This is a genomic window from Wukongibacter baidiensis, from assembly GCF_050888315.1.
Taxonomy (GTDB): domain Bacteria; phylum Bacillota; class Clostridia; order Peptostreptococcales; family Caminicellaceae; genus Wukongibacter; species Wukongibacter baidiensis.
Genome location: NZ_CP138202.1, coordinates 2,249,182 through 2,306,852 on the forward strand (window position 1 = coordinate 2,249,182; position 57,671 = coordinate 2,306,852).

A 57,671-nucleotide genomic window follows, 5' to 3' on the forward strand; every position below is an offset into this window, starting at 1 on the left:
TGTACTTAGTGACGTGTGGAGTCGTTATAAGGTCCTTCAAGGTCATTATGTACTTCATCCAATGGGATGGGATGCTTTTGGTTTACCTGCTGAAAACTATGCTATTTCACAGGGTGTCCATCCATCAATAGCAACAGCTGAAAATGTTAAGAATTTCAAAAGACAATTGCACGAAATAAGTGCTATCTACGATTGGTCAAAAGAGATAAATACGACAGACCCTAACTACTATAAATGGACTCAATGGATTTTTGTAAAAATGTTTAAAGAAGGCTTGGCATACGAAAAAGAAATGCCAATTAACTGGTGCCCAAGCTGTAAAACAGGCCTAGCTAATGAAGAAGTTGTTAACGGTGCTTGTGACCGCTGTGGTGCTGATGTGACTAAGAAAAATCTTAGACAATGGATGTTAAAAATAACAGCCTATGCTGAAAGATTACTTAATGATTTAGAAGGATTAGAATGGTCTGATAAAGTTAAGAAAATGCAATCGGACTGGATTGGTAAATCATATGGTGCTGAGATTGACTTTAATATAGAAGGATTAGATGAAAGTATAAAGGTATTTACTACTAGACCTGATACATTATTTGGTGCTACCTTCATGGTGTTGGCTCCAGAACATGAAATGGTAAAAAAATTGACATCAGAGGAATATCAAGAAGCAGTTGAAGAGTATGTACATCAGGCATCAATGAAATCATCGGTGGATAGAATGCAAGAAAAGGAAAAAACAGGAGTCTTCACAGGTGGATATGCAATCAATCCATTAAATGGTGCAAAGATTCCAATCTGGATATCAGATTATGTATTAGCAGACTATGGTACAGGTGCTATTATGTGTGTTCCTGCCCATGATGAAAGGGACTTTGCCTTTGCTACAAAATTTGATTTACCTATTGTTCAGGTAATTAAGAATCCTGATGACGAGCTTACGCAGCTAGAAGATGCTTATACCGATGAGGGTGTTATGGTAAACTCAGGTACCTTTGATGGAGTGAAATCCACTGAAGCAAAGGAAGCTATAGCTAATTACCTTGAAGAAAAAGGTATCGGTAAAAAGACAACCAATTACAAATTGAGAGATTGGGTCTTCTCTAGACAACGCTATTGGGGTGAGCCTATACCTATTGTTCACTGTGACAAGTGTGGTGCCGTTCCAGTTCCTGAAGATGAGTTACCAGTCACTTTACCGGACGTAGAATCCTACGAGCCAACTGGAACAGGAGAGTCTCCGCTAGCTGCAATAGAAGATTGGGTTAATACAACATGCCCTAAGTGTAGCGGAGCAGCTAAAAGAGAAACTAATACAATGCCTCAGTGGGCAGGATCTTCTTGGTATTTCTTAAGATACGTGGATGTAAATAACGATAAAGAGCTTGTATCAAAGGAAATGGCAAGTCAGTGGCTACCGGTGGATATGTATGTTGGTGGTATAGAACATGCCGTATTACACTTACTTTATGCTAGATTCTACACCAAGTTTTTATACGATATCGGAGTTGTAGATTTTGAAGAACCATTTAAGCGTCTATTTAATCAAGGTATGATCTGTAAAAATGGTGCAAAGATGAGTAAGTCTAAGGGGAATGTTGTTTCACCCGACGAACTTGTTGAAAGGTATGGATGTGACTCTTTAAGACTATATGAGTTATTTGTAGGTCCTCCAGAGTTAGACTCTGAATGGGATGACAGAGGTATAGATGGTGTTTATAGATTTATTAATAAAGTATGGAAGCTTGTTACAGATAATATTGATAAAGATATTACACCAACGAAGGAAATGGAAAAGGCTAGACATAAGCTTATCTACGAGGTGACTAATCGTTTAAATAGCTTCCACTTAAATACTGTAGTAAGTGCCTTCATGGAATATAATAATAAGCTTATTGATATTTCAAGAAAACAAGGCGGAGTGGATAAAGAAACATTAGAAACATTAGTAACTCTTTTAGCACCTTTCGCCCCTCATATCTCAGAAGAGCTATGGGAGATGATTGGGCATGATACAAGTGTATTTGAGCGTTCATGGCCTGAGTACGATCTAGAAAAAATGAAGGAAAATGAAGTTGAAATGCCTGTCCAAATCAATGGTAAGGTTAGAGCAACTATAACGATTAGTGTAGATGAAGATAAAGAAAGTGTCTTAAATAAAGCTAAAGAAGCAATTGCAGATAAGATTGATGGTAAATCAATTATTAAAGAAATATATGTACCTAACAAGATTATTAATGTAGTTGTGAAATAAAGTTTAGTGGGCTGTCTCATAATGGGAGCATATCAACCTTTATATGAGGCAGCCTCTTTTTATTCCAAACTCTAGAATGTCCTATAGAATGAGCATTCTATTAGACCTAAATACGCTTATTCATTTTAATCAAAGTATCTTCTCTTCCAATTTCCTTAAATCCACATTTTAAATAGCATTTCAAACCTCTTGGGTTATATGTTCTAACTACTAAGCAAAGCTGTTTTGCATTTAAGTTATCTTTAGCATATTTTTCAAGTAACTCAATCATTTTTTCACCATAACCTTGTGAACGCAATTCTGGTATTATGTATAAAAAGCTTAATGCGTACTCATCTTCATTTTTTGTTTTTATAAGTGCACCTTGGCCAATAAGTAAATTATCTTTATATAGCAATAAAGATATATTCCTTTTATCTTTTGTAAGTTTTTCTCTCCATTGCTCATGATCAAAAGGAAATTTTGCTATGGGCCATACAAGAAACATATCATCCTTATCAGCGATTAACTCTTCAATAATTTTTGTGTCCAATGGGACATTCTCAACTAATTTCATAATATCTTATCCCCCTGTTCAGTTAAATCTGTTATTAGCTTTCTCTCAAATTATTCCTATTCTTAATCAGCTATAGAAAACGTCAAAGGCATTTTCCCATTTTCCCCTCCTTTTTTTTAGTTAGACCCTAATTAGAAACTCAAAATAAAACCTAAAGTTATAGTTCCATGTGTTTTAATACATCCCTAATCAATTGATCTAACTGCTCTCTTTATTCATGACTTAGACATTAAAAAATATCAATCTATATAATTAGAGTTGTAACTAGATTCTACTGCTAATTATTTTTCCTGTCAATTCTTAATTTTGCGACAATTAATCCAGTACCACTGCATCAAACCATGTTGATTTTTTAATTCTATTTTTTATTAAACCTATGCAATCCACCTTACTAATTTACTTATCTTACCTTATTCTCAATAGTATTTAATTTGTCATCGTGATTTTCTTCTTATAAAATGCATTAGCGGTTTATCTATCTAAGTATATTTAGTATAATCTTAATATATCTAATTCCCTTTGGTTGGAAATTAAACCCGAATTTTTCATGAATAATTCGGATTAAAATAATCTAAAACAATAGAGGTGATTCTAATGAACAGACTTGCAGTGAAGATAAAGGAAGCTAGAATAAAGGCTGGACTAACAGAGAAAGCACTGGCTAAAAAATGTGGTTTGTCAGTTGGCTATATAATACAAGTTGAATCAGGTAAGAAGATTGTAAATGAAAGTGTTGCCGAGAAGATTCTAAAGTCCCTAGGAACTAAAGAAGAATTTGTTAAAGAAGAAAAAGTTATAGAAAAACCTAAAAAAGCTAAACCTGCTCCTAGACCTCAGGGAACTATTCCCGTTGAGCCAAACCAAATCTGGGCAGATGCTTTAGCAGGAGTTATTAAAAAGTATCCAATATATGAGCTGAATTCTAAGAAGATTACTGATTATAAGGAGTTACCTATAATAAATAAGAAAATTGAAGGTCATCATCCAGATAAAATAATGTTTGTAAAATCTCCAAATGACGATATGGAAGCCTTTAGAATCAAGAAAGATGATGTGTTAACTATATCTATAACTAAAGACATACAAAATTACTGTATATATTTATTTGAAATGAGTGGCAAGAAAATGATTAGACAATTGAAAAAAGACGTAAACAAGAAAGTTGTACTATCAAAGTGTGCAAATGATAATTCTGCTATGACTGTTGATATGAATAAAGTAAAAGTTTTAGGAAAAATTATCAAAAATGAATTTTCTATATAGGAATCGTAATAAATCTTTTAAATTTATAAGTGCGTTCTATATAGATAGTTCACCCTAACTCCCGAAAGGAGGATTTATAATGTTAAAGGATATAGAGTATTTTCCAACTCATATTCAAGACTTAATTAGGCACTTTAACTTCGATAGATTACCTGTTGAAGGAACTTTTTATAATAGCACCTACAGAAGTACCGAATCTAATAGCGATGGAAAGTCATGTGGTACTGCAATGATAGGAATGTATTGCAATGAACCTCTAAGTGTTTCCTGTTTCCATAAACTTCAATCCGATGAAGTTTGGCACTTTTATGGTGGAGATCCCTTCTATCTATATTTGCTTTATCCAGACGGAACCCATGAAAAAGTATTATTAGGTAGCGATGTTCTGAGTGGGCAGAAAATACAATACGTCGTTCCCGCAGGAGTTTGGCAAGCAGGTGCTTTAGCCCCAGGAGGTGTGTATGCATTATTTGGTTGTACCATGGCTCCTGGCTTTACCGGTACTGGCTTTGAAGCAGCTATCGGAGAAGAACTTGAAAAACAGTATCCTGATCTTAAGGATATCATAAGAAAGCTAAGTGTTAACGGACATCAGACTAAAATGCCTGTAGGATTTGCAGAATAATAATCTATAATAGCTCTGATTTAGAGTTCTCTTGATATATATTTATAAGTTTTCACGGAACTTTGGGCATCTTGTCCTTGGTTCCTATTTATTATAGTATCAGAACTCTCTCCTCTTTGAGTAAAAAGTACTTAATAAAAAAAACTTGATTTAATGCGACATGCTGTTGTCGTATTACATCTAGTATAATTAAGATATACTAACGTAAGAGGAGGTTTTATCTATGAATCATGAAATTGTAACTTTAAATAAAGATAATATAGACACCGAACATATCTGCTGTGCAATTAGTGAAAAGAAAGGCGAAAACTGTGTAGGTAGTAAAAAGCAGTGGTTAAAGGAACGTTTTAAAGATGGGCTTGTATTTAAAAAACTAAACCAGAGAGGTAAAGTTTTTATAGAATATATACCTGCCGAAAAATGCTTTGCACCTATTACTGCTCCTGATTTTATGTATATCAACTGTCTATGGGTTTCTGGAAAATTTAAAGGACAGGGGTATGCTAATCAGCTTTTAGAAGAGTGTATAAAAGATTCTAAACTTAAAGGAAAAAAGGGACTTGTGACTCTTGGGTCTAAAAAGAAAATGCACTTCTTGACAGATCCTAAATTTTTGAAGCACAAAGGCTTTGAAATATGTGATACTGCCAATCCATCTTTTGAGCTATTATATTTGCCTTTTGAGAAAGTGGATACACTTCCACAATTTAATGATTGTGTGAAGACTGGTAGGATAGATAAAAAAGGGGTAGTTATTTATTATTCTAATGGATGTCCACATACAGACAAATATGTTCCCATTGCTGAAAATGTTCTCAAGGAAAAGAATATTCCATATGAAATAAACAAGTTAGAAACTGTAGAAGATGCACAAAGCTCACCTACACCTTGTACAATCTACACTCTATTCATTGATGGAAATTTTGTAACTAATGAGGTCTTAACAGAAAAGAAACTTCTTAAGTATTTAGAGAAATATAGCATGCTAAAATGATATGATGGGTATTTTTTATAGAGCACCATATCTGTAATTCACCTTATACTAACCTTCTATCGCTTTGAACCAATCCAGTATAGTATTGCTCTCCTCTAATCAAACGCAAAGTATTAATCCCCATTTTTTTTGGACTTCTCAATATTTTGATAGAACTCGTCTCATTGGTATATGACAAATAGACGAGTTCTATATATTCCCTATTTAACACACATCAGAACTGTTCCTTTGTATCTTCTCTATAGCCGATGACTTTTTGCTATTCCTTATAACCATAACCACTATTGAGATAATAGATAATAAGGATGAAGTATAAAAAGCAACCCTTGTACTTGTTGAATTCAATAGATTTTGAACAAGTGCACTCAAAATCGGCGATGAAAATTGTCCTAAAAACATGCTACTGCTTACAATTGCAAGAGCAAAAGTTGCTTCGTTCTTAGGTACTACCATTGTCGCCTGTAGCATAAATGTTGGCAATAGTAATCCTGATCCTATCCCTACACAAACAATAGCAAATCCAATAAAGATAATATTAACCGTGAAAGATAGGATAACAAACCCAATAAGCATAATTATTAAAGAGATAACAACCTTTAAATTCTTAAGCAGCTTTGTTATCTTAAAAAAGAGCATCCCTACTATAAATGAACTGAATGTCAATAAAGATATAAATATACTTGAAGTTCCTGATTGACCTAAGCTAAACTCCGCTAGAAACAAGGATAAATTTGTTGGTACAGCGTAGAAAATAACTGATACGATAAATGTCCCAAAGGCTATCTTCCATACCGCTGAGTTGATTGTTCTCTTCTCATATCTTTCTTTCTTAACCATTGGTAGCTCCTTCAAGAAAAATACAACTAGCACAAAAACTATTCCAGCTGTCAAGTAGACTGCAAAGGCATATCTCCAACTAATTGCCGCTAATACTCCCGATAAAAGTGTTGCTATAATACCTCCTAGATTGTTTACGGCCGTTGAATATCCCATCATTTTCGTACGTTGATTACCATTATAATAATCTGCGATTAGTCCAGTGGATAGAGGCAAAATCAATCCGATTCCCATACCTAAAACAGCTCTAAAAGCAAGTAATTGAACAATGCTTTGGGTAAATCCACCACCTATACCACCAATAATGTACAACGACAAACCGATTATGATGATTTTTTTCTTACTGTAAAATTGAGCTAACTTACCCGACATAATGCTAAATGGAATTAATATAATTGCAGGTAAAGTTAATATTAGCTTTATATAAAGTGGGTCAACACCTTTAAACACTTCCTTTATCACTCCTAGTACAGGAGCCACTGTCGCTCCAACCATAACTGTTAGAAGCGACAAAGATAAGATCGTTATACTTAATCTTTTATTCATCTTCATTCCTCCTCAATTTTCCTTGTCTTACAAACTGTACCCATGGTAATGTCAACTTTTACAAAAGTTATAATTGCAATTGCATATTATTATCATAACATATATAGTTTATTTTTGAAACTATTTTTATATTTTTTGCTAAACCACAATCATTTTTTATCGTTTTAACACAAAAGTAGCTCATTAACTTTTCGTAACGAACCCCAGTCAACTTCCAACATGTATTGTTTCAACACAACACATTTTCCAAATAACTTATCAGCATAATTAGTTTCAGTATAATAATATAAGTTTCATTTTGAAACTTTATCATTGTTTCCAACGGCAACTACTTTACAATATTTTTCTTGAAGGTTATAATTGTCTATATAAGAAAGAAATTTAAGAAAAAAGGATGAGATGAGTGAAAAAAGATCAGTTTAGCAAGTATATAACAATCATTTCTAGAAATATGAATTACTGTTTTAATAAAAAATTAGAGGAATATAGTATTAATAAAAGTCATCTTCAAATTCTCCACTACCTTCATAATCATGAAGGAGTTATTCAAAGTGAGTTAGGTCATTCCTTAATGTTAGATAAGATTACAGTTACAAAGGTATTAAAGAAATTAGTTGAAGAAGGCTATGTGGAAAAGAAAGAAGGTAAGGAAGATAAGAGACAAAAGAAGTTATATATAACAGAGAAAGGCCATAGGTTCCACGATGAGGTGTTTAGTATAACACTAGAAATAAACGACATTTTGTCTAAGGGCTTTTCACCTGGAGAAAAGCAAATGACCATGGAATTATTAATTCGAATGTCAGAAAATATTTATGACGTTGTTCAAAATTTAAGATGATATAGTTAAAAAAATAGAATTTTAAAAACACGCTCCCTGATCATTGTTTAAAAAGAGCATATAGAAAGAAGATACCTTTTAATTTAATCTTTAAAAGATATCTTCTTAGTCACCTCAGCTAAATAACATAGCTCAACATTAAATTAGTATATGAAATTATGCATTATACTGCCTTAATTCTCGTCATACTTATTTTACCGTTAACTTTACTTAGATTTTTAATTTTTAAGGTTGGGTTACTAACACCATATTCATCCATAATATCCTCAAGTATCTTAAATTCATTTCTCTTAATTACGACTTCAATCTTGTACCTTCTCTCTCCATTGTTACCTCTGGCCAGAAAGTTGTTAACCGTATAACCTTCTTCTCTAAGTTTTTCCGCTATTTTAATCATTTTATTTTTATTTTTTAAAAATACATCTACTTCTAAAATACCAAGTGCTAATCGTTCTTCAATTCTGCTACCTATAAATACTCCTACCGTCTTCCCCAGTGCATAAGCAACAGTGAAATGTAAACCCGTTGAACTAGTTACCTTTGTAACAACCGTTGCAAAAATCATAGCATCTACAAATACAACTAGATAAACTGGATTCATGATTTTTTTTGATATTAGTATCGTTTTTAGCGTTGCTAAAATATTAGTAAACGATGTTATTAGAAATAGACCAATCACGCCTAATATAACATTCTGTGTAATAATCTCACTTCCTTCTTTTATTTATTGCTATTTTCATATTATTTTTTATTAGTGTATTGTTTAGTTCAAAGCTCCTGTTTGATTTTTGGCACCTATACTAATTCTTAGATTTTAATAGTATTCAAAGCATATTCTCAAAATCTGAACACGCTCAATCAAGCATCTTTTTTTTGTGAGTAAATATAATTTTGCCCACAAAAAAGCTACCACTTTATATATTAGTAAAATAATCAAGTACTCAAATAACTTATATTGAAATTTCAAAATAGATTAAATCAACTTTAGTTAAATTATTGAATATTCTAGGGATTTCTAACATTAAACAAGAAAGGCATCTGATTCTTGTACTTCATAGAAATTGAATGGAAAGTATGTACTAATAATTTTAGAAATAACGATAGGATTATTGTTAAAAATTACATATACTTCTATTCAGCTTATCATTATCAATTAACTAACTTTACTAGTATATCATACCTTAACATTTCTTGCAAGGATGAATATATGATGTATAGCAATAATTACCACTATTTGTCCCCTTGAACTAACTTCCTCACTAAACTAAAATAACAACATGAAAAAAATTAAATCGGCTTACATATTAATTTTTCTAACTATAATTTCTATTATTATCTTTTTGTTTTTAGAAGTTCAACAAGGAAAAGAGCAAATACCCAAACCAGAGAAAGGAGAGCATGAATACCTTCTTAAGTCAAAAAGTAGGAAGCTTGAAGGTATCGATATTGAATCAATAATTGAATATGGCGACTATTATGTTCTAGGAGTTCACTATCCCATAACAACTAATCACGAGATAAATGAAGAAGTATCGAAAATTAATCAAGACCATATTTCAAACTTTAAAAAAGATGCAAGTGAGTTTTTCGAGGGTACTCCGCCTGAGGGGGGATTTTCCTCATGGGTATATGAGTTAAATATTGATTATAATGTTTTCCGCTCAAGCGATGAAGTTGTAAGCTTTAAATTTGATGTACATAGCTTCACAGGTGGTGCTCATTCCATCCATGAGATATACACAAAGACTTACAATCTCGATACTGGATACGAATTTATGTTAAATGATGTTTTTAAGAAGGATTCAGATTATCTTAATATTCTTTCTAAGATTTCATCTAAGCAGCTTACTGAAAGCGGTCGCCTAGGAGACTATGTTAATGAAGACTGGATAAAAGATGGTACTTCTCCATCGGTGGAGAATTTTAAGCATTTTGTACTAACAAATAACTCCATCATTTTTCACTTTTCAGAATTTCAGGTTGCACCCTGGGTAGCCGGACCTCAATATGTAGAAATAGAATATGAGGAATTAAAAAATATATTAAGCTCTGAGTTCTTTTATCAACCCTTCGAGAATGAAGATGATGAATTTGTTGAAACTCCAGAAGAGCCAGTACAACCTCCAATCGTCAATACCAACGGTTCTCCAGTGATTGCCCTTACATTTGATGATGGTCCTCATCCGTCCTATACAGCGCTTATTCTAGATGAGCTAAAAAAACGCAACGCAGTTGCTACATTTTTCGTTCTAGGAAATAGAGTTCAATATTATCCTGAATTGCTTTCAAGGATTGTGGCTGAAGGAAGTGAAATAGGTAATCACACTTGGAATCATAAACAGCTCACACGTGTTTCACCAGAAGAAATAAGAAAACAGCTCAATGACACTCAAGAAGTTATAAAAAATACAGTAGGTTTCTATCCTACAATAATGCGCCCACCCTATGGTTCGGTTGATAGTCGTGTTAGAAAAGAAATTAATATGCCGATTATCCTATGGTCAGTTGATACTGAAGATTGGAAAAGTAAGGATAGGGAAAAAATAGTTGCTCACATATTGTCTAAAAGTAAAAATGGAGATATTACTTTACAGCATGATATCTATAAGTGGACTGCCGAATCAGTAGGCCCTATACTTGACGATCTAATAGCTAAGGGATATAAGTTTGTTACAGTAAGTCAATTATTAGGTTTTAATAAAGATCCATCAACGGCTACTCCAGGCAAGTTATATCATCTACGAAAATAAAACCCAATTAAAGTACTAGAGGGACAGCTACACACTGTCCCTTTAAATTTGTAATAGCTTAACTTTCTTATATCCTCTCATATAACCATATGTATTTTAACCTTAAAAATAATTCTTACCATATTCATTTCTAAAGATTTTATCTAACTGTAACCCCTCCTCTGAGTGTGGTTTTTTCTCTTCATCAGGATATCCAAAGGCAATTATTGCTTCCACTCTTATATTAGAAGGTAGGTCCATCAACTCTCTTACATACTCTTCTGAATCTACGCCCTCCGATGTAAGCCTATTTCTAATTTGAATCCAGCATGATCCCAATCCAAGAGATTCAGCAGTCAAATGTGCTATAGTTGTAGCTATAGCTGCGTCTTCAATCCATATATCCGTTTTAGTTTCATCTACTAATATTAATAGACACTGAGGCGCTCCTGCTAAAAATTTACCACCTTTAGCCTTGGAAACAGATAACTTTGATATAGTCTCCTTGTTATCTATATAAATAACCTCCCAAGGATTAATGTTCTTACCTGATGGAGACCTAAGTATTGATTTGAGTAATATCTCCACAGCCCCTTCACTTATTTTTTCCTCTTTATACCTTCTAATGCTACGTCTGTTTTTTAATAAGCTATACATATTTATCTCCTTTCTACTTTCCTTATTTTCTCACAGCATATTACAAAAAATATTTACTACAATATATTTATATTCTAATAATATTTTACCTTATCTATATGATTTTGGGAATTTATCTTATGCTACTTTTCTCAAGAATATCATTAACAACTTTATGCGTTAAACTAATGATCTACTTTAATTTTTTAGAGTTAGCTGGTAAAATCTATTCTATTTTATTAAATTAAAAATCTTCTTTGATCATAGAAGCCATAGCCTAATCGTTTTAAAGTACAAAAAAAGTACTAGGTTGATTTCCCAGTACTTTTTTAAATAATAAACTTAAAACTTCAAGTCTTTTAGTATCTGCTTCAGCTTGTAAGCGGAAGCATGTAGTAAGCTTACTTCACTTTCTTCAAGGGGTAGCTCTAAAACCTTGTGTATACCCTGTCGATTCACAATAGTCGGCAAGCTTAATGCAATATCATCAATTCCATATTGCCCATTGATTACACTAGATACTGTTAAAATTGCGTTTTCATTTCTTAAAATAGCTTCGGTAATCCGCCTTATTGTTAATGCAACCCCATAATAAGTGGCATCTTTACGTTCTAAAATGTGATATCCCGCATCCCTAACATTTTCAAAAATCTTATTCTTATCATCTGAAGTAAATGCATTAGAACATATAGGGCAATATTGATCGAGTTTCATACCACCGATATTTGCTAGGCTCCAAACAGCCACTTCGCTATCGCCATGTTCACCTATAATATAGCCATGAACATTTCTTGCATCAACGTTGAAGTGTTTACTTAAAAGGTAGCGGAATCTCGAGCTATCTAGTACAGTACCTGATCCAATTATTTTAGATTCTTCATATCCAACACTTTTTGCTGCAACATATGTTAATATATCTACTGGATTAGTGGCTACAAGGATGATAGCATCTCTAGTATATTTCGAGATATTTTCCATAATGCTTTTTATAATAGCAGTGTTTTTATTGGCTAAGTCTAAACGGGTTTGACCCGGTTCCATACTAGGTCCTGCAGTCATAATAATTATATCAGCATCCTTACAGTCAGAATAATCGCCTACACGAATATCCATAGGCTTTACAAAGGATAAACCGTGATTTAAATCCATAGCTTCGCCTTCAGCTTTCTTGTTGTTAATATCAATAAGAACCATCTCAGAGATTAAGCTAGAATGCATCAATGTAAAGGCTGCGGTAGAACCAACGAATCCAGTTCCTATAACAACTACTTTATTTCCTCTTTTCTCCATGTTTCACCACTCCCTTCATCTATAATATTTGTTGTATATACAATTTAGGTTCAATGTCAAATTGAATTCATTTTAAAATATACCCTAATTTATTAAAAACATAACAGCTATCTCTTAGATTACCCTTTATTAAACGCTAATATTTTTTTTCATGTAAACACGGATATCATCACGACCAATCTCTATCCACCCCAATTTAAGATAAAAGGAGATATTCTCGGTCAATAATACATGAGTTGCTAAACGTATTTCCGAATATCCTCTGCTTTTTGCTTCTGATTCAGCGAAATCCATCAGCCCTCGTCCTAGACCTTTTCCCTGAAAATCAGGACGTACTGCCACATTTGATATTGTAGTATAGTCATCTTCAAAGGTTAAAATCAAACCACCTACTATCTCTTTGTCGGATTCAGCGACCCAGACAGGATAAGAGGCTATTTCCTCTTCATAATCAACATCCATAGGTGGAAGTCGCTTTCCCCCCAGCCTATCCAAGTACTTTGAGTAAGCCATGTCCATACAACTTTTAAGATTCCTTGCATCATCAATAATAGCTTTTCGTATATTCCACTTTTTTGAATTCATATCTCTACCCCCATCTTATAATATTCTCTTATAATCAGTAAAATTAAGATTGTCATTATATAGTTGACTTAAATTATCATATACAATATTAATCCAATGAAAACACTCTGCATTATCATTCTAAGGAAATATTCTTTAAAGTAACTTTTATTTGCTAAAAAATCTTCAGTTATTATATCTCCTTATTTTGGATTATATACATAATAAAATCAAACTCCCTTGTTAGCCCAAACATCTTATGTGTTACACTAATTATTGAGCTAGAAACCTCAACCCATTGTTCTTCTATTTTATTAATTATGCCCTTTGTAAATTCATACACTTCATCATCTGTAGATCTTATCTTTATTAATCTATACCTTTAAGCGTGATAAATCCAACCTCTTGAAATAATACATGAAACCTATAGACAATAGGATTTCAGGGATTAAAAATCCAAGAGTGATTCCAGTAAACTTAAACATCCAAATCATAGTATAACTAAATATAGGAATTAGAATTAAAGTTCTTATCACAGCTATAGCTAATGATTCTATTGGTCTATTAATAGATGTAAAGAAAATAGAAGATTGTATTCCTATATTTGATAATAATATCGCAAAACCAACTCCTAAATATAGGATAAAAGCAATTTTTACAATCTCAGGATTATCTAAAAAATATGGTAATCCAAACCATGCAACAGGAATTAAAGCAACATAGAAACCAATTGCATATAGTGCACTTCTCTTAACCGAGAAAGCAAAAAGCTGTCTGAGTTCATCGTATTTTTCTTGTCCCATTAGTTTAGAAGATATAGGTTGTAATCCATACTGTGATCCAAGATAAATCTTGGTAATAAATAAAGTAAATATTGCTGAGGCTGCATATGCCTCAAGGTATTCATTTGGCAAGAATTTTAGTATCGATAGATTAACAACATAAACCATTATAGCTTCAATAAAAACGCCCAGAAAGTCACTACTTCCATTATATAAAACTCTCTTAAGTGCCTTGTAGTTCTTTTTAGGTATTCTGATTTTTATTGTTTTTGATTTATATGCTAGATAATAAATATCTGCAATAAGGTGGTAGCTGTGACTTATGAGAGTTGCTACAGCTAAGCCCTTTACACCTTGTTTGAAAACTATAATAAAAAGCATATTCAACACAACGTTCATTACCAATGTGGTAATATTTACTCTAAAATTATACTTTGGACTTCCATCATTCATAATTAAGCCATCTAAAACCACAGATATCATCTGAGGGAAGAAAGCAATTGACAGGTATTTCAAATACATAGTTGCAATCCTATGATAATCACCTGAAGCCCCCAGCAAACTAGCAACTTTACTTGCATTAACAGAAGTGAAAACTGCTAAGACTGCTGCTATAGCCGTAAAAATTAGTAATATAAAACTGGCAGTTTTATTAGCCTTATCAATCTCTTTTTTTCCTATAAGCAAACCAATATAGGATCCTAATCCAGATGCAAACATAAATGCAAAGGCAAATATAAAAAATACCATTGGATTTATCAATGTTAAGGCTGCAAGAACTGCTGAACTAATAAATGTTGCTGCTATAATGTGGTCAGCACTTGAAGCAAGTGCCATTACGACCTTTGTGGTCATAACCCTATGGGAATATTCCCTATAGTTTTGTATAAATTCTTTTTTATTCATTTTCATCACCTCAAGATAGATTTTAAGGTGTAGACCAAGTCAACAGTCAACATAAAATTTAAAAATAATGATACAATATTTCTAGGAGGGTGATACTCACTTATGAATAACAGATATAGAATGGGACAGGTAAGTAATTTTATAGGAATTAGTAAAGATACCATTAGGCATTGGGCGAAGAAAGGTCTGCTTGATATTAAAAGGGATGATAATAACTATAGCGTATTTACAGACCAAGACTACTTAAACACATACAAAATTAGCTTTTATAGAGACTTGGGATTCAGTATATCAGAGATTAAGGAACTACTAAAAAAAGATACTATTGATGATAAAAAAAATCTTGTATATAACCATATTAATCAAATAGATGACGAAATTAAAAAACTGAGCTATCAAAGAGATGTATTAAAACAGGCTAATGAAATGCCAACTTTAAGAGAAGTAAATTTAGAACTTATTAAAAAGGTGTTTAGGCTCAAAAGAGTGGATACAAACCTCCCTTCTAATTTTTCAGTTTCAAAGATTATGCAAACCAAACAACTATTTATAACCACCTTCGAAACAAAAACCTTAGAGGGGTATGATGTTCATATAGAAGTTTGTGAAGATGAAGATTTTGTTTATCCCCATGATGCCTTTATACATTTCTTCTACCCTAGGGAAGATTTAATTGATGGTAACAACTACATAGATCTAATCAACAGATTTGCTAAAAAAAATAATCTAAAGCTTGTAGGAGAAATTGTTGAAGTACATGATTTAAAGCAGCTTTTCTTTAATGATTTCGATTATATAGAATTCTATGCCGCTGTAAAAGGTTACGTTGACTAGGATTATAATGCAGTGTAATACAGTTTGGTAGTTCTGATAAACAGCTAATTCATCTGAATTTTAATCAAATTAATTAGCTGTTTATCTATTTGATTATCTCTAATATCATCTTAACATATGTAACATCCATTAATTTGAATATATAACGTTAGCTGCCTCATTGCCTTGATATTCTTATACACTCTTCAAAAATTCGTCAAAATACCCATAAAATTCTTTCTTATTTCCCAAATGAACGTTGTGGTCGGGATGCGACATTTCGTTGGCAATGCAATTTGGAATTAAAGATTGCATCTTCATAAAGTCTTCATCTGGTATTCCTTCTTGGGAGTTTGCTCTAATCAACAATACCGGACACTTTATACTCGGTAATAGATGAAACCAACTTTCATTATATGCAATATTTGCAGCCATAGCCTGAGAACTGAACATCATCTCGTAACCCTCTACTGTTTCAATCAAACTGTTCATGAAATATTGATAGCTCAAATCCGAATCCGTAGATTGTTTAATAAATTGTTTTGCTTCACTTAAACTGGAAAATGGCAAGGGCCAATCCTTTGTAAAAGGGTCAATATCTTTGATTTGCTCTAAGGTCAATCCGTTTGGTTTCCCAGGCCCCGATGCAGATTTATCAAGTATCGCTAATGCCTTTACAAACTTAGGATATAGTGCCGTTAAATATCCAGCCACTCCTCCGCCCATGGAATGACCTACTAAGATTACCGAGTCTATCTTTAGAAAATTTAGTAATTCAATTATATCCTCCGACATTTCTTCGGCCGTATATTTCGATACGGGTTTACTACTCAATCCATGACCTCTTTGATCAGGTGCAATAATTCTGTATTGTTTTCCATAGTGCTTGATAAAATCAACCCAGGTTTCCGCCCTTCCCCATCTTCCGTGAAGGCAAAGAATAGTTGGCCCTTCGGTTTTTGTATCAAAGTAAAACATGTCAATACTCTTCAAGCTAGCAACATTTCTGTAGATTCTTACTTTATTCATAATACTCCACCCCTTTTATTGATTAGAACTCTAACTATAAATCTAAAAATAAACCCTACGATTAGGGCTCCATATGTTTTAATACTTTCATAATCAATTGATCCAATTGTTCCCGTTCCTCATGACTTAGACATTTCAAAGGATCAAATCGATCCATATCATCAGGCCCCGAGGCACCATTTAAGGACTCGAATTTTGTAAGTCCATCCTCAGTGATAAATATCCTATACTGCTTTGCGTTTTCTGGGTCTTTTTCTTTTTTAACCCAGCCCTTTTTTTCTAGGTTCTTAATAATTACTGATGCAGTAGGACGATCACAATATAGCATTTCTGCTATCTGAAATGGATATAAAAATGATTTCCTTTTCAATTGTCTTAAAACAAATTGCTGCTTCAATGTAATACCATGGGGAACAAGCTCACGTTGTAGTTTTCTTGTCCAGGTCAGATAGGCCCTACCTATCTTGTTCATTAAATGTAGTTTCAACATACCACCTCTATAATTAGAATTCTAATCATAGTTTACTACTCATCATTTCTTTTGTCAATCCTTAATTCTCTGCCAACTCATGATATGTTTTTTAGTTAGGATACATCAGACCAGTACCTTTTCTTGGTATCTTAGCAAGCTTGGAACAGCCAATTTACATTTTATCTAAATAAAAAAGATAAGACGAGGGCTAGATAAGCCCTCACACTATCTTTTCTTTTAAAACTCTGTTCATTTCTTCAATCTATTTCTTATGAATAACAAGAAAAACGCTTGACTCATCTACCTCTTGTATTCGATACTCATACCCTGATAAATCTCCAATCCTTTTCAAATCCCCTGGTGTATGGGTAATTGCTCTAAAACCGTCCTTGCAAATTATAACTCCATCTTTAGTCTTATCTAGATCAATCTCATCCAACAATCCTTTGTCAGCCTGCTCTTTAAACCACATTACTCTATAATCCCAAAATCTTTCACTGTAAGTGCTAAAATAAACCTTCCCACCATTCACAACCATACCTAAAATCTTTTCAATCAAATCCGACGATGTAATCTTCATTGCAGACAGACCGTTTTGAAGACAGCATACTACATCGAACTTTTCTTCGAATGTAAGGTTATGTACGTCCATAGCCACCATTTCCGCATTAGAATTATCCTTCAAGTATTCATTACCTAATGAAACACTTTCATCGGAGATGTCGATACCAACAATTGATTTACAATTACCCGCCAATTCCTTTACAATACGCCCGTAACCCGCACCTAATTCCAAAACTCTTTCACTGCCTGTAAGATTATCTCTAACAAAAGAAATTTCTGCATCCAAATACTGCTTTACTCTAGGTATCTTTGTTTCGTACACCTTAAACAGCTTTTGTGAGTTTAGATTTTGCGCATAATAATTGTTCTCCATTCTCAATAATCCCCCTTATATTTTTAGTAAAGCATAATCAAATAATGCTTGCCTTTTTTACCTCCTTTTATGTAAATATTATTTGTTTTTATGATAATTACTCCTATTTACTATATGATAACTCATATTTTAAAAACTATAAAATATTTGTTTAATTTTTTCTTAAATTGGTATATATAGGTTAGTAGATTATATAAAACAAAAGGGGGACAAGTAGATGTCATTTAAATGGAAGGAACGGTATAGTCTGAATATACCCGCAATCGATACTCAACATAAAAAATTATTTGAAATAGGAAATCGAGCTTATGAGCTTGCAACTTTAAACGATGGCTATGATCATTACGATGAAATAATGTCGATTGTAGATGAACTGCTAGATTATACAAAGTACCATTTTGAATACGAAGAAGAGCTTATGGAAAAATATGAATATCTGGGGATTACCCATCAACATAAGGAACACAACTTTTATGTTGATAAGATTACAAGTATGTCTGAAGAAAATGTAGATGCTGACCAAGAAAAAGCAATATTAGATATTCTTGATTTCTTATCCGAATGGATTAGCAGCCATATCCTCATTTCTGATCGTAAGTATGCCGACGATTTTAAAGAAAAAGGAATATTTTAAGATCAAGAAAGGCTTTAAATATACAACAATATTAGTATATTTAAAGCCTTTTTTATTCTCCATTATCAATAACTTTATCCGTTGATATACAACGTTATTATTTCATTTCAGTAATTAGCATATCCGTCTAAGTTTATAGAAAACTTCTCCTTCGATGTATATTGCTAATTATCTATTTCTCATCAAAAGAATTTTCATCAAACGTTATATTATCTAGCTCTAATTGATCAGGTTTATTTGTGAAAATCTTTGTCTTATTTCTCAATACATTGGAATCCTTTATTGTTATTTTTTCATCCGATGAAATATCAAATAATGATGGTTCACCATGCTTAGTTACCGAAATATTATCCGTAAAATCACATTGAGTAAAGGTTGCTGCGCTATTATTCATTTTAATCATTGTGTAATAGCCTTCATTCTTTATAAACTTACTATTCACAAAGCTTATATTCTTTGAATCAGAGATAGTCATAATACCATCACTGCATTCTGTGATTATAGAATTGGTAAATTTAAAACCGTCTACCCTTGATAAATCTAAACCTAAAATTCCACAACCAAATAATCTAGTATTTTCAATCTGTACATCTATACAATCATTAAATACGAATACGCCCCCTGTACAATACCCTTTTTCAGGTGTATGTCCTGCATTAATATTTATAATTTTTATATTTGTACAATTGTTAAAAGTAAGAACATCTGCATATCTAGGCTCAACTAGTATATTGACATTAACATCTCCAGCACCCTCAATTGTTAGATTGTTTACATCTCGGATTACCAATTCCCTACCGTCAAACTCACTATTCCAATCGATATAAGGGTTTTCAACCTTATAAATGTTTTCCCCCTTTAGATTAAAATCTTGGTTTTCCTTTAATATAATTTTTTTGTTTGGACCTATAGCCCTTACAAACTCTTCAGCATTATTTACAATAACTTCTTCTATCTCAGTTGAAATATGTACAGTATTATTATCAGCATTCCAGTCAACCTTTGCCCCTGTGCTTTCAGCTATAAATCTTACTGGAACCATAGTTCTCCCATCAATGATTGTAGCAGGTACTTCTACTTCGATTATTTCATTATTTTTAATAGCGATTCTACTATCTATAGGGAGTTTTAGGTTTAAGCCTCTTTTATCGCCAATAACGGTTCGAGTTTTCTCATCCCATTCAACTTTCATGTTTAGCTTTTCAAAGATTGCTCTTAAAGGAACTAAGGTTCTTCCTTCTAATATAACTGGTTTTACATCGAACTCTATGGATTCATTATTCAGCTTGACCTGAATGTCCTTAGCTTCAGCACTTATACTTAGTGGATTCAGCATGCTGCATAACAACATCAAGATTAATAACCCCATTACCTTTTTCATCTTCATCTCCATTCTCCTTTTCTATGCTTTTTTGTTCCTATGAATATATTATACAACCTCCAACTTACATATTATTAAATTAAACCTTAAATAAGTCTTACATTAGTTATACAACTTTTTACACCTGGCCTCTCACCAAATTCTAAAGTAAGCTTTATTTATTCTACTGCATAATATATTAACAAACGAGAGATCTCCTATTAACTTAAGACACGTTTTAGAAAGTATAACATATTGAAAATAAAATTAGAGGTGAATGTGCTTATGAATAATAATAGAAACAATGATAGCATCACTATTAACGAAGTACTATGCAGAGTTAATGAGTTCATTTTGAATTTAGATACCATTATTCAAGTCTCTTGTGGTCCCGGATCAGAAGGGTTAATAACTATAGATTCTTTAGACGCCGAATTAAATGGAGCAGCTATTATAATAGATACCATAACAAGTGGAATCTCTGGATGTCAGGATGGATGTCCCGCTGGAAGTACCTCTGACACAATCTCACCTGATGGAAAACAAGCTTCTATTCTTTTTGACGCTTTTCTGGCTGAAGCCAATGGAAATATTCCTGATCAGTCCTTTGTTGAAAAATGTTGTTCAATTGGTCTTGAATTCCTTCCAGATGAACCAAATAAGAAGCAAATAATACAGTTTGATATCACATTTAGAGGTTTTGTCGACCTACCTCAAGAATGTTTTGCAAACCTGTTCGTCAATGCAAATAATATTTTGACCTTTAATGGACCGGTATCTCAAGATTATCGAGCAAATATTACTGTAAACGTTATACTCGGTTGTCCGCCAAATCCTCAAATAACAATAACCAATCAAAATATTACTGCTATAGTTTTTGAAACAGGTTAAATTAATTGAATCATTGGATATACAAATCTAACTCAATTATAAGAAAGGAAAACCAATATTTGCTTAATTATTTACATTATATAGAAAATAATATTATAATTAACCTATGAATAATCTATAATTTGATACACCATTATAAAATACTTCAAATTATTATGGGGGATGAGATAATGAAAATACGCTTTGAAGAATTTAAAGATGAAATTGATACTCTTGTCGATTTTCTAACCTCCGACACCTGGGAATTTCATGGAACACCGAACCCAAATCCAGTAAGAATTAGATCGAGCTATGAAAATCAGTATTATACTGGAGATGACTGCAAAACATTTTGGGTTATTTCGGACCAAGACACAAAAGTAGGAATGATACGGGTTTATGATTTACAAGATGGTAACCCACTGTTTGATATAAGAATTTTGAGCAAGTACAAAGGTATGGGCATTGGGACAAATGCTATAAACTGGTTTGTTGATTATATATTCAACAATTATTCTGATAAGGAAAGGATAGAAGGTACTACAAGGCAGGATAATTATGCTATGAGATGTGTATTTCATAAGTGTGGTTTTGCTAAAGAAGCTCACTATCGAAAGGCATGGCCAGGTAAAGATGGAAAACTATATGATGCAATTGGTTATGGCATAACAAAAGAAGATTGGCAAAAAGGAACAACCACTCCAGTAAATTGGAATGACTTTAAATATTAAATATATAATATTCCTAAAATGTATATAGGGAAAGTCCAACTACTTTCCTTAAAACTTACTGCAATATCAAGGACAAGGACAGGTTTTACAACCTTAGCTCTTGTTCTTTTTATTCTTAAAAATATACACCTCAATAACCTCACCTTCATTAGTAATATCTACTTCAGGTTTAATTACTTTACATTATAGCGCTAGTCATGTTATTCCTACTCATCAAGTAAGCAATGTCCAACCTATAATTTACATATAGTAAATGTAATCACTTTTTTTATTTACATCTTGAATGTATCGTGATATAATGAGTTTGTATCACAATACATTTTTTTACATATATAATCAAAAATGCTATTTCAAGAAAATTTCAGCTATCTCTTTATTAACTACAACGTTATATTCAAACATAATCTTAGCTAATCTTCAAGGCACTAATCTTAATCTAACAAACAGTATTGAAACCTACGCAGTAGTATATCCAGTCGCCTCTTTGTCTCCTTTACTTTCATTTATATATAATAAGCATGGTCAAGGGACTATCTTCCCTCCATAAATCTGGAGAGGCTGTCATCCTTGACAAAGATTTAAGAAAACAGGTCACAGGCTAGAGCAAATACTTTTTCTTCTAACCTGTGACCATCCCCCCCCTTTACTCCGCCCCATTGTCTTTTAAACTTAATAAGAATTAACAAAAGTTTACCCAAATCACCCTTGAACAAAAATACATATATGGTATAATATTACATATATGTATGGAGGTGGAGTGAGAAATGAAAAAATTAGTTTCTGTTAGTATGATCACTATTGTTTTAGCATCAAGTGTACTATTGTCAAATGCGGCTTGTTTTCATGCATGGATGACTGATAGAACAGTTGAATCAAATCGTCACGCCTTTGTAGATGATGATAGACGCGTGAAAATGTGCACTGCCGATCAAGTTACTATAACAAAAGAATGCGTAAAATGTGGTGAGACGCAAACAAGTACATATTTAACAAATCACAGTCACCCAAATTGTAACCAGTAAAATATAAAGGAAACTATTATAGATCAGTTAATCTATAGTAGTTTCTTTTTATTTAGATGCTAGTTTAATTTAGTAACATTGAACTATAAGAAAGTTGGTATCTTAGTAAAAGTGAACTGTACTCTCATATCTAAAAATATTCTTAAAAATCTGACTTAGCTATCTTAGTTATAATTCTAACATGGTATAATTATCAAATAGAGATTAACAACTTACATATGGAGGGGATATCATGAAAAAAATATGCTACATACTTGTAATTATGATTTTAATTAATTTAGTACCTTATAACGCTTTTGCTGATGATTATGAAATATATGACAAGGTTTTTGATAGAGGTCAATTTATTGAATTATATACAAATATATGTGATAGCGCAGTAGAGATATTAAACTCTTCTATAGATGACACTAAGAAAGAAGAACAACTTCAAGATCTATTTGACAATTATAAATTTGATGAGGATGAGGTAAGATCTCCAAAGGATTTCATAACTGTTAATAGTTACAATAAAGAAGAACAATGGATACATATGATTACTAGTGGATTAATAAATACTATAGAAACGAAGATAGAGGATTTATATTATGAAGATAAAAACCCAATAAATAGAATCGATGAAATAGATGCCTTATTAAGATTCTATAAGCTTGATAGCGAAATTAGTAAATATGAGGTAATGAAATTAGATTCTAAATTTTCCTCTGTAGACATCGATCGAGATATATCAAATATAATAGAAGAGTATAATACTAAAAATCAGCTAGCTTTATCTATCAATAATGTGGTTCAGAGGATAGGAAATGCAAAAGAATCTACCCATATAAAAACAATACTTGACGAATATCTTATGGCCGAGCAGCTAGATGTTTTTGTAGATTCTAATGATCTAGTAAAAGTAATAAAGAAAACAAATGATGACGATAAAAGAGTAAAATTACTATTTGATGAAATAATCATGAAGAAGAATGAAAAATACTTTAGGGAAAGAATAGAAAATGTTGCAGACAAAATTATTGATGCTATAGATCATAATAAATACTATGACGCTGCAAACCGCATAGGTAGAATCTTAAGAGATAATCATATAGGCCATACTTGGAATTTAGATGATGCTGTAGCTAATGTCGCTGAATATACTGATATAGGGTATAATACAAAACAGGAAGCAATAGAATCGGAAATTTTTAATACTCTAAAGTTTTCATACTCTGAAGAAGAAATCAATACTATATTAGATGAAATAGTTTCTATACTTGAGTCTGTAGTTGAATCTGAAAATGATTACGAATCAATCAGCAAAGAAAATTCCGACGAAATATATGAGGACTTTTTAGACATAGTTTATGATTATGGAATAAGTGATATCAAACAATATATAATCCCTAAGGATATAGCATATGCTTACTATAATTATGAAGATTTAGGGTACGAAACTGCCTTTAGGTCTATTGTGGACCATTTGAGAATAGTACTAAAGAAAAGTGAGTTGGATGATAATATTCTAAAGATTATTAAAGAAAGTCAGTATAATTTACCTGTTATAATTGAAGGTGTAACAATTGTTTTAGATAAAGAAAATGAATATGAAGAATACTTAAATGAAGAAACAATTAGTGAAATAATAAATTCTAAGCCAGAAAATATGGATGCTATTATATTGAATTTAATCCTTGATGCGATAATTGAGTCTAAAAAAGATTATATTATTGGATTCGCTGATGAGATGAATGAATTAAATAACCAAGGGTATAAAGACAAAGAAATAAAAATAGCAAATCTTTTAAATGATAAGAAATTATATTCCATTGTTGATGAAGATGAGATTATGGATGTATATATTGGTCATAATGATAAAAATGGTACTCTAAAGCAAGAATTATATGATGAATTATTTAAAGAATTGAATTCATCTAAAACTGATATGCAAAGTGTAATAAAGAATAGTATTATAAATATCATCGATACTATGGATTCAAACAATAATGTAGATTTAGACTATATAATAAATAAATATCTTGGGCTTTCAGGTTTAAACACTTATGTGATTCAAAATGATATTAAAAATGCCTACAATTTTCCTTTGGAATATGGATACAGTGATAGAAGATCCGGAATAATAGAGGTAATCAACAATGGAATGAATGAAAAAATCTCCTCTGAAATACGAGACATATTTATTAAAGACTTAAATGAAAGTGATACAGAAAAAGAGATTAGGATTATTTTAAAAAGAAACTATCTAGATTCTAATATGAGTTTTACTGAAATAAAAGAAAAGTATCTGAAACAAAATTAGAATAGTTTATGATTAATCATAGGGTAAGATATCATGCAAGTTAAGCTATCTTACCCTATTCTACTTATCTACACTCTAATATTTCTGATACTCCTCTATATCTTAATGTGAAAATCTGTGCAAGTATATACATTATAATCAAATCATTCTTTATTGTATATGGAATAAAGAATTGCTATACTGCATAAAGCTAATATCAGTATATGTGGTAATGAAAATATCCAATGAGCTATAAAATTACTTGGTGGAGTTCCATCAGAAATTCCCCTCCCATGAAAAGTAAACCATAAAGAAATCGGTAAAACTTGCATTGCTATATTTACACTATAGAGCATACAATTCAACAAAATGCTTTTATTTCCAATCACAGCAATTATAATCCCAATTATAATAGATATAAATCCCCAAAACACAACTTCACTTTCAGTTGGTCCATATATTCCATTAACATACATCAATCCTACTATAATAGTTAATGTACTAATTGCTATGTACATTTTTCTTAGTTTAGTCAGATTTTTCTTCAAACTCATCCTCCTCTGTAAACAAATTATTACTAACTTCTTTTATATTTTTTTGATAATAGCAAAAAACATTATAACATCATTATATATTATATATAACATTAATTTTTCTGGATATATTTACAAATACCTAAGATAACGTCATAATATTATTATCAATACTTAGTCTAGATTTAATACTAAGGTATATTGAGATATTATCTCGTGGAGAAGTATCATTCATTGTAAAAAAATAAAGAGAGAATAACATGAATTGGAGGGGGATTCAATTATGTATCTAAAGATTAAATATATCGCTTTATTATGCGTATTAGTCATTGCTCTTGCCGTTGGGTGCAGCAAAGAAGAGGTTCTTTACGATTTTCCTTTAGAAAGAGAAGTTGTAGAACAAGTGATATCAGATCAGCAATTAACTTGGCGTATAGAAGATGAACAATCTTTTTACGACGGTCATTTAGTTTTTTCATTGCGAGATGATGATAATGTTTTTTGTGCCATAAGTAGTTATGCCGATGAAGGGAAAAAACATTTAGGATTAACATTCCACTTTCCACTAAATTACACTTCAAAGCAAATACAACAGTTTAATAAAGAAGAATGGTCTAATTTATTTACAATTGTCGGAACTTTTTACGGAAACAGTAAAGATATGAAAAAAGTTTATAATGATTTTTTAACCTATGTGAATAACAGAAACAGTACTGAATATAAGTTTGGATACTTTACAAAACGTATAGGTGATACCCATTTCAAAGCAAAATTTTCTCCATTTGAAAATGATATGAATTTTTACCAATTGAATGCTTTAGAAATCATGAACAGCGAGACTTACGAAAAAAATGCATCTGCAAAAGCCGAAGGATGGACAAACGCCGCAAAAGTCCGAGGAACAAAGGTATTAGCGAATATTGGTGTTTCCGATATTAAAGAAATTAGCACTGAAGATGATGTGCTGCGTTTAATTGTTCCAGGTCATTTAGAGAACATACGAAAACTAAAGGATACACCTGAAACGCTTAAAGCACTTACCACCTACCGTTCCTACACACCCCACAAAGACGATTATTTTACTGCCAAGTTAGTAGACGATACAGGTAGTATTGATGTATTTGTACTTAGCACTTCACTCAATTCTACGGAATTAGGGCAGATTAGGAATCATCATATTGACTATTTTAGCAAAGAAAAATTAGGTCTTATAATTTTAAGTCCATTAAGTGAGTAGAAAAAGTATATCCTGCAAATTTAGCCAAAAACATATTTTAATATTTATAAAGATACTATAGCTAGAAGAGTTAATTAATTTTACTAACTCTTCTAGCTATAGATTTAACAAGCTTACCCAGCTCTCGATCCGTTCGGAACTGGCTTCTCCGGTTGTGCTAAAACAGGAACTATACCATCGCTATATCCAATATCAAACAGCATACCTTCAGAAACTTCACCAAACATTTTTTTAGGAGCTAGATTCACGACAAACAAAGCCTGCTTTCCCTTAACCTCTGTAACATCTTCCCTCTCCTTCTTCATTCCAACAAGAATATTTCTTGTAAAGTCCCCAAAATCCACAACCAATTTCACCATCTTATCGGATTTTTCTATGTCCTCTACTTCCATTATTGTTCCTACTCTTATATCAACTTGATCTAATACATCTAACGAAATATTTGGTTTAATTGAACCTGACATATTTATTCCTCCCTATAGATATCACTACTTTTTGTTTTTTAATTATACCATTATTTTGTAATATACCAAAAGAGCCACCCCATTGATAATTGTGAAGCCGATATAATAAAAATAGCCAGCTTAGATTCTTAAGCTAACATAAATTTAAAGAACCTTTCTGACTATTTATCTGATGCTTTAGTTATTATATCTCTATTAATTTATAATCTAAGCTACCAAAACCTATCTTCTTAGCATGCTCTAGAGTCGTTCTCCCCTTATCAAATAAAGCTTCACTTTCATTTTTTTGTAAAATATCTAAGCATGCTGTATCAATCGCTACAGGATCCATAGATACAAATACACCTACATCTTTAGCAATGATATCAAGATGTTGACCAATACAGTCACATTCCTTTGTTACATTCGTAAGAAAGTTTATATAAATATGTCTTTTATCTAAACTAGCACCATATGCATATTCTGTAATCTTTTCTCTAAAGTTTTCACCATTCCAGTCATTACTTATTGCACTTGTTGGACATACTGCAATACATCCAGCACATCCTATACATTTGTCAGGTGATATAATAGCATAATCTTCAATATGTATAGCATCCACATCACACTTATCTATACAAACTCCACAGGATACACACTTTTTACCCTTTACAGACGGTTTTAACTTAGCATGTTGTGCCATCTTTCCACTTCTTGATGCAAAACCCATAGACAATTGTTTTAATGCTCCACCAAAACCAGCCATAGCGTGACCCTTAAAATGGGAAGTAACTAGTATTTGATCGTAGTCTGCATAGGCCTTGCCTAACTTTACTTTGTCAAAGTACTCCTTATTTATCTCCACTTCATAAACCTCTTCACCCATATTTCCATCAGCAATTATTATAGGTATCTGAGTAAAACCATGGTCTTTAGCAAGGGCAACATGATTCTCTTTAGTAGTTCTTGAACCTCTATAAAGAACATTGGTTTCAATATAGCTAGTATCAATTTCTCTATCTTTTAAAGCATCAATTAAACCATTATAATTTTGTGGAGACATATAGGTTACATTTCCCTTTTCTCCGAAATGTACTTTAATAGGTATTACCTTTTCAAGCTCTACATTTTCGTACTTTACAATGTACTCAAAAAGCTCTTTAGCTAGTTTGCTTAGAACCTCTGGGTCGTTTCCTTCATATCTCTTATAGTAAACATTACTCATTAGAATTCCTCCCATTTATACTATTCCTCTATTCTATCATATTTAAAATATAATTTTAAAATAATATCCGTGTAGCGCTCCAGTTCTTGAAATTTATCTTATATCAGCCAGCAAAACATTAGAATTTATGGTATAATATGTAAATAGTATTCAATATGCTTCTAACCATATTGTATGAGGAGAGATAGTATGTGGAAATCTTTAAAAAGTATGAAGTTAGTAGTTTCTGTTGGTTTAATTATAGTTATTTCTATATTCACTTTAGTTATTACAAAAGATAAAACATCAAATAAAATTCAAGCTAATCAGGATAGTAATGACGAAAATTATATTACACTTACTTATGATAATGAATCTATTTCTTTTAATAAAAATGCTATTTATGAATTGAAAGAATATCTAGAAAATAGTTCTGACCCAGAAATTGAAATTGGTAGAATTAAACTAACAGATTTAATAAAATTAAACAATAATGAATATTACATAATATCTTATGGAGGAGGAATAAAATTAAGTAATAATCTTTTGCTAAAAAAAAATGAAGATGGTTCTTTTTCCTCAAAGTTATTGTCAGAGGCAAGTATGTATCAGAATTTCATGAATTCTCCTAATAAAAAATATATAGCTTTTCTCTTTGGGAGACACGAAGGTCCAGAAGTTATAAGAAATGACTTAGTAGTAGTTGAATCTATAACTTTAGAAACAGTAGAGATAGATAAAGTAATTGAATCTTTTACATTGCCAATATTAAAATATATATGGTTGGATAATGAAACTTTAGAAATCATTGTTCCCGACATAAAAAATACTGACTTTAATACATTGGATCAATGGTTTAAATCTAAGCAAAAGAGAACTCGTAAAATTGTAGGAAAAATTCATTGAAAATCCTATTGAGAGAACTCTAAATATAAACGACTCCTCACTATACTAAGCAAATAGTAAGTGAGGAGTTGCTTAATAATTAATATTTAATTAGAAAGTATCAGAAAACGATAGCCCGAAATCAGATACATCATAATCTTTCTCATGTACTGTACCACTGCCGTTCCTTATTGCAGTCCTCCTGTTTTTACCGTCTCGAGTCCTTACATAGCTTAACAGTGTTCCGCAACGATCAGAATCCGGCATTCTTTTTTTCTCTATACGAAAATACTCATCTGCCCAATATAAAAGATCTTCTTTAACAACTGAATCAGATTCAGACCAGCTCCATTCATGAACTGATTGGTCAAATAAAAATGCTAATCCTTGAGTACTAGTAATCTCATATTGACTAGCAAGTGATAATGCTCTATTAAAATATGATTGAGCATGTTTTACTTGCAAGTTTTGATTGTTCAATTTTGATCCCATATCTTCAAAAAGAGCTTTCCATTCACTCTTTAAATTATAGTTGTCACTTGCAGTTATGCTACCTCCCCATGAAATTTGTTGCGATTTGCTATAGTCAAACACAACCTTTTTTAATTCTTGTGCCTTTGATCCAAACACTGAGTTATACTCTGATTCATAATCATTGATATAATCTTTTAACAACGGTTCCAAAGATCCTTGTCCAAAATTAAATTGTATAATCCCAAAAGAAATACCTTGCCCATCAAAGTTTCCACTTACAGTGGAATAACCTTTATTTCCTTCAAAAAATCCTGTATTATTCAGTAGTTTCTTTTTTAATGATGTTGATATAGACATAAAAACACTCCTTTAAATTTTATTTAGTAAGAGTGTTTAACCGGTTAAGCACCTCTCGTATATAAAAGACGAATTTTTTACCCAAAACGTAAACCCCTAATTTAAAATTTTCCTAAAAACTTTTTTTGCAAATTACTAGACCTCTGTAATTTACTTGCTTTACACTTCATCCTTAAAAGAATTTTCTTTTATCTCCTCAACATCTTTTTTTACATCTTCACTCCAATTTAACTTATCTGTTAAATTAGATATGATAGAACCATCCACAGACACCCGTCTAACTTTATCATTTAATATATGTCTTTAGCTAAAATAAGTAATTTCTTTTTATCTATCTCATATCCTCTCTTTAACTTAACTAATAACTTTTGCTCTTGAAATCTCTTCAAAGTAAAAAGAAGATGCCTATAACTTATGCCTAGAAATTCTGCTGTTTCAGTATGTTTTTCATTATAGACACCATCGTTCTCAGTCAAAATGATGTATGCTGCTAAACGATTTTGTAATTCGTAATTTTGATTTTTAGCAAAGAACTTTGTTCTTTTTAATAATTTACCACCTAGGTATTTATTCAGATATAGAAGAAATTGTTCATTACACAACAATTCTTTTTTAGCATCTGCAAGAGGGACAGATATGCAAACACATTTACTTATAGCAATAACATCTTTAGGTTGTTTTTCAATCTCTATTAACGTTAACTCACCGATAAAATCCCCTGATTGCAAAAATTGTATTATAGAACTTTTTCCGTCTTCATGCACCATATTAATTTTAGCTTTCCCATCAATTAAATAGAAAAGTTTGTCAACTTTTTTATTAAAAAATATTATTTTCTCTTTTGGAGAAAACACTTCTACTTGCATTTTGCTATATATGTTTTGGAAAACATCCTTAAGTTCAAATATATCTTTATTTTTTAATATATGCTTATATTCTTCTAAACACTTTTTTTTCATAATCTCCTCCAATATATGAGATTTCTCATATTATTATATGTAGTTATATTGTAAACTACTAGCGAGGTGATTAAAATGAAAAAATATAAGTTTTTAATTTTTGATTTAGATGATACACTTTTCGATTTTCAAGATACAGAAAGGAACTCACTAAAAATCATATGTGAAAATAACAATATACCATTTAACAAAAACTCACTTAGCAAATACAGGAAAATTAATAAGTCCTTATGGAATCAATTAGAAAATGGACATCTCACCAAGAATGACGTGCTAACAAAAAGGTTTGAATACTTTTTTAAACATTATGGATATAGTGTAGAAGGAAATATAATAGAAAAAGAATATGGTACTTATTTAAATCAAGGACATAAATTACTGCCAAATGCTATAGAGATTTTATCACTACTTAAGGAGAAGGGATATACTATTTTTGCTGGAACAAACGGTGTAGCAATTACACAGAGAATACGATTAAAAAATTCAAAATTAATTAGTCTATTTGATGATATTTTTATATCTGACGAATTAGGATTTGAAAAACCTAATGTAAATTTTTATAAAGCAATTTTTAATAAATATCCAGAAATGAATAGTTATAATAGTTTAATGATAGGTGATAGTCTAACTTCAGATATACAAGGAGCTATAAATGTCGGAATTGATTCAATCTGGTTTAATCCTACAGGACAGAAAAACACTGGTGCTAGAACTACTTATGAAATTAGAGATTTATTAGAACTAATGTCCATTTTAACTACGAGAGGGGTTTATGATGAATAAAACATATAAATATATTTATACTCTATTGTGCTACTGTATAACAGGCTTTGGAATCAGCCTTACTATAAGAGCTAATATTGGTGTAAGCTGTTTTAACTCTTTAAACCTTGCAATTTCTAATGCATCAGGTATAAAAATAGGTACTATAACCATAATACTAAACTTGATATTTTTGTTAGGATATATGCTCTTAACATCATTTTCAACTCCTATAAAATATAGTCTTCAAATTATATCTACTATACTTTTAGGATTTTTTATAAATGCATCTATCTATTATGTAACACCATATTTACATTTAGACTCTTATTTATCAAAATTATTAACATTTATTATCGGCACAACAATAGCTGGGCTATCTACAGGAATGATTATTAATCTAAATATAATAACATTTCCTTTAGAAAGTCTTTGCCATGCATTATCAGGTATGCTCAAATATAGTTTTTTAAAACTCAGGTATTCATTTGATATCATTTTTATAGTACTTTCTATCACTCTATCATACTTTTTTAAAATCCAGTTTTTTGTTAGAGAAGGAACTATTATAAGTTTGATTTTATTATCTGCTTCAATTAACCTAGCAAAAAGCATATATTTAAAATACAAGTTGACAAGCAAAGAATGAGTATATAAAAAAACCTCAACAAATATTATTGTTGAGGTTAAACGAGACTATTTAAATGAATTCAATTATGATAAATTATTATGACCCCGAAGTTATAACTACATTTCCCTTTTTATGTCCTTTTTCGACATACCCATGAGCTTCTGCTATCTTTTCAAAGGGATAGAGCCTATCTATGATCGATTTAATCTTCCCCTCCTCAATAAGTTCTTTGAGGAAGATTAAATCTTCATTAGACTCTGTTGCTATTCCCCCTACTACTTTCTTGCTACCTATCTTTGAAGTCCATAACATTTGTAATATTTCTCTATAACCAAAGACAGCTAAAACATAGAATCCTTGTTGCTCTAGTGAGCTTTTACATCGTGACAACGAAGTTTTGCCTCAATCAAAAATTTGTTTGTGTCGTCTAACATTAAAAGTGCTACATATAAGTGCTTAAAGATTATGCTGATTTGATGTATTAATTTACAAATTGTTCTGTAACTCTCATTACATAGCCACCCTTGGTTTCAATCCAAAACGGAACTTTAGCCCCTTTGTCGGAATAAGTATTTAAGTATTTTATGAATTCTTCTTTATTCGTTGTGCTGTAATTTCTATCTTCATTCTCATCGACAAAATCGTTGCCCCAATCGATAAAATTGTATACTGTTTCTTCATTTAATTCAAATGATACTGTATCTGAACTTGGATTGTAAATATAATACCCATTCGGCATATCATTTTGTTGAGATAAACCTAATTCTTTTATACGGTCTTTGTCTTCATAGGTTATCCATTCAACCTCATCTAAATAAAGTGTATTTTTCTCTATGCTTATGTGACCGATATACAAATCCTTATTGCTGCTACCTTCATTAGCTTGTTTACAAGAAATAAACATCAGGCTTACTAGACCTATCAATAATACAATAAATACCTTTTTCATTTTTCTAATCACCTTCCCCGTATCGTCAACAACCCCATTCTCTTGACACTGTTATTATTTCTCTTTATTAATTTTAACATTTCCTCCAATTACTGTTTCTTAATATTTTATGAACAAATGGGGGTCTGGCTTTTATAATTTTGTTATTAAAATAAATATAAATAGCAAAATTATAAAAGTCAGACCCCAATCATTTCCCAGATAACCTTGTTTCAAAAAATTCATATCATGTTTTGTCATAGTAACTATGAATTTAACCGTGAATTTATAATTCTAACAAATATATTTTCTCTCCAGATTCATCCATTTCAGAATAGACAAACCCTAATTTTTCTAGCAACATTATTGATGGAATATTCTTTGGTAATACCCCTGCGCATACTTTCATAGCACCTTGTTTCTTTAGCCACTCTATTACTCCTTTAACCACTTCATAGGCATAGCCCTGTCTCGCATATGAAGGACTTATCGTGTAACCAATCCAATATTCATTATCAGATTTATTTAAATATACATCACCTATTAATCCATCATTTAACTTTGAAACAATTGCTAGTTGTATACCAACTTCTAATGAACTGTCTTTAAGAAGTGCACTTTTATATTCCTCTCTGGATAGCCCTTTGAATCCTTGATATTGCATCCAAGATTCATTATTTCTATATATTATAAATTCATCAATATCTGATTCAATAAAATTCCTAATCTTGCATCTCTCAGTCTCAATTCGTATCATAACCTTTCTCCCTTATCCATCATTATACTTTAGTATTTGTGCATCTTTAAATGCACTTCTCTATTCTTAAATAAGATATACTAGCTTTTTACATAGAACTAACCTCTTAAATCGCCATACTCTTTCTATATTCTATATTCTTTTACAAAACACCTTTGTTATATTTTCCAATTTCGTAAAATATAAAAATTCTCATAAAAATCACCTATGACAACTGTCATAGGCATTTTTCTTTATAATCTTCTATTTAGCTCTTGTTGCTGTTTAATTTTCCATCTCTTTGTTATTTTTCTCTAATTTCATCTTATTTAATCTCACTATTTCACAGGTTGTTAAAGCACTTTTTTACAGATATGCACTTCAGGCATTTGAGTAATATACTCAGCCGATTCTGAAACAATCTTATGGTAGTAATCTGAATTAGTATGATTGTTTAAGGCTTCTTTTGATTCCCATTCTTCAACCATAATCATTATATTTGGGTCATTCTCATCTAGGTAAGCATCATACCTAATACAACCTTCTTGTTTTACAGTAATCTCCACTAATTGTTTTGACATTTCTAAAAGTCTCTCTCTATTTTCCTCTGTAAGATATGATTTTGCGATAACTGTTACCATAATATATCTCTCCTTATTTTAATTTCAGATTATTGTTTCATTATTATTCATTTATTGCAATCAAACCATACATTTGAAGCTAGTTAATTATTCTTTGAATTCAAAATTATTAGCATCCTCTAGTTATCTATAGTTTATAGCTCATCATTCGATTGTACAAGTACCTACTTTTTTGTATAATACTATACATAAGGTAAGTATAGAGACTATATCAAGATGATGAATTTTATATAAATCAAAAAAGTAGGTAGGTGTATGTATGTCAAATATTAATGATAAGGAATATTCATGCTCCCTAGACTTCACTATAGATATAATCCGTGGTAAATGGAGTATGTGGGTCTTATATGTATTACGAAATAAAGGTACTATACGGTTTGGAGAACTTAGAGACAAAGTAGTAGGAATTACCGAAAAAATGCTAATACAGCAACTAAAAAAATTTGAATCTTATGATATCGTTAGACGAAAAGTATACAATCAAGTCCCACCTAAGGTAGAGTATTCATTGACAGAACATGGTAAAAGCCTCATGCCAATTATTGATTTATTATTTCAATGGGGAGATCAATTTATTGAATCTCACGATAATCTAGTTGTAGTACGTGATCCAATAACATTTAAAGATATGAATGAAAATAACACTATATGAAGTAATGGTGCTCTGATTGAGCGCCATTTTTTGAATAAATTTTAGAACGAAATGAAATGGCATCTAAGCTTTATAGCACATAATTATTCCCACCATCGAAATCATACTATACTTACCATATGTATAGTATCCTACAATAAAGTAGGTACTTGTAAATGCATATTATTCATATATACTAAACCTAAACAATCCAAGGAGGTTTTTTAATGAAGTCACTATATGAAAAGATCAATCTAGGTGGGATTGAAGTCAGAAATCGTTTTGTACGTTCTGGAACCCATGAGAATATGACGTTCGATGGAACTGTTACTCCAGAGATCATAGATATATACAAGAAACTGGCAGAAGAAGAAGTGGGATTAATCATAACAAGTTCAATAGAAGTGACAGAAGAAAAAGTACTCAATACTTCACTGAGAATCTATGATGATTCCTATATTAATTCTTTTAAAAAGCTAACCAGTGCAGTTCATGAAGCAGAGGGCAAGATACTTGCTCAACTTTTATACGGCGGATCTCAAGTGTTTTGTAAAATCGACTATGAAACTTTAGGGCCTTCCGCAGTTCAAGACCGATTTTCGAAAATTATACCCAAAGCAATGACTAATGATGATATCTTCAATATTATTGAATGTTTTAGTGATGCTGCTCTACGTAGCAAAATGGCAAATTTCGATGGTGTTCAGATCAATGCTGCATCAGGATTTTTGTTGAATAAATTTTTATCACCATTTTACAACAGAAGATCTGACGAATACGGTGGATCTATTGAAAATCGTTCAAGATTTTTAGTCGAAATCAGAGAGGCCATTGCAAAGAAATGTGGTAGAGATTTCCCAGTATTCATAAAATTATCTGTCGACGATTTTATGAATGATGATGTAAAGGGGCTAGAATTCCCAGACGGCAAAGAAATTGCGAAAGTGTTGGCAGAGTCAGGGTATGATGCCATTGAAGTTAGTGGTGGACTTCCAAGTGAAATAGGAGGATCAAGGAGACCGACAGTTAACTACAATGGAAAGGATCCCTATTTTAAAAATCACATCATTGAACTTTCTAAGGAAGTTCAAACCCCTCTCATATCTGTTGGAGGTATTCGTACTGAAGAAGTGGCTCAAGAGCTTATAAACTTTGATCACATTGAGGCTGTTTCTTTTAGTAGGCCATTTATTTGTGATCCTGATTTAGTTAAACGATGGAAAAAAGGTGAAAAGGCAAGATGTACTTCATGCTATCAGTGCAATGGCCCTAAAGGAATCAGATGCGTTCTGAATAAGTAAATGTAATCCGTCAAAAAGTCGAGTATTGAATTATGTACAGTGTCAGATGTCAGGCTAGAACACATAAAACATAAACTAATGGATAATTGTTTTGAAGTGCATGTTCTAGCCTGACGCCTTATCTATAAATACTTCATTCTTTAATGAGGTCTGCTTCAATTATATTCTATATATCTTTTTCTCTCCCATTCCGAAAAAGTTATCAACCTTTACAATATTATTATCTGGTCCTTTAATGTATCCTTCAAATATTCCAAAAGGTCCCTCATAGTCACAATACATATTCATAAGTTTAAACTTGATATTATTTTTTACCTTAGGATAGAATTTCAAATCAACCATACGATATTTATCCTGAATGTGCCATACTTCTGTATCTCCATACTCTCTTTTAACTTTAATTGGATCTAACGGAATCATCTTTCCATTTATCCATAAACAATTTTCATTATATTTTTCAGGATTAATAACTTGATTATCAGTTAGATTGAATCCAGTCAATGTTCCATCCTTAAGATGACCCATACCAGTAATCCAATCATATTTTAAAGTCTTAGGATAATACCCTTTATGATCATCTATAGCTGTAAAGGAATTAGATTTATTAAAATGTATTTCTTCATTATCGATTCTTAATATACCCCTCATTGGCATTAGTGCTTTATGGGAATAAAGGGGTCTGTTTTTCCCTAATGGATGACATATAACGATAGGCTCAGTAATATGGAAACATTCCAGCTTTAGATCAATTTCTGGACGATAACAATCTTTACTATGTTTGGCTTCAATAAACACTCTATTATTTATAATCTTATTTTTAATTTTCATACTTAAATCATCTGAATTGTATTGACTCTGGCTATCATACATGCCTTTGCCTATTTCTATTTTACATACTGGAACAAGTTTTTTGATAAAATATCTCTTCTTTTTATCTATATCATATATAGATAAAATAACTAGTCCAATAACCTTTGTATTGTAAATAGCTCCCAGCATAAAGACTTTGCTGTTCCCAGCTTGAAATGCCTGCCATTCCTTTAAGCGAAGTTTTTTATATATTTGGGGCAATGGTGTTTCAAATGGTCTCTTAACCGATAATATATTAATGTTTTTTATAGGACCATTAAAGGTTCCAAAATTGCAAATCCCATTGTAAACTAAATTTACAGGTGGGTTTAAAACCTCTCTTTGATAAATAGTCATGTTGCCACTCTCCCTAAAGAAGTATGTAAAATTTAGCAATAACTTCTTAGAGTAAAACTTGATTTATACATATTCAAATCCTCAGCGTTTACGAGAGTTTTAGATATCCATAAATTAATAGCTTCATTGGAACCTCTTTATTATATTATGACCTAGGCGAAATATAGGTTACCTAGGGAGATATATACTTTAATTTTTATCTATATTCATTTATCTTGCCATAACATGTTTAATATTTTCCACCTATCTCCATCATTGATTAATTGCACTAAATTAACGCCTATTTTAATTATTTCATTATCTTTCAAGGAGTTTTTAGCTTCATATTCACTATATACATGAGCAATATTTCCAAAAATATTTATTTCGTAGTTTAAACCATACTCGTAAAAATCTTTCGTTTTTAAAAAATTATCTAATCCTAGAATATAAGATTCAACATCTATCGGTGTACTTACACATTCTTTATTACTATTAAATCTACTTGGCATTAAATGTGCATTTTTAAAGAATAAATTCCTAAAACGATGCCAATTTCTCTCTTCTTCTGCTTTCCCAGAAATAATCTCATAGAAATTATCTATTAGTTCTTTAATCTTCATCTCATTGTTCATAAATATCCCCCTATAATTAAAATTTCTAACAAATATGCAGTTCTCAAAAATATCTTAGAAATGGTATATAATAGTGTATTTGAATAATATTTTATACTATTCTTTCATATTATTATGAAATTGATTAAATTTATGTGAAATCTTTTCAATCTCATTTATAATTTTAATTGAACCTTTTTTAAACTTTAACCTAAAGTATAGTGCTCTAAGCAATCCCTGTATGTTTTCTTTCCAATAAAATTTTTCAGCACTATGACTAGGTTCTCCAAGTTCATTAAAACTTCTTATCCAATCGATAATTTCATCCTCAATGAGTATATTTCTTGACATAATATTTATAACTACCATAACCAATCTCTCAGCTTCTTCAGTTATATGTACATAATAACTTATGCTAGCTTTTTCCTTTACAACTTCTAGTAGTTCTAATAACTCATCCTTTTGTATGTAATTGCATAGAGCCAGTGTTCTCAAAGCAGTCGCTGCATGGGCTAGAGAATGTGCCCAGCCTCCATCTTCTACATAACCTCTTACATCCTTTTCCAACCTTACATACTTAACAACGTCCTCAAAAACTTTTATCATTTCTTCTTTACTTAATAGATCTTCTCCAAATTTGTTATGATAATATACTATCCATCGAACAATCAATATTGTAAAACCTCTATTAAATACTGAGTCATCTTTCTTTTCCCCTATTTTATAGAAAAGATGCTTATCGCTTAGGCATTTATTTAACAGCTCTCTTATGACATCCTTTGAAAGCTTTCTTTCTGTAATTAACTTATATAGAAAAGTTAATATTAAGCTATCCCTTAATTCTTGATCCTTTACTCCTATATTGTCCATTGCTTCTAATGCAAGCTCTCGAATATCTACATCATTTGGAATCTCCCAATCATTGCTTTTAATTTCTAAAAGCTGACTCTTTAATTCTCTCTTTTTTTCCACTGCATCTTTCCCCCTGTCCTAATAAATGATTAGCTCTTAATCTAACACGATTATATCAAACTAACACTGACATATGTATGTCAGTATTAGTTCGATAATTAGGAACAAGCGGGGTCTGGCCTTTATAATTTCGTTATCATCATATTGCCAATAATCTCGTCTCCCTTACATACTTGAAGTTTTAAGAGATTTTTTAAGGTGTCAACAGAACCGTCACAACACCTAGTCCTTCATTAATAATAAATATTTTTAAGCATTATTTGTATCTTTTTTAAAAAATTTATCAATAGTTACAACCGCTTGACCCACATATTCATCAATGTCATATAGATCAATAAGTTGTTTATAGCCTAATGAGTGTCCATTGTAGAAAAAATTGACGCTTAATAGATTGAACAAGCATTCACATAATTATTCAATATACATACTATGTAGTGCAAAGTAGACAACTTTATAATAAAAAACTATAAAATGAAAGGAGGATAGTATCATGCTATTTCAAAACTTAATAAAAAATAGCAACTTTGAAGATGGCACGCTAGACCCATGGATAGGTTGTAATGCTCACATTGAATCTAAATTATCGCCTTCTATGACAGGGAAATTCAGTGCAGTTTTGACAAGTAAAGAAGTTGATGCAAGTATTGAACAAATTATAAATGTTATACCTGGTGAAAGCTATAATCTAACCATCTCTGTAACAACCGATGAAGAAGGAATCTCACCCCCTATAAAAGTTGTATTAGAATTTTTAGATTTGTCTGGTCGACCCATCAAAGATGGTATTAATTTAAGTATATTAAAGGGACAACTATCAGATTGGTTTAGAACAACTTATAAAACCATACATCAAAATAGTTTACAAGTACCTGCCAATTCATATTTTGCCAAATTGACCATTATGAAAATGGCATCTTCCTTCACAACAGATGTAGTAATTGATAATATTGCTTTAATAAGCATAAAAGAGGAAATCAGTGTCCCTACAGCATATGTAGGAAACTCTGGTACCAATACTGTATCAGTTGTTGGTACTAATCTTGATACTATTACTGTTGGCGAAGGTCCTGTAGCAATGGCACAGTTAACCGTAAAAAATAAACAATATATCTACGTTGCAAATGAGGATGGGACAGTTTCTGTTATTCAGGTATCTGACAATACGGTTATAGCAACCATTGATTTACCTGGGGAACCTTCATTTCAATTTAATCGAAATATTTTAGTTAACTCAGATGAGTCTACTGTTTATATAGCAAATCATGACTCATCTACAAGCAATGGCTACGTTTCAGTTATTGATACTTCCACAAATACTTTAACTACTTCTATCATTGTACAGAGTAATCCAGTTACCATGGCTCTTACCAATGATGGGCAACCTAATTCTGGCTTATTATATGTAATTAATAATGGAAGCCATTCTATTTCTGTCATTGACACATCTAGTAATACAGTCACTGACAATTTTGAAATAAAAAAAGCCGACCCTAAACATTTAGTCATTACCTTTGATAATCAATATTTTATAATAGGCTATGATGATGGTCATCATTTCCATGTAGGAGAATTATCTACCAATACTATTATTAAAAGTGAAAAGTATGGTGGTAAGAAGCATTTAAAAAGCCTAACGCTCTCTTTAGATGGCACATTGCTTTATGCAGGATATAGAGTGGGCAAGAATAGTGATCAAGATGGAGCTGCTATTAAAGTGTATGATATTTATGATAATTTTTCAGCGATTCAAACAATCAAATTTGGGTATTACCGAACACCATCAGATCCTCTAATGTTAATAGAATATGAATTAACTGAAGATTATAATATTATATATACAACAGGAGTTAGTTACGGCACATATCTTTATGAGATTATAAGACAAACAAGTACCAATATATTTACTGAAATGTCTCATTTAGATATTGGTAGTTTTACTGGATTTTTTGCACTCTCTTCTGATAATAATTATATAGTAACTGTTAACTCCAATAATAGTGTAACCTATATCCAAACTTCATCATTTAGTGCTATAGAAGCATTTTACGTACAAAGTAACCCACAAGTCCTTTTAATCTTAGATAGTAATTAAAGCTTTCTAATAGTAAAATAAAATTCTTCAGATAATAAATAGAATAATAAAACCAAAAACTCTCTAATGGGAAAGTAATAAGTTTGCTTTAAAGCATAATATAGAACGTCTTTAATTCTTTTCTCTCACATATAGTGGTAGTTGTATCATGGTGCTACTACCACTATATGTTTATAATACAGGGATTCAAAAAAAATCTTAGGGACAGGTTCGTCGATTTCCATCTAATCAACACACCTATCCCTTGACACCTTTTATTATATATTTGTGTAAAAACTTTTTATACTCATTTCACCGTTTTTACTAACTATCTTTTTCAAACCTCATTCAATAAATGCTTGTGGCTATTACTATAAGCATTCATTTATGTAGTCCCTTTGTCTGTATTATTTTTCTTTCTTCAAAAAAACATATGTATTTTCATCCGATAAATGTCCTGCAAAAGCATAATTTAGCCTACTAAAACTTTTGATATCCTCTACATCTTCAATTTGCTTTTCTGCCATAAATCTTACCATTTCGCCTCTTGCCATCTTAACTAAAGTGCCTTTTTCAACTACCTTTTTTCCAATTATTTCTCCGAATACACAAGTAATAAATCTCTCTTTTTTGCTCAAATACTTGGAAATGCATTTACTGTACTCTTTAGATGCCAAATTTATAATGCAGTTACTTTCCGAAAAAAGTTTATCCGCTAGTCTTCTGCTCCAAAATTCATAAAGCGAGTTTAAAACGTCACCTCTCAACTTTGCCTGCATTTCTAACCTATAAGGAACAACCCCATCAAAGGGGCGTAGCATACCATAAAATCCAGACAGAATACGTAGATGTTTCTCAAGATATTCAAATTCTTTGGTTTCAAACACTTCTGAACCCATATACTGGTACTGAATCCCTTCAAATGAAAGGATAGCTGGAGTCAGATTATTGTACAAATCTATATTATGAATTCGCTCATAATTTAGAGCCGCTATTTTATCACTACAATTCCATATTGATTTTAGTTTTTCATAATCTAATTCCTTTAAATATGCTAGGAGAATTTCTGAATCCTTTATAAATTGTGGAAGCCTGTAATAATCTAAGGAATCTGTATCTACTCTCATCTTCTTTGCGGGTGAAATAATGATTCTCATAATTGCCTCCTTCTATTGTAAATCAATAAGTGATTGGTGCAACTGGAGTCTTGCTCACTTTTTCTCCATAAGTATTATAATATCATACCCTCTACTTCAGATAGCTCTCTGTCCCCTTATCTGTTACTAATATCTATTACTTTCTTTGATTCAGTAAAACTGATATAATGTGAATATTAATACAATTTGGAGGCCTATTATGGATGGTATTTTATTACTTTTTTACGATAGTCATAATTATTGCACCCATCATTGTAACATTCTTATTAGCAAAGAAATATAGAGAAAACAAATTTGCAAAATATATTCCCTCAATCATAAGTTTTCTAATTGGAATATTACTATATTCAGCGGGTGAAGCTAAAACAGGGTTATTTGCAGGCTTGTACGAACTGTTTTTTTCAGTAGCTCTTTTTATTTCTTCTATCATTTCTATTATAACAGCATTGATATATGAAATTTATAATCATTTCGTTAAATCAAAAAATAAAGAATAATCTATTGTTTAACATTAGCGTTACTTTAAGATATTATTAACATAATCAAACCTAAAAAAAACAATTTTGCAATCGCATATAGGGGTGAAAAGTTGAACTGTCGGGTGTCGACAGAACCGTCGCGACACCTATACATTGTAATTACTTAAGGAGATGAAAGGTTTGAGTGATGAGTACTTTATTTTCAAAATCCTATTTCTTATTCTATTAGGTCCCATAATATTAATAGCTTATTTTTATTTTGTTCTTCCTGCTCTATTAAGGATATCTCCATATTTTAATAAGGTATTTAAAGGCAACTTTTCTATTGTAAAAGCAATAATAATATTAATACTCTCCTCAACTATACTTCGGTTATTGTTTATGATTTTCATAAAATTTGCTGCTTAGTTATCATATTAGTATCTCTTCGTTAACCCCACATTTTGCGACTAATCTAGATCAAAATCTATTTCATTAATTTTTTTAAAAGCATCAAAGTTAATACCTTTGTTCCTAAGGAACTTATAAAGCTTATTGCTTTTTGTACAATTCAAAATCTGGCTTTTATAGTTTTGTTATTAATATTTATTAGTATAACAAAACTATAAAAGCCAGACCCCAATCATTCCTGATTCATAACTTACTACACATTAAAGAGACACCTCCAAACTATAAGAGGTGTCTCACACATATCTAGGTTAATTATTACATTTAACCTTTGTGAAGTTCATTTTCTACAATAATACTATCTGAGCTAAAATATTTTTTTCCCTTTTCTGTTACTGCTTGATGTTCAGGGGAATAGTAATAAGCTTCAGCTTGTTCTATACTTGGAAATTCTAGGATAACAAACTTACCTTCTGGAAGAGACCCTTGTAAATGTTTTACCTTCTGAGATACTGCTAGTGCTTTACCTCCATATTTTACAATAAGGGGGTGCGCAACAGAAAGATACTCACGGTTATAAGCTTCCAAGTCATGAACCCTAACAAATGCAACCATTAATGCTGACATAATTTTCCTCCTTTTATCCTTTATTTAAATATGTTGATTCAAAGATATTGTCTGCCTAACTTGATATATCATCAAATCCTTTGAAAGGGATAAAGTCCTTAGAATTCTAAAAACCCAACTCCCAACAAAAGCTATTATTTATTAAAAATACATCTAATTCCATCAGGTTGACCACATTGATAGCATGATGTACATCTTGATTCTGCACCTTCTTTCCATTGCTTAACCAAATCGGGTTCGGAAATGAATGGTCTGCTGAAAGAAACAGCCTCGATTTGATCATAGTTTATAAGCTCTTGAGCAACCTTTTCTGTACGAATACCGCCAGTAGCAATAAGAGGGACCCCAACTTCCTTTGCAATTTCGATGGTCTGCTCTTTAAAATAGGCTTCCCTTCCATCAAAGTTAGGTGTCGGTCTCCTTGCTCCTCCTACTTCACCTACAATCCCGCCACTGACTTCAATAGCGTCATATCCTGACTCTGCCAGTACCTTTGCAATTTCTTTGCCATTCGGGAATTCAAGCCCCTTCACATCATCGTTCATAAAATCGTCAATGGACAATTTGATGAATACGGGGAAATCTCTGTCACATTTCTTTGCGATAGCCTCTCTGATCTCGACTAGTACTCTTGATCGATTTTCAATGGATCCACCATATTCATCGGATCTTCTGTTATAGTATGGTGATAAAAATTTATTGAGCAAAAATCCAAATGCTCCTTGAATCTGAACACCATCAAAACCTGCTGCTTTACTACGTAGAGCGGCATCGCTAAACTGTTTTACAACGCCTGCAATATCCTCCTTAGACATTGCTTTGGGTATAATTTTCGAGAATCGATCTTGAATCGCTGATGGACCTATGGGTTCGTAATCAATTTCCCAGAGCACTGTTGACCCGCCATGTACAAGTTGAGAAATCACCTTCCCACCTGCTTCATGAACTGCATTAGTAAGTTCCTTTAAAGATCTAATATAGGAATCATCATGGATGCTCAGTGAATTAGCAAGCGCTTTTTCTTCCGTTACTTCCACTCCACTTGTTATGATTAAACCCACTTCTCCTTGGGCCAGTTCCGTGTACAGCTTAACAAGGTCTGGAGTAACAGCTCCATTAGAAGACATCCCCTCGTGGGTTGAAGAACGTACAAAACGATTTCTTACTTCAATTCCACCCAGAAAAGTTTTTTCATATAATGACTTCATTTAAAAACCTCCTTACATATCTTGAGTTCAAGATATATCCTTAAAAAAATTTATTTATTTTTTTCTACAGAAGCACCAAGTTTTTTTATAGTTTCAGTAATCTCATCAAGTTCATCTCCTGAAAATGAGCCTAAAACTTTGCTTATATAAGGTAAATGTTCTTTGTTCACCTTTTTTAACATATCGTAACCATCATCAGTTAATTTTAAGAAAAACTTCCTCTTATCCTCATTATCCTGAATCTTCATAACCAGCCCTTTGTTAATTATTCTGTTGGTAGCATAGGTTATTGTTCCACTGGTTATTAATAAATGGTCTCCCAGTTTCTGCATCGGAATAGGTCCTGTATCTTCCAAAACAGTTAAGATTAGATAATCAGTAGTTGAAATACCTAGTTCCTTAAGATGCTTTGATAAAGAGTCATCCAGAGTTTTATAAAGTTTTCTTAAAGCTGCCATAAGTTTCATTTCCTTTTCGTACACTATTCCCTCCTGAATATCTTGACTTAAAGATATATTACACTATATTTTAATCTTCGTCAAATATCTTGAGTTAAAGATATTTTTTTCTAGTAAGATTGAACAGCTGAAATATAGTAAATTAGCCAATGAGAGTTTTAAAATTCTCGTTGGCTAATCGCTTTTTCATCTATTAGGTGTAATCTCCACTCAATCTCTAAGTATCCTAATCATAATATCTGCCATTACACTTCTTACATTCCGGTTGTCTACAAATAAAGGTTACACATTTCCAGAAAAGGAATGTAATCAATAATAAAAAGTAAGGGACAAAAGTTATTAGTAGACCAGATCTGAGCATTGCCAGAATTTGCTCCTGTAATGAAGGATTTCGGGCATATGCTATTATAGCACTGCCTATTTCTACTCCAAATGCAATGGCAACACCTGCTAACACTATGCTAACTGCAAGAATAAAAATATCGTAAACTCTATTCTTCATAATGAACCTCCCTTCCTTTTTTTTCAATATATCTTATGAGTAAGATAGTAATTTGGATACATTAAGTACATCCAGAGATATAGAGACAGTTGCTGTAACAAGTCAGGGTCTGGCTTTTATAATTTCGTTATCCTAATAAATATAAATAACAAAATTATAAAAGCCAGACCCCAAATCCATTTTGTTTTTCTTTAATCATAACATCACTTCAAAATATATCGAAAGAACCGTCTCATCAGTATATGTAACGAGCAAATCTATAAGCCGAGTTCTGTATTGCGTAGAATTCTTTTTTTTTATTACTATATGTATCTCAATGCATTGGAAATACTACAAAAATAATTTGCTGTATTTTATTATATCTTTTTATATTCTGCTTTCAATGGCAAACTCGATACTTGCCACCCATAAATTTTTATTCCGTGAAACATAGAGTTTCCATTGTCTCTGCGCTAAATATAAGTTATCTGTAACTTTTAAAAAACAAATAAGTTGCGATACTCTAATAATACTATATACACATATGATTTTCATACTTGACATAAATAAAAGAGATAAGAAGAATACCGTATCTATCATTTTGGGCGAGGGTACTCCCACTTCAACGAAGTAAGTAGAAGTAGCAGTTTTAGGTAGATTTTAGAAAGTACACTTGCTAATATAGGTAATATTGTATATAATTAGACATAATAATAAATTGTGAAATAATGGTGAACAATATCCGCTTACTAATTCTGTGACAATTTAATATGAAGAAGGAGGCTATTTAATGATGAAAAAAGAATTGAGAAACAGACTTATAGCATCAACTCTAATACTTACCTTAACTCCAATGTATTTTTTTGGATTTGGTTTCTTTAAAAAATTTTTTAAGAGCCCTGCCCATGAGGTAATCACTGACAAGACTCTATAAAACTTACTTTAACATTTTTAAATTTAATAGTGTTCTAATTGGTAAGGGTAAAGCTCATTTTTTAGTTCGTTGAACTTCTTTTTGTGGGCACTCAGTATAAAAAAGCATAAAAAATAGACGGGTTGTCCCGTCTATTTATATTTCTCGTAGGATTCTGCTATAGCATCGTTTACTATATTTTCGATCTTTTTCTTTTGTGCTGTAAATTTACCTTTTAAGATGTATAGTTTTTCTATGTTGCTAGTATCTAAAGGGTAAGTTTTCTTTATTCTTTCATTTCCTTTATTTCTTGTTTTGAAGTTTTATTTATATCCTTGATTCCTTGCAGTATTCCTTTACTGTTCATGTGCTATCACCTCATTTGCTAATTTCATGTAGTCTATATAAGCGTTGCACGATTTATCATAGTGAACTACAGCCATTTGTTCATCTTGAGAATATTCAATTTGACCATTTATTCTGATTAACGTCTTGAAGACATTATCGTCAAAAGCATCTTTTAATAATTGTTTTATATTTTTTGAGATTTTCTTTTTTGATTAAAGCGTCACAAAAAAGCTCAGAGTAAAAGCCGTCTTAACTTTGGTCTACACTATTTAAAAAATATTTATGATGGTAAGGAATATGACTTTATGTAAGCCTGGAAATACAGAAAAAAGCTACTGATAAACTAACTAATTTGCTTTCCGGTGGCAAAATAAAAAACACTAGATGCAAAACCTAGTGTTTTCAATAAACAAGCAAATCTATAAGCCGAGTTCTGTATTGTCTGAAACCCATACTCCTATTTCCCGTGAAAACATTGAAATAACTTAATTGCAAGGAATAGTATTTTTAGTCATTTTTATTAAAAACACAGAACTTTTCTTCTGAATATGTTTAATTGCAAAAACCAGAGTTATTTTTAATGCTTTCTTCCTAGTTTAAAGGCATAGTTTAGGAGGGAAATAGTGTGATTATTGACTTGTGTTATCAAGAATTTTTAGACAACCTTATCTTACTTAAAACTACATAAAGGTTATAAAACAAATACTATCAGAAGAAAAATACATTCTCTATCTTCATTTTTTAAGTATCTTCTGGAAACTGAATACATTGAGAAAAATCCTATGTTACCCATTCATGCTCCAAAAGAGGAACAAAAATTACCTATTTACTTAACCGAACAGGATATAAGGCTTCTTATAGAACAAATCAAGGTCTGGCTTTTATAATTTCGTTATCATAATAAATATAAATAACAAAATTATAAAAGCCAGATCCCAAATCATTTCTAATCAAACCAAAAAACGACACTTTTCCTTTTATTAAGGATGTGATATGCTATTTAACGTTGAAACTTGTAGGTCGTTTTTAAAGGAGTGATTATTGTTGAAAACAGATATAGTAACTGAAAAAGTAGTAAAAGGGAAGAAAATTTATATTGTAGAGAATCATCACGAAGTTATAATTCCATGGTCAGAATATGCTTCTAATAATGAAACTGCACCAGTATTATTAACTTTTGACCACCATATAGATACCCGTAGTGCATTTGGTAGGCATTCCCGTAAGGTTGCTGGCCTAGAATGGAAACCCGTAAGAGATCAATTGATAGCAGATGTAGATATAAATGAGTCAAGTGCAATTGCATCATCATTAGAAAGACTTTGTAATGATGAGCATATAGATTTTGCTTTACAAACAGGGATGATATCAGACGCAGTAGTATTTAGCCTATTGAATGCAGGTATTTGTAGAGATTATTCCAATAGTAAAATTTACTATATAGATCCTTGCTGCACTAGCAAATGTAAAAAAAGTTCACATGACGATGAGTGCCAAATTGATGTATATGATAAGGTAATAGAAGGAGAGGAACTATTGTTTAAACTAAATAAGATAAATAAGTTTATACCTGGCTTTTTTGTCTCGAATAGAATAAACAAGAAATTTATTTTAGATATTGATTTAGATTGCTTCCATACTAAAAAAGCTATCAATGCCGTGGATATGTCTGTTTTTAACTATTTAGTAAACAATGCAGAAATAGTTACTATAGCAACGGAAGGATATTATGTTGAGTTAGAAAAAAAGGATGATGATATAAATGAGCATTATCTTTTAGAAAAGTTATTAGCGCATATAGAAAATGCTCTAGAAAGAACAGAAGGTAATAAAAGCTTTAAATTCCCTAAATCCAATAACACAAAAGAACTTATTGCTATATCTTAAAGAAGTCATTGTATTAGAGTCTATGGAGGGTTAGGATCCGACTTTACTAATTTATTCTTTTACAAAACACCTTTGTTTTATTTTACTATTCTGCAAAATGTAGAGATTTCCATAAAAATAACCTATGACAACTGTCATAGGCATTTTCTTTATATTCTTTTATTTATCTCTTGCTACTGCTTCATTTTCCATATCTCTATCGTTTTTCTCTAATAATCTCATCACTTCAAAACATATCGAGAGAACCGTCCAATCAGTATATTAGCTACTTATTTTTGTTTAATCTACTTTTTCTTTAGATGATAAGTAAATCCTATCATACCTAATGACATTATTACCAATAAGCCTATATTGACTAATGAAATTGGTGTGGTAGTTTCCTGACCTTGTCTTTCCTGTATTGGACGATCTCCTACGTTAGCTTGTTGTCCTTGTCTTTCCTTCATTGGACGATCTCCTCCATTGGCTTTCTGTCCATCAGGAAAATTCTTACCATCAGGTATTAATCCTTCAGGTAATTCATCCTTGAATTCCATGATTTTTTCTATCGGTGGCATCTCACCATTTTCAAAGTATTCCCTTAATTCTTCTGGTATGTCTTCTATATTTATCCCTGGTGGGAGGCCATTCATCATGCCGCCTTTTTTGCCTCCTTGTTTCTCATTTCCCATTTGTGGAGGACCACCCATTTCTCCTTTACCACTCATGCCTCCACTTCCTGTACCCGCATTACCTTGACCGTCGTTGGTACTTGGAATAGTGCCTTCAACCTGATTCCTGATATTTTCATTTCTTTGACTTGCAAAGCTTAGCAAACTTAAACTTTTTTCTGTATCTTGAAATAGTGCCTCTTCAAATTTTTCATAGGTATAAAATGAAGTAGGATCAATTTCTACGTAGTCTTTAATCATCTCATATGTTGTCATAACTTTATCAGTAAACTGATCTTCTGATAGATATCCATCGAGCAAAATTTCTATATAGTCGTGATAGCGCTCTACATATTCCTCATTTTCAAAGATTGCTTCAATAAGAGGATAGTTTTCCATTGCTCCTACGACAGGTTCATCGATTAGAAATTTTGTTGCATCCTCATCGGTTAATTTCGACCTAGGAAATCCGTTGAAAATCATATTGAGATCCCATGAAATCCACTCAAAGGTTCCATTGTTATTGTATAAATAATAATTGTGGAACATACCAGATTGATAAGAATCTAAGTGAACTGTTACGGTACTCATTGCTAAGTATTTCAGAAAAGAGTCCACATCTAGTATGCTTTCCAGATCGTCGCCTTCTTCTATACTTTTAATCAATTCAGTAATTGCTTCATTTCCATTGGTAGAAAGATTTTTAGGCTCTAATCCTGTATAGTCTGAACCATCGTCTGATATATATGCCAAATCACTTCCAATACCCATCTCTGGCTTGTAAAGCTCGCCAGTTGCATTTCCATAATGCTCTTTTAAAAATGCTTCATCAACCTGCTCTACAGCTAGGTATAAACCATGATATTCCTCATTAATATATAAGGCTACAAAGGTTGTCCTTGATGCATCTGCATCTAGCTCGTCTAACATCTCATAACCTAAATACTCAGCCATCATAGTTGGGTCACTGAATAAATTGTTGAGATTAAGTTTTGTAACACCATATAAGCTTTGATCATCTATATAATAGTCTAAATCCACATCTAAGCTAAACCTTTCACTATCAGAATTTGCTACGGATTTTAGACTAGAATTGCCCTTTGGCCTTATACCTACACTGCTAAAGCTGTAACCATTATAGGTTATATCTGCCATGACGGTTTCTTCCGAAATTGCATTGTCAATCATTGTGTTATAACTCTCTTCTTCTATATCAATATAAACATCAACCACTTCATCATGGGGAAATATAACCCTATCAATTGTGTTTCCATTCTCTTCATTCATTGATTTAGTACTTTGTGCGATTCCTCCATCAATGGATAGTAGTAGGAGGAAAACGCATAAAAAAGTACATACTATCTTTGTCCATTTCATAGGATCACCTTCTTATCCTGAATATTCATTGCTACTCACAAGCATAGCATTTGATACAGATTTAATCTTATTTATCTCGTTAATAAAAGCTGTTTCTCCATCTCTAATTCTTAATTCTACTGTAAGCTCTGTACCTTGTTTATCAACAGTTTTTGATCTCACAAAGTATCTAGGAACTGTTACCTTAATCTCATCTAATATCTGAAGCTCAGCTGCTTCATCTGCAAAGCTAACCAATAGCATATAAGGTGTCTCTTGTTTTACATTTTTTGTTAACATATAAATAATGATCCCTACAACTAGAGAACCAGCTACGGCAAGTAGATAGAAGCCTGCTCCAGTAATAATTCCTGCTGCAATTGACCAAAACATAAACACTATATCCATAGGGTCTTTGATTGCACTTCTAAAACGAACAATACTTAGGGCACCAACCATACCTAGGGATAAAACAACATTAGACGTAACGGCTAAAATTACAAGGGCTGTTACCATTGTCATCATAACCAATGATATGTTAAAGCTCTTTGTGTACACAACGCTCTGATAGGTTTTCTTGTAAACTTGAAAGATAAATGCTCCTATCATGAAAGCTAAAAATAATGTTATACCAATAGATACTGCTGATATGCTAGTGGTATTTTCTAAAAATCCTGTTTTAAATATATCTTGAAATGACATATTTATTCCTCCTTAATATATATATTTTTTTATTATTAAAAACAACTATTGTATTTTCTTGAGTAAACGTATTTAGATGAAGATGCCTGCATTACATGACCTGTCTGGATTAAGCTTCTTATATGGTCAGGTAAGACTCCATTAAACTTCACCTCTACGATTACCTGTTCAGACTCTATTGCCGGTGTAAAATGGATATTTTCATCAAAGATCATTGTTTGACAATTGGCAGTCTTTACATTCTTATCAAAGGTGATTCTTAGATCTCCTATTGGATGGGTAAAGGCTTCTCTTTCGTATCTAACAATTACCTTTGGCTTAAGTAACCCATGATTCAGCTGCCTATAAAACTCATGATAAAGATATCCCTCTTTAGCCAATAAAAACTCAGTATCACCTTCATATATTTTTTCTACTTCTTCAACTAATAGTGGCTCAGAGATTTTCATTGTCATCTGGTTAATCTTAGATTTTTTCTCTAGCTTTATATATGTTAAATCATCATTATAATAACGAATACGATATTTATGCCTAAAAGCTTCACCATTAATTTTTTCTTTATAGGCCTGATTGTCGTAGTCATCAAAATAAAGGCTAGTAATAGAATAACTCTTCCCCTGACTGTTTCGATCTCTTTTCAATACCTTTTCAAGGCGTCTAACTAAAACTAAATAGTCAAGCTGGCTAACCATATATTTTAACTCATGTCTTTTTCTCGCCACTTCAATCATCCTCCTTTCTGATCATTACTTCAAACACAAGTGTGTTTACAAATCTTTAACTTAACATATACTTTACACTCTGAATGTCACATTTATATCACAGCCTAAAAAAAATCTATTGTATATCCTGTGATATAAATGTAACATTAAATTGAGATAATATAAGGAAAGAAAAGATTAACAAAAGATAGGTGAAAAAAATGAATAAAAAAATCCTCATTGCAGATGATGAGACGAGAATGCGAATTTTAGTTTCTGACTTTTTATCCGTTGAGGGATATGAAGTTATTGAAGCTTCCAATGGTAAAGAAGCTATTGACCTTTTTATGGAAGACTCACAGATTCATTTAGTTATATTGGATGTAATGATGCCTCATTATAACGGTTGGGAAGTATGTCAAGCTATAAGGGAAGTTAGTGAAGTACCTATTATAATGCTCACAGCTAAAAATAAAGAACCCGATGAACTGAACGGTTTTAAATCAGGAGCCGATGAATACATTACAAAACCCTTTAGTCCAACCATATTTGTAGCCCGTGTCAATGCATTAATTAAGCGAACCTATGGGCTGAAAAGTGGCAGTGAAGAAGTCATAAAAGGCGATCTCTGTATTCATCTTAAGCAGCATAAAGTTACTTCTACTGGAAACCCAGTTGAATTAAGTCAGACGGAATATGATCTCTTACTATATATGATCCAAAACGAAAGCCAAGTCTTATCAAGAGAACAATTATTAGATCAGGTTTGGGGTTATGAATATCAAGGAACCGACAGAACTGTGGATACACATATAAATAGGCTACGGATTAAATTAAAAAGTTGCGGTTGCTATATTCATACACAACGTGGATATGGTTATAAATTTGAGGTGATCTAGATGAACTCTATTAAGAAAAAACTCTTCATACAGATAGGCACATTGATTGTTCTTTTCATCGGTTTATTAATCTTAGCCAACACCTACTTACTGCCTCCTTATTATACTAATAAGAAGAAGGCGCAACTAATTGACTATTATCAGCAGATTGATGTCCTCGATACCTCAGAGTATGAAGATAGTCTAGCCAGTTTTGTTTCTATTGAAAACGCCTCCAATGTTGACATATTAATCTATATCTCTAGGGAAGATATTATTTATTCTTCTAAATCCTACTTGTTAGATAAAAATTTCAAGAAAAAGTTCGGTGGAATGCCAGATCCTAACAAGAAAAAGGGCTCTCCTCCTCCAGTAGAAATAAGAAACGAAGAATATATTAATGACAAAATAAAATTTATTTGGGCAAAGGATATTATTACAGGTGGTGAAAATCTAATTCTAACAGGTTCTTTAACAAATGGTCACTATATTGATTTACGACTACCCCTTATTTCAGTAGATACAAGTGTGGCTTTAGCCAATGAATTCTTAATTATTGTTGGATTAATCCTATTTATTATCGCTATGATATTTGCTTACGTTGTTTCTAACTCTTTTACAAGGCCAATTTTAGAGATGAATAAAGCTACTCTTCGCATGAAAAAGCTAGACTTTGATACCAGATGTAAAGTAGAATCCAGTGATGAACTTGGTCAGCTTGCCCATAGTATAAATGAAATGTCCGTTGAGCTTGATAATACTATTCACTCTTTAAATATCAGCAATACGGAGCTTCAGCAAGAGATTAAAGAAAAAATCAGAATAGATGAGAAGAGAAAACAATTACTCAATAATGTTTCCCATGAACTCAAAACTCCGCTAGCACTTATGCAAGGTTACGCCGAGGGTCTTAAGTTAAATGTAGCGAAGAATCATGATCGAGTTGACTTTTACTGTGATGTCATAGTTGATGAATCAAAGAAAATGAATCATTTAGTTCAAAACCTATTAAACATCAATCAAATAGAATTTGGCGATGAAATACTGTATAAATCAGAGTTTGAAGTTGTTGACTTCGTTGAATATATCATGGAAAAGTACGCTCCTAGATTTAAGGAGAACCATATTGATGTTAAGCTCAATCTTATCAGCCCTACGGAGGTTTATGCTGACTCATTTAAAGTCGAGCAGGTACTTACAAATTACCTTAATAACGCCATTCAGTATGTAGATGAGCGTAAAGCGGTTTGTGTTACTCTTTTAAAGGAGAATAGCACAGTACGCATAGAAGTATATAACTCCAGTCAGCCCATCAACGATGCCGAGCTTGAAAAATTATGGGATAGCTTCTACAAACGAGATAAAGCAAGAACAAGGGAAAGTGGCGGTCATGGTCTTGGTCTATCTATCGTCAAAGCCATTCAAGAAGCCTCCGGAAATGACTATGGGGTAAGATATGAAGGCAGTGGGATTACTTTCTGGTTCGAATTGGATATTGCTGATTAGAGTGATGTTATTTTTAATACAATAAGGAAGTATCAAACAAAGGGAATACAGACTGTCAAACAAAGACTAGCTAACAAAGCCAATACTTTTTCTAAGAAAGTATCGACTTTAGTTAGCTAGTCTCAAATCATTTTATTTCGTGATTCCATTAAAATCACGTAGTCTTTCTCTATATAGTTCTGCTGTTTCCATATAATCTATCAAAACACCTTCATCTTTTACAAAATGAATATATCCTGCATCTTCACCTTTTAGACGTGGAAACAATTGAAAGTGCAGGTGATTTCTTTTACCATCACAAATTGTGCACATATAAACTTTCTCAGCACCTAATATTTCTTTATGAATTTTGATTATCTCTTTTGACATTTTCAATATATATGTCCCTAGTTCCAATGGCATCTCTGAAATATCTTCATAATGTTCTTTTGATACGATTATTGTTTGCCCAGTAGCTCTAGGGTATTTTTCAAATTGACATCTAATCAAATCATCTTCGTATATGATTAATCCATCATCAGGAAAAACATCACCATGCTCAAAGTTATAACACCCAAAACAAATACCATCATCTTGCAACTTTTTTATCTTTGTGTATCTTTCTTGTAGTGCCTGTCTATCTTCTTCTGATAACTCTCTTAATCGCAATTGTTCACTCTCCATTCAACTCTAACGTCTGTCATATACTTGAATTTCTATAGTAATAACTTTCTCACAACTAGTGCATTTGCGAACCAAGGTTTGCAAAAATCTATGTACATTAGTCATTCTTTTCATATCATATCATATTTTAGTAATATTTTACCAATTAATATAACCTACAATAGAAAAAGTCTATTGCGCTGCATATAACAGACAAAGAGACAGGGACTTATCTTTGATTTCAGACAAATCCCTGTCCCTTTATCTAAGTAGGCTGTTTCAATAAAATGTATGATTAATCTTCAAATACGGTTTGGTCTTCAACCTCTGTTTGTAGAGCCTTTAACCCCTTCTCAACCAAAGCTCTTCTTATTTTCTTATCTCCTTCCTCTCCCAAATGAGGATTACCTAGTGGATAAGGAATACCAATAGCTGGTACAATCCTGTTTGCGCCGATTGTTAATGATATAGGTACTACTGTAGCAATATGAACTACAGGGATTCCTGCTCTTTCAATCTCTTTTACCATCGTTGCACCGCAACGTGTACAAGTACCTCAGGTAGATGTTAGGATAACTGCTCCAACTCCATCTTCAACCAATTTTTTAGAGAAATCTTCACCAAATCCCTTTGCATTTCCTACTGAGGTACCAGTACCTGTGGTTGTAACGAAATAATTTGCCAATTCACCAATAACGCCTTCTCTTTCTAAATCTCTCATAACATCTAAAGGAACTACTAAGTTTGGATTTTTTAATACATAGGCTCGGTCATATCCACCATGTATCGTCATAAATTCATCAGGGGTTAGTAAATCCATACCTGTAATTTCATATATTCCATACTTTGTTGCACTAGATGATTCGATTCTATCAGGATTTCCCTTAGGTACAATTCCTCCCGATGTAACCAACGCCACCTTAATCTTTGACATATCTTTAATAGCCGGATTAGGCTCTACACGATCAAAAACTGGCATAGGATATTCTGTTATACATTCCTTACCTTTTATCTTTTTCATCAATAATTCAATACCACGTTCTGAGCCTCTTTTTTCATGGAAATAATTTATTCTTATACCTCTTACATGATATCCTTCTTCTTCTGGTGGTCCAACTTCCTCACCCTTTGCAAGCTTTAAACCAAGCTTTGCAATTTTCGGTATTGCATTTCTCATATCTGCAGCAGAATTTGCAGTTTCTATTATATGTAAATCTTTTTTAAACATATCTGTACCTGGATTTTCTACATACATTCCAGTAATTGCTGGAATACCTAGTTTTTCTTCTACAGCTTTTGCAATCGAACCACATGCAACACCGTATCTTCCAGCATTAAATGCAGGACCAGCAACGAATAAATCTGGTTCGTATTGCTTAATCATTTCTAGAAGCTCTGATTCAGCTTCTTCTAAATTTTCACCAAAATATGAATCTCCACAAATTACTGTAGCTATTACTTTAGCATCTTCTCCAAGGGCTTTGTCTAGCGCCATTCCTGGCCCTACTATATCTTCTATTACTTGTGGAGGAATGTCCGCCTTTTCTTCTCCACCAATTCCAGCAAAGAAATTATTAATATAATGAACGACTTTTAATTTACTCATGTTTCTCCTCCTTTCCTAATATGTTCTAGCCGTTAGCTTGTTGTAGCCGTTAGCAATTGTAGAGGCTATAATAATTTGAAGCTCTGCCTCAATGCTTCCATCGGGTCTTAGACTACCTTCATATCCACCTATCATAGTTTCCACATAGTCTAAGGTAC

59 protein-coding genes (2 of these 59 only partly in view) are annotated in these 57,671 nt (G+C 31.9%); 23 read left to right on the forward strand and 36 right to left on the reverse strand.

Features of this window, described 5'->3' with window-relative positions:
* Positions 1 to 2,248 carry the 3' portion of a leucine--tRNA ligase gene (gene leuS / locus R9X47_RS10180; RefSeq protein ID WP_432666696.1) on the forward strand. Its footprint begins 164 nt before the window's first position, so 2,248 of the gene's 2,412 nt are visible here — the last part of the coding sequence; the start codon falls outside the window, past its left edge; the stop codon is at positions 2,246 to 2,248.
* A gap of 106 nt (positions 2,249 to 2,354) precedes the next feature.
* Here leuS and R9X47_RS10185 read toward each other — a convergent pair whose 3' ends face one another.
* Positions 2,355 to 2,804, reverse strand: a complete 450-nt coding sequence (locus R9X47_RS10185; protein ID WP_432666697.1) for a GNAT family N-acetyltransferase — start codon at positions 2,802 to 2,804, stop codon at positions 2,355 to 2,357.
* A gap of 594 nt (positions 2,805 to 3,398) precedes the next feature.
* On the opposite strand from R9X47_RS10185, the gene R9X47_RS10190 reads away from it, so the two are divergent.
* From R9X47_RS10190 to R9X47_RS10200, 3 genes are all read left to right on the forward strand, one after another.
* Positions 3,399 to 4,067, forward strand: a complete 669-nt coding sequence (locus R9X47_RS10190) for a helix-turn-helix domain-containing protein (protein ID WP_432666698.1) — start codon at positions 3,399 to 3,401, stop codon at positions 4,065 to 4,067.
* A gap of 79 nt (positions 4,068 to 4,146) precedes the next feature.
* Positions 4,147 to 4,692, forward strand: coding sequence for a cupin domain-containing protein (locus tag R9X47_RS10195; RefSeq protein WP_432666699.1), 546 nt, complete (start codon positions 4,147 to 4,149; stop codon positions 4,690 to 4,692).
* 223 nt (positions 4,693 to 4,915) lie between these two features.
* Positions 4,916 to 5,686 carry a GNAT family N-acetyltransferase gene (locus R9X47_RS10200; protein ID WP_432666700.1) on the forward strand — a complete coding sequence of 257 codons (771 nt, stop codon included), beginning with the start codon at positions 4,916 to 4,918 and terminating at the stop codon, positions 5,684 to 5,686.
* 204 nt (positions 5,687 to 5,890) lie between these two features.
* Here the strand turns inward: R9X47_RS10200 and R9X47_RS10205 are convergent, their stop codons facing one another.
* Positions 5,891 to 7,069: an MFS transporter gene (locus tag R9X47_RS10205; protein ID WP_432666701.1), complete on the reverse strand. Its 1,179-nt coding sequence runs from the start codon at positions 7,067 to 7,069 to the stop codon at positions 5,891 to 5,893.
* 403 nt (positions 7,070 to 7,472) lie between these two features.
* Here R9X47_RS10205 and R9X47_RS10210 point away from each other — a divergent pair, with 403 nt between their 5' ends.
* Positions 7,473 to 7,910, forward strand: coding sequence for a MarR family winged helix-turn-helix transcriptional regulator (locus tag R9X47_RS10210; protein ID WP_432666703.1), 438 nt, complete (start codon positions 7,473 to 7,475; stop codon positions 7,908 to 7,910).
* Positions 7,911 to 8,073: 163 nt separating this feature from the next.
* On the opposite strand, the gene R9X47_RS10215 is transcribed toward R9X47_RS10210, so the two are convergent.
* Complete coding sequence (locus R9X47_RS10215) at positions 8,074 to 8,589, reverse strand: DUF5698 domain-containing protein (protein WP_432666704.1); 516 nt, start codon at positions 8,587 to 8,589, stop codon at positions 8,074 to 8,076.
* Between the two features lie 598 nt (positions 8,590 to 9,187).
* Here R9X47_RS10215 and R9X47_RS10220 point away from each other — a divergent pair.
* Positions 9,188 to 10,660: a polysaccharide deacetylase family protein gene (locus tag R9X47_RS10220; RefSeq protein ID WP_432666705.1), complete on the forward strand. Its 1,473-nt coding sequence runs from the start codon at positions 9,188 to 9,190 to the stop codon at positions 10,658 to 10,660.
* Between the two features lie 102 nt (positions 10,661 to 10,762).
* Here the strand turns inward: R9X47_RS10220 and R9X47_RS10225 are convergent, their stop codons facing one another.
* From R9X47_RS10225 to R9X47_RS10240, 4 genes are all read right to left on the reverse strand, one after another.
* Positions 10,763 to 11,296 carry a nitroreductase family protein gene (locus R9X47_RS10225; protein WP_432666706.1) on the reverse strand — a complete coding sequence of 178 codons (534 nt, stop codon included), beginning with the start codon at positions 11,294 to 11,296 and terminating at the stop codon, positions 10,763 to 10,765.
* A gap of 321 nt (positions 11,297 to 11,617) precedes the next feature.
* Entirely contained in the window at positions 11,618 to 12,565 is a 948-nt protein-coding gene (locus tag R9X47_RS10230; protein WP_432666708.1) for an L-lactate dehydrogenase, read from the reverse strand.
* A 129-nt stretch (positions 12,566 to 12,694) separates the two neighbouring features.
* Positions 12,695 to 13,150, reverse strand: coding sequence for a GNAT family N-acetyltransferase (locus R9X47_RS10235; protein WP_432666710.1), 456 nt, complete (start codon positions 13,148 to 13,150; stop codon positions 12,695 to 12,697).
* 353 nt (positions 13,151 to 13,503) lie between these two features.
* The gene (locus tag R9X47_RS10240) at positions 13,504 to 14,817 is read right to left on the reverse strand and encodes an MATE family efflux transporter (protein ID WP_432666712.1); all 1,314 of its coding nucleotides are present in this window, start codon (positions 14,815 to 14,817) and stop codon (positions 13,504 to 13,506) included.
* 102 nt (positions 14,818 to 14,919) lie between these two features.
* Between R9X47_RS10240 and R9X47_RS10245 the strand changes: the two genes are divergently transcribed.
* Complete coding sequence (locus R9X47_RS10245; protein WP_432666714.1) at positions 14,920 to 15,651, forward strand: MerR family transcriptional regulator; 732 nt, start codon at positions 14,920 to 14,922, stop codon at positions 15,649 to 15,651.
* A 174-nt stretch (positions 15,652 to 15,825) separates the two neighbouring features.
* On the opposite strand, the gene R9X47_RS10250 is transcribed toward R9X47_RS10245, so the two are convergent.
* The 3 genes from R9X47_RS10250 to R9X47_RS10260 all read right to left on the reverse strand — a co-directional run bounded on the left by R9X47_RS10250 (position 15,826) and on the right by R9X47_RS10260 (position 18,068).
* Positions 15,826 to 16,659, reverse strand: a complete 834-nt coding sequence (locus R9X47_RS10250) for an alpha/beta fold hydrolase (RefSeq protein ID WP_432666716.1) — start codon at positions 16,657 to 16,659, stop codon at positions 15,826 to 15,828.
* 61 nt (positions 16,660 to 16,720) lie between these two features.
* On the reverse strand, positions 16,721 to 17,149 hold the full coding sequence (locus tag R9X47_RS10255) for a MarR family winged helix-turn-helix transcriptional regulator (protein WP_432666718.1): 429 nt from the start codon (positions 17,147 to 17,149) through the stop codon (positions 16,721 to 16,723).
* 244 nt (positions 17,150 to 17,393) lie between these two features.
* A complete protein-coding gene (locus R9X47_RS10260) occupies positions 17,394 to 18,068 on the reverse strand; it encodes a class I SAM-dependent methyltransferase (RefSeq protein WP_432666720.1) in 675 nt (224 codons plus the stop codon).
* Positions 18,069 to 18,285: 217 nt separating this feature from the next.
* Between R9X47_RS10260 and R9X47_RS10265 the strand changes: the two genes are divergently transcribed.
* Positions 18,286 to 18,702 (forward strand): bacteriohemerythrin, encoded by a 417-nt coding sequence (locus tag R9X47_RS10265; RefSeq protein WP_432666722.1) that lies wholly within the window; start codon positions 18,286 to 18,288, stop codon positions 18,700 to 18,702.
* Positions 18,703 to 18,874: 172 nt separating this feature from the next.
* Here R9X47_RS10265 and R9X47_RS10270 read toward each other — a convergent pair whose 3' ends face one another.
* Positions 18,875 to 20,089, reverse strand: a complete 1,215-nt coding sequence (locus tag R9X47_RS10270) for a stalk domain-containing protein (RefSeq protein WP_432666724.1) — start codon at positions 20,087 to 20,089, stop codon at positions 18,875 to 18,877.
* Between the two features lie 258 nt (positions 20,090 to 20,347).
* Between R9X47_RS10270 and R9X47_RS10275 the strand changes: the two genes are divergently transcribed.
* From R9X47_RS10275 to R9X47_RS10290, 4 genes are all read left to right on the forward strand, one after another.
* On the forward strand, positions 20,348 to 20,953 hold the full coding sequence (locus R9X47_RS10275) for a DUF4360 domain-containing protein (protein ID WP_432666726.1): 606 nt from the start codon (positions 20,348 to 20,350) through the stop codon (positions 20,951 to 20,953).
* A 170-nt stretch (positions 20,954 to 21,123) separates the two neighbouring features.
* Entirely contained in the window at positions 21,124 to 21,663 is a 540-nt protein-coding gene (locus tag R9X47_RS10280; protein WP_432666728.1) for a GNAT family N-acetyltransferase, read from the forward strand.
* Positions 21,664 to 22,427: 764 nt separating this feature from the next.
* Positions 22,428 to 22,685, forward strand: coding sequence for a hypothetical protein (locus R9X47_RS10285; RefSeq protein ID WP_432666730.1), 258 nt, complete (start codon positions 22,428 to 22,430; stop codon positions 22,683 to 22,685).
* 232 nt (positions 22,686 to 22,917) lie between these two features.
* Positions 22,918 to 24,984: a hypothetical protein gene (locus R9X47_RS10290; RefSeq protein WP_432666732.1), complete on the forward strand. Its 2,067-nt coding sequence runs from the start codon at positions 22,918 to 22,920 to the stop codon at positions 24,982 to 24,984.
* A gap of 143 nt (positions 24,985 to 25,127) precedes the next feature.
* Here the strand turns inward: R9X47_RS10290 and R9X47_RS10295 are convergent, their stop codons facing one another.
* The gene (locus R9X47_RS10295; RefSeq protein ID WP_432666733.1) at positions 25,128 to 25,511 is read right to left on the reverse strand and encodes a hypothetical protein; all 384 of its coding nucleotides are present in this window, start codon (positions 25,509 to 25,511) and stop codon (positions 25,128 to 25,130) included.
* A 268-nt stretch (positions 25,512 to 25,779) separates the two neighbouring features.
* Here R9X47_RS10295 and R9X47_RS10300 point away from each other — a divergent pair, with 268 nt between their 5' ends.
* Complete coding sequence (locus R9X47_RS10300; RefSeq protein ID WP_432666734.1) at positions 25,780 to 26,733, forward strand: hypothetical protein; 954 nt, start codon at positions 25,780 to 25,782, stop codon at positions 26,731 to 26,733.
* A gap of 113 nt (positions 26,734 to 26,846) precedes the next feature.
* Here R9X47_RS10300 and R9X47_RS10305 read toward each other — a convergent pair whose 3' ends face one another.
* Together R9X47_RS10305 and R9X47_RS10310 are read right to left on the reverse strand one after the other, a co-directional pair.
* Positions 26,847 to 27,197 (reverse strand): tRNA-binding protein, encoded by a 351-nt coding sequence (locus tag R9X47_RS10305; protein ID WP_432666735.1) that lies wholly within the window; start codon positions 27,195 to 27,197, stop codon positions 26,847 to 26,849.
* A 184-nt stretch (positions 27,198 to 27,381) separates the two neighbouring features.
* A complete protein-coding gene (locus R9X47_RS10310; protein WP_432666736.1) occupies positions 27,382 to 28,401 on the reverse strand; it encodes a DUF362 domain-containing protein in 1,020 nt (339 codons plus the stop codon).
* A 189-nt stretch (positions 28,402 to 28,590) separates the two neighbouring features.
* On the opposite strand from R9X47_RS10310, the gene R9X47_RS10315 reads away from it, so the two are divergent.
* On the forward strand, positions 28,591 to 29,286 hold the full coding sequence (locus tag R9X47_RS10315) for a hypothetical protein (protein WP_432666737.1): 696 nt from the start codon (positions 28,591 to 28,593) through the stop codon (positions 29,284 to 29,286).
* A gap of 90 nt (positions 29,287 to 29,376) precedes the next feature.
* On the opposite strand, the gene R9X47_RS10320 is transcribed toward R9X47_RS10315, so the two are convergent.
* The 3 genes from R9X47_RS10320 to yeiL all read right to left on the reverse strand — a co-directional run bounded on the left by R9X47_RS10320 (position 29,377) and on the right by yeiL (position 31,055).
* Positions 29,377 to 30,096: a hypothetical protein gene (locus R9X47_RS10320; protein ID WP_432666738.1), complete on the reverse strand. Its 720-nt coding sequence runs from the start codon at positions 30,094 to 30,096 to the stop codon at positions 29,377 to 29,379.
* A gap of 159 nt (positions 30,097 to 30,255) precedes the next feature.
* Complete coding sequence (locus R9X47_RS10325) at positions 30,256 to 30,369, reverse strand: BhlA/UviB family holin-like peptide (RefSeq protein WP_432666739.1); 114 nt, start codon at positions 30,367 to 30,369, stop codon at positions 30,256 to 30,258.
* Positions 30,370 to 30,386: 17 nt separating this feature from the next.
* Entirely contained in the window at positions 30,387 to 31,055 is a 669-nt protein-coding gene (gene yeiL, locus R9X47_RS10330) for a transcriptional regulator YeiL (RefSeq protein WP_432666740.1), read from the reverse strand.
* A gap of 75 nt (positions 31,056 to 31,130) precedes the next feature.
* Between yeiL and R9X47_RS10335 the strand changes: the two genes are divergently transcribed.
* Entirely contained in the window at positions 31,131 to 31,838 is a 708-nt protein-coding gene (locus R9X47_RS10335) for a YjjG family noncanonical pyrimidine nucleotidase (RefSeq protein WP_432666741.1), read from the forward strand.
* Complete coding sequence (locus R9X47_RS10340) at positions 31,828 to 32,466, forward strand: hypothetical protein (RefSeq protein WP_432666742.1); 639 nt, start codon at positions 31,828 to 31,830, stop codon at positions 32,464 to 32,466. The genes R9X47_RS10335 and R9X47_RS10340 overlap by 11 nt, the downstream gene beginning before the upstream one ends.
* A 78-nt stretch (positions 32,467 to 32,544) precedes the next feature.
* Here R9X47_RS10340 and R9X47_RS10345 read toward each other — a convergent pair whose 3' ends face one another.
* From R9X47_RS10345 to R9X47_RS10360, 4 genes are all read right to left on the reverse strand, one after another.
* A complete protein-coding gene (locus tag R9X47_RS10345; protein WP_432666743.1) occupies positions 32,545 to 32,838 on the reverse strand; it encodes a zinc-binding dehydrogenase in 294 nt (97 codons plus the stop codon).
* A gap of 91 nt (positions 32,839 to 32,929) precedes the next feature.
* Entirely contained in the window at positions 32,930 to 33,397 is a 468-nt protein-coding gene (locus R9X47_RS10350) for a hypothetical protein (RefSeq protein ID WP_432666744.1), read from the reverse strand.
* 265 nt (positions 33,398 to 33,662) lie between these two features.
* Positions 33,663 to 34,133 (reverse strand): GNAT family N-acetyltransferase, encoded by a 471-nt coding sequence (locus tag R9X47_RS10355; protein WP_432666745.1) that lies wholly within the window; start codon positions 34,131 to 34,133, stop codon positions 33,663 to 33,665.
* Between the two features lie 332 nt (positions 34,134 to 34,465).
* Complete coding sequence (locus tag R9X47_RS10360) at positions 34,466 to 34,753, reverse strand: putative quinol monooxygenase (RefSeq protein ID WP_432666746.1); 288 nt, start codon at positions 34,751 to 34,753, stop codon at positions 34,466 to 34,468.
* 259 nt (positions 34,754 to 35,012) lie between these two features.
* Here R9X47_RS10360 and R9X47_RS10365 point away from each other — a divergent pair, with 259 nt between their 5' ends.
* Both R9X47_RS10365 and R9X47_RS10370 read left to right on the forward strand, forming a co-directional pair.
* Complete coding sequence (locus R9X47_RS10365) at positions 35,013 to 35,405, forward strand: winged helix-turn-helix transcriptional regulator (protein ID WP_432666747.1); 393 nt, start codon at positions 35,013 to 35,015, stop codon at positions 35,403 to 35,405.
* Positions 35,406 to 35,611: 206 nt separating this feature from the next.
* Positions 35,612 to 36,685, forward strand: coding sequence for an NADH:flavin oxidoreductase (locus R9X47_RS10370; RefSeq protein WP_432666748.1), 1,074 nt, complete (start codon positions 35,612 to 35,614; stop codon positions 36,683 to 36,685).
* A 159-nt stretch (positions 36,686 to 36,844) separates the two neighbouring features.
* On the opposite strand, the gene R9X47_RS10375 is transcribed toward R9X47_RS10370, so the two are convergent.
* The 3 genes from R9X47_RS10375 to R9X47_RS10385 form a co-directional block, all read right to left on the reverse strand.
* Positions 36,845 to 37,891 (reverse strand): DUF2804 domain-containing protein, encoded by a 1,047-nt coding sequence (locus R9X47_RS10375; protein WP_432666749.1) that lies wholly within the window; start codon positions 37,889 to 37,891, stop codon positions 36,845 to 36,847.
* A gap of 206 nt (positions 37,892 to 38,097) precedes the next feature.
* Entirely contained in the window at positions 38,098 to 38,505 is a 408-nt protein-coding gene (locus tag R9X47_RS10380) for a hypothetical protein (RefSeq protein WP_432666750.1), read from the reverse strand.
* 96 nt (positions 38,506 to 38,601) lie between these two features.
* Positions 38,602 to 39,456, reverse strand: a complete 855-nt coding sequence (locus R9X47_RS10385; RefSeq protein ID WP_432666751.1) for a DUF2785 domain-containing protein — start codon at positions 39,454 to 39,456, stop codon at positions 38,602 to 38,604.
* Positions 39,457 to 39,946: 490 nt separating this feature from the next.
* Between R9X47_RS10385 and R9X47_RS10390 the strand changes: the two genes are divergently transcribed.
* Positions 39,947 to 41,548: an NTTRR-F1 domain gene (locus R9X47_RS10390; RefSeq protein ID WP_432666753.1), complete on the forward strand. Its 1,602-nt coding sequence runs from the start codon at positions 39,947 to 39,949 to the stop codon at positions 41,546 to 41,548.
* A 386-nt stretch (positions 41,549 to 41,934) separates the two neighbouring features.
* Here R9X47_RS10390 and yaaA read toward each other — a convergent pair whose 3' ends face one another.
* The 6 genes from yaaA to R9X47_RS10420 all read right to left on the reverse strand — a co-directional run bounded on the left by yaaA (position 41,935) and on the right by R9X47_RS10420 (position 46,345).
* Entirely contained in the window at positions 41,935 to 42,684 is a 750-nt protein-coding gene (gene yaaA / locus R9X47_RS10395; RefSeq protein ID WP_432666754.1) for a peroxide stress protein YaaA, read from the reverse strand.
* Between the two features lie 214 nt (positions 42,685 to 42,898).
* The gene (locus tag R9X47_RS10400; protein WP_432666755.1) at positions 42,899 to 43,114 is read right to left on the reverse strand and encodes a hypothetical protein; all 216 of its coding nucleotides are present in this window, start codon (positions 43,112 to 43,114) and stop codon (positions 42,899 to 42,901) included.
* Between the two features lie 760 nt (positions 43,115 to 43,874).
* Complete coding sequence (locus R9X47_RS10405; RefSeq protein ID WP_432666756.1) at positions 43,875 to 44,177, reverse strand: DUF1330 domain-containing protein; 303 nt, start codon at positions 44,175 to 44,177, stop codon at positions 43,875 to 43,877.
* A 134-nt stretch (positions 44,178 to 44,311) separates the two neighbouring features.
* On the reverse strand, positions 44,312 to 45,385 hold the full coding sequence (locus tag R9X47_RS10410; RefSeq protein ID WP_432666757.1) for an NADH:flavin oxidoreductase: 1,074 nt from the start codon (positions 45,383 to 45,385) through the stop codon (positions 44,312 to 44,314).
* 50 nt (positions 45,386 to 45,435) lie between these two features.
* On the reverse strand, positions 45,436 to 45,867 hold the full coding sequence (locus tag R9X47_RS10415) for a MarR family winged helix-turn-helix transcriptional regulator (RefSeq protein WP_432666758.1): 432 nt from the start codon (positions 45,865 to 45,867) through the stop codon (positions 45,436 to 45,438).
* Positions 45,868 to 46,069: 202 nt separating this feature from the next.
* Positions 46,070 to 46,345 carry a hypothetical protein gene (locus tag R9X47_RS10420; protein WP_432666759.1) on the reverse strand — a complete coding sequence of 92 codons (276 nt, stop codon included), beginning with the start codon at positions 46,343 to 46,345 and terminating at the stop codon, positions 46,070 to 46,072.
* 769 nt (positions 46,346 to 47,114) lie between these two features.
* Here R9X47_RS10420 and R9X47_RS10425 point away from each other — a divergent pair.
* Both R9X47_RS10425 and R9X47_RS10430 read left to right on the forward strand, forming a co-directional pair.
* On the forward strand, positions 47,115 to 47,258 hold the full coding sequence (locus R9X47_RS10425) for a hypothetical protein (protein WP_432666760.1): 144 nt from the start codon (positions 47,115 to 47,117) through the stop codon (positions 47,256 to 47,258).
* A gap of 1,371 nt (positions 47,259 to 48,629) precedes the next feature.
* Entirely contained in the window at positions 48,630 to 49,472 is an 843-nt protein-coding gene (locus R9X47_RS10430) for a UPF0489 family protein (RefSeq protein ID WP_432666761.1), read from the forward strand.
* A gap of 284 nt (positions 49,473 to 49,756) precedes the next feature.
* Here the strand turns inward: R9X47_RS10430 and R9X47_RS10435 are convergent, their stop codons facing one another.
* Genes R9X47_RS10435 through R9X47_RS10445 form a run of 3 tightly spaced genes read right to left on the reverse strand, consistent with a single transcriptional unit; the run spans position 49,757 to position 52,902 of the window.
* Positions 49,757 to 51,499 (reverse strand): CotH kinase family protein, encoded by a 1,743-nt coding sequence (locus tag R9X47_RS10435; RefSeq protein ID WP_432666762.1) that lies wholly within the window; start codon positions 51,497 to 51,499, stop codon positions 49,757 to 49,759.
* 12 nt (positions 51,500 to 51,511) lie between these two features.
* Complete coding sequence (locus tag R9X47_RS10440; RefSeq protein ID WP_432666763.1) at positions 51,512 to 52,180, reverse strand: DUF4956 domain-containing protein; 669 nt, start codon at positions 52,178 to 52,180, stop codon at positions 51,512 to 51,514.
* Between the two features lie 35 nt (positions 52,181 to 52,215).
* Entirely contained in the window at positions 52,216 to 52,902 is a 687-nt protein-coding gene (locus R9X47_RS10445; RefSeq protein WP_432666764.1) for a polyphosphate polymerase domain-containing protein, read from the reverse strand.
* A gap of 200 nt (positions 52,903 to 53,102) precedes the next feature.
* On the opposite strand from R9X47_RS10445, the gene R9X47_RS10450 reads away from it, so the two are divergent.
* Together R9X47_RS10450 and R9X47_RS10455 are read left to right on the forward strand one after the other, a co-directional pair.
* Entirely contained in the window at positions 53,103 to 53,780 is a 678-nt protein-coding gene (locus R9X47_RS10450) for a response regulator transcription factor (RefSeq protein ID WP_432666765.1), read from the forward strand.
* Positions 53,781 to 55,265 (forward strand): ATP-binding protein, encoded by a 1,485-nt coding sequence (locus tag R9X47_RS10455; protein ID WP_432666766.1) that lies wholly within the window; start codon positions 53,781 to 53,783, stop codon positions 55,263 to 55,265.
* A 132-nt stretch (positions 55,266 to 55,397) separates the two neighbouring features.
* Here the strand turns inward: R9X47_RS10455 and R9X47_RS10460 are convergent, their stop codons facing one another.
* The 3 genes from R9X47_RS10460 to grdG form a co-directional block, all read right to left on the reverse strand.
* Positions 55,398 to 55,913, reverse strand: coding sequence for an HIT family protein (locus R9X47_RS10460; RefSeq protein WP_432666767.1), 516 nt, complete (start codon positions 55,911 to 55,913; stop codon positions 55,398 to 55,400).
* A 289-nt stretch (positions 55,914 to 56,202) separates the two neighbouring features.
* A complete protein-coding gene (gene grdF, locus R9X47_RS10465; RefSeq protein WP_432666768.1) occupies positions 56,203 to 57,513 on the reverse strand; it encodes a sarcosine reductase complex component B subunit beta in 1,311 nt (436 codons plus the stop codon).
* A gap of 15 nt (positions 57,514 to 57,528) precedes the next feature.
* On the reverse strand, positions 57,529 to 57,671 hold the 3' end of the coding sequence (gene grdG, locus R9X47_RS10470) for a sarcosine reductase complex component B subunit alpha (protein ID WP_432666769.1). It continues 1,144 nt past the right edge of the window; only the last 143 of its 1,287 coding nucleotides appear in the window; its start codon lies beyond the right edge, outside the window; the stop codon is at positions 57,529 to 57,531.

Excerpts from the sequence above, each read along its gene's own strand:
- R9X47_RS10185 (WP_432666697.1), bottom strand. The coding sequence starts at position 2,804 with ATGAAATTAGTTGAGAATGTCCCATTGGACACAAAAATTATTGAAGAG.
- R9X47_RS10190 (WP_432666698.1), top strand. The coding sequence starts at position 3,399 with ATGAACAGACTTGCAGTGAAGATAAAGGAAGCTAGAATAAAGGCTGGA.
- R9X47_RS10195 (WP_432666699.1), top strand. The coding sequence starts at position 4,147 with ATGTTAAAGGATATAGAGTATTTTCCAACTCATATTCAAGACTTAATT.
- R9X47_RS10200 (WP_432666700.1), top strand. The coding sequence starts at position 4,916 with ATGAATCATGAAATTGTAACTTTAAATAAAGATAATATAGACACCGAA.
- R9X47_RS10205 (WP_432666701.1), bottom strand. The coding sequence starts at position 7,069 with ATGAATAAAAGATTAAGTATAACGATCTTATCTTTGTCGCTTCTAACA.
- R9X47_RS10220 (WP_432666705.1), top strand. The coding sequence starts at position 9,188 with ATGAAAAAAATTAAATCGGCTTACATATTAATTTTTCTAACTATAATT.
- R9X47_RS10225 (WP_432666706.1), bottom strand. The coding sequence starts at position 11,296 with ATGTATAGCTTATTAAAAAACAGACGTAGCATTAGAAGGTATAAAGAG.
- R9X47_RS10230 (WP_432666708.1), bottom strand. The coding sequence starts at position 12,565 with ATGGAGAAAAGAGGAAATAAAGTAGTTGTTATAGGAACTGGATTCGTT.
- R9X47_RS10235 (WP_432666710.1), bottom strand. The coding sequence starts at position 13,150 with ATGAATTCAAAAAAGTGGAATATACGAAAAGCTATTATTGATGATGCA.
- R9X47_RS10240 (WP_432666712.1), bottom strand. The coding sequence starts at position 14,817 with ATGAATAAAAAAGAATTTATACAAAACTATAGGGAATATTCCCATAGG.
- R9X47_RS10245 (WP_432666714.1), top strand. The coding sequence starts at position 14,920 with ATGAATAACAGATATAGAATGGGACAGGTAAGTAATTTTATAGGAATT.
- R9X47_RS10250 (WP_432666716.1), bottom strand. The coding sequence starts at position 16,659 with ATGAATAAAGTAAGAATCTACAGAAATGTTGCTAGCTTGAAGAGTATT.
- R9X47_RS10255 (WP_432666718.1), bottom strand. The coding sequence starts at position 17,149 with ATGTTGAAACTACATTTAATGAACAAGATAGGTAGGGCCTATCTGACC.
- R9X47_RS10260 (WP_432666720.1), bottom strand. The coding sequence starts at position 18,068 with ATGGAGAACAATTATTATGCGCAAAATCTAAACTCACAAAAGCTGTTT.
- R9X47_RS10265 (WP_432666722.1), top strand. The coding sequence starts at position 18,286 with ATGTCATTTAAATGGAAGGAACGGTATAGTCTGAATATACCCGCAATC.
- R9X47_RS10270 (WP_432666724.1), bottom strand. The coding sequence starts at position 20,089 with ATGAAGATGAAAAAGGTAATGGGGTTATTAATCTTGATGTTGTTATGC.
- R9X47_RS10275 (WP_432666726.1), top strand. The coding sequence starts at position 20,348 with ATGAATAATAATAGAAACAATGATAGCATCACTATTAACGAAGTACTA.
- R9X47_RS10280 (WP_432666728.1), top strand. The coding sequence starts at position 21,124 with ATGAAAATACGCTTTGAAGAATTTAAAGATGAAATTGATACTCTTGTC.
- R9X47_RS10285 (WP_432666730.1), top strand. The coding sequence starts at position 22,428 with ATGAAAAAATTAGTTTCTGTTAGTATGATCACTATTGTTTTAGCATCA.
- R9X47_RS10290 (WP_432666732.1), top strand. The coding sequence starts at position 22,918 with ATGAAAAAAATATGCTACATACTTGTAATTATGATTTTAATTAATTTA.
- R9X47_RS10300 (WP_432666734.1), top strand. The coding sequence starts at position 25,780 with ATGTATCTAAAGATTAAATATATCGCTTTATTATGCGTATTAGTCATT.
- R9X47_RS10305 (WP_432666735.1), bottom strand. The coding sequence starts at position 27,197 with ATGTCAGGTTCAATTAAACCAAATATTTCGTTAGATGTATTAGATCAA.
- R9X47_RS10310 (WP_432666736.1), bottom strand. The coding sequence starts at position 28,401 with ATGAGTAATGTTTACTATAAGAGATATGAAGGAAACGACCCAGAGGTT.
- R9X47_RS10315 (WP_432666737.1), top strand. The coding sequence starts at position 28,591 with ATGTGGAAATCTTTAAAAAGTATGAAGTTAGTAGTTTCTGTTGGTTTA.
- R9X47_RS10320 (WP_432666738.1), bottom strand. The coding sequence starts at position 30,096 with ATGTCTATATCAACATCATTAAAAAAGAAACTACTGAATAATACAGGA.
- yeiL (WP_432666740.1), bottom strand. The coding sequence starts at position 31,055 with ATGAAAAAAAAGTGTTTAGAAGAATATAAGCATATATTAAAAAATAAA.
- R9X47_RS10335 (WP_432666741.1), top strand. The coding sequence starts at position 31,131 with ATGAAAAAATATAAGTTTTTAATTTTTGATTTAGATGATACACTTTTC.
- R9X47_RS10340 (WP_432666742.1), top strand. The coding sequence starts at position 31,828 with ATGATGAATAAAACATATAAATATATTTATACTCTATTGTGCTACTGT.
- R9X47_RS10350 (WP_432666744.1), bottom strand. The coding sequence starts at position 33,397 with ATGAAAAAGGTATTTATTGTATTATTGATAGGTCTAGTAAGCCTGATG.
- R9X47_RS10355 (WP_432666745.1), bottom strand. The coding sequence starts at position 34,133 with ATGATACGAATTGAGACTGAGAGATGCAAGATTAGGAATTTTATTGAA.
- R9X47_RS10360 (WP_432666746.1), bottom strand. The coding sequence starts at position 34,753 with ATGGTAACAGTTATCGCAAAATCATATCTTACAGAGGAAAATAGAGAG.
- R9X47_RS10365 (WP_432666747.1), top strand. The coding sequence starts at position 35,013 with ATGTCAAATATTAATGATAAGGAATATTCATGCTCCCTAGACTTCACT.
- R9X47_RS10370 (WP_432666748.1), top strand. The coding sequence starts at position 35,612 with ATGAAGTCACTATATGAAAAGATCAATCTAGGTGGGATTGAAGTCAGA.
- R9X47_RS10375 (WP_432666749.1), bottom strand. The coding sequence starts at position 37,891 with ATGACTATTTATCAAAGAGAGGTTTTAAACCCACCTGTAAATTTAGTT.
- R9X47_RS10380 (WP_432666750.1), bottom strand. The coding sequence starts at position 38,505 with ATGAACAATGAGATGAAGATTAAAGAACTAATAGATAATTTCTATGAG.
- R9X47_RS10390 (WP_432666753.1), top strand. The coding sequence starts at position 39,947 with ATGCTATTTCAAAACTTAATAAAAAATAGCAACTTTGAAGATGGCACG.
- yaaA (WP_432666754.1), bottom strand. The coding sequence starts at position 42,684 with ATGAGAATCATTATTTCACCCGCAAAGAAGATGAGAGTAGATACAGAT.
- R9X47_RS10400 (WP_432666755.1), bottom strand. The coding sequence starts at position 43,114 with ATGATAGAAGAAATAAAAAGAGCTACTGAAAAAAACAGTTCGTACAAG.
- R9X47_RS10405 (WP_432666756.1), bottom strand. The coding sequence starts at position 44,177 with ATGTCAGCATTAATGGTTGCATTTGTTAGGGTTCATGACTTGGAAGCT.
- R9X47_RS10410 (WP_432666757.1), bottom strand. The coding sequence starts at position 45,385 with ATGAAGTCATTATATGAAAAAACTTTTCTGGGTGGAATTGAAGTAAGA.
- R9X47_RS10420 (WP_432666759.1), bottom strand. The coding sequence starts at position 46,345 with ATGAAGAATAGAGTTTACGATATTTTTATTCTTGCAGTTAGCATAGTG.
- R9X47_RS10425 (WP_432666760.1), top strand. The coding sequence starts at position 47,115 with ATGATGAAAAAAGAATTGAGAAACAGACTTATAGCATCAACTCTAATA.
- R9X47_RS10435 (WP_432666762.1), bottom strand. The coding sequence starts at position 51,499 with ATGAAATGGACAAAGATAGTATGTACTTTTTTATGCGTTTTCCTCCTA.
- R9X47_RS10440 (WP_432666763.1), bottom strand. The coding sequence starts at position 52,180 with ATGTCATTTCAAGATATATTTAAAACAGGATTTTTAGAAAATACCACT.
- R9X47_RS10450 (WP_432666765.1), top strand. The coding sequence starts at position 53,103 with ATGAATAAAAAAATCCTCATTGCAGATGATGAGACGAGAATGCGAATT.
- R9X47_RS10455 (WP_432666766.1), top strand. The coding sequence starts at position 53,781 with ATGAACTCTATTAAGAAAAAACTCTTCATACAGATAGGCACATTGATT.